We start from the raw sequence: 57463 nt of genomic DNA, 5'->3' as shown, positions 1-57463 counted from the left end.
GTTTCGGAGTCGGTCTCGCCCTCGGCGCGGTGTTCGTGCCCTGCGCCGGCCCGGTGCTCGCGGCCATCATCGTGGCCGGATCGACCGGCCGCATCGGAGCCGAGACCGTGGTGCTCACGACGGCGTTCGCTCTCGGGGTCGCGGTGCCGCTGCTGGGCTTCGCCCTCGCCGGGCGCAGCGTGATCGAGCGCATCCGGGCCTTCCGCACCCGCGAGCGCGGCCTGCGCATCGCCGCGGGAATCGCCATGCTCGCTCTCGCCGTCGGCCTGGCGTTCGACGTGCCGGCCGCGCTGCAGCGCCTGGTGCCCGACTACACCCCGGCGCTGCAGCGTCCGCTCGCCGAAGACGAGGCGGTACAGGAGGCCCTCGACCTCGGCGGCCTGGTGACCGAGGAGAACAAGGATCTCGATCAGTGCACGAACGGTGCCGAGCAGCTCGAGTCCTGCGGCACCGCCCCGGCGCTGAAGGGAATCGACTCCTGGCTGAACACACCGGGCGGCGCCCCTCTCACACTCGACGAGCTGCGCGGATCCGTGGTGCTCATCGACTTCTGGGCCTATTCCTGCATCAACTGCCAGCGGAGCATCCCGCACGTCGTCGCCTGGGATGAGACCTATCGCGAGGCCGGCCTGCAGGTGATCGGCGTGCACTCGCCGGAGTACGCCTTCGAGAAGAGCGAGGCCAATGTCGCCGCCGGCGCCGAAGGGTTCGGCATCGAGTACCCCGTCGCGCTCGACAACCGTCTGGCGACGTGGACCAACTACCGCAACCGGTACTGGCCCGCTCACTACCTCGTGGACGCCGAAGGCACCGTGCGCCACATCTCCTTCGGCGAGGGAAACTACGCCGCGACCGAGAAGATGATCCGCGAGCTCCTGGTCGACGCGGATCCGGATGTCGCGCTCCCGCCGCAGACCGAGGTCGCGGACGCCACGCCGGACGTGGGCAGCACCACACGTGAGACCTTCCTGGGATCGGCCAAGGACGTCAACTTCGCGGGCCCCGAGCCCTATCGGCGGGGCGAGGCGGATTACGGATTCCCCGCCCGGCAGGCGAAGGACACCTTCGCGCTCTCGGGTGGGTGGTCGGTGGAGACGCAGTACGCGACCCCGACGGAGCCCTCGGCTCGCGTGCGTCTGGAATACCGGGCCCGGGAGGTGCGGATGGTGCTCGCCGGCGAGGGCACGGTGACCGTGTCCGGTGACGGGGTGGAGACCCGTGAGATCACCGTCTCCGGCACGCCGCGCTCGTACGCGCTGCGCGACGGCGAGGCACGGGAGCAGGGCGCACTGGAGGTGCAGGTGTCGCCCGGCGTCGAGGTGTACTCGTTCACGTTCGGATGACCGGGAGGGGCGAGGACGGCCGGAGGGCGGTGAGTAGGGCATGCTGATGGACATGGGGATCGACGGCGTCGAGGTGAGCGAGGACGGTCCCTCGGTCGATCACGTCGCGCTCCTGCTCACGCAGATCGCGGAAGGCGACCAGGGCGCCTTCGCGCGGCTGTACGACATGCTCTCCTCCCGTGTCTTCGGACTCATCCTGCGCGTCCTCGTGGATCGGTCGCAGAGCGAGGAGGTGCTCCAGGAGGTCTTCCTGGAGATCTGGCAATCCGCCGGGCGGTTCGCTCCGAACAAGGGGCAGGGAAGATCGTGGATCCTGACCATCGCCCACCGGCGAGCCGTCGACCGGGTCAGAGCCTCCCAGGCGAGCACCGATCGCGATGCTCGGATCGGAATGCGAGATCTCGAAGTGGCGTTCGACGGCGTCGCGGAGGACATCGAGCTGCGGATGGACGCGCAGCGCGTGGTCGAAGGGCTGCGGGCGCTGCCTCATGCGCAGCGTGAGGCGATCGTGCTGGCGTACTACGGCGGTTACTCTCAGAGCGAGATCGCGGCCCTCGTCAGCACGCCGCTCGGGACCATCAAGACGAGGATGCGCGACGGCCTGTCGCGCCTGAGAGCAGAGCTGGGGGTGAGGACATGAGGGAACGGGACTTCGAAGAGCTGGCCGCGGGCCACGCGCTGAACGCGCTCAGCCCCGAAGACGAGCGCGCGTATCGCGACGCCGTCTCCGCGGACGCCACTCGCGCCGACCTCGCCGAAGCCGACACCGAGACCGCCGCCCTGCTCGCGGACGCGACCTCACCCGTGACTCCTCCGGACCGGATCCGGGCAGAGCTGCTGGCGCGTATCGCCGCCACGCCGCAGCACACCGCGTCGACCGCGGAGAGCCGCTCGCCCGAAGCCGCCGGCGAGGGCACCGCGCCCGGCGAGCCGACGCGCCGAGCATGGGGTCCGCGGGCATGGTTCGCGCTCGCGGCATCCCTTGTCCTCCTGGGCGGAGGCGGCGCGGCGGCGATCATCGCCACGCAGTCCCTCACCCGGCCGGCTGCCGTCGTGGCGCTCGACCGCATCGAGAGCGCTCCCGACGCGCGCAGTGCGGGCGCAGAGGTCGCCGGCGGCGGCGACGCCACGCTTCACTGGTCGGTCGAGCTCGGTGCCGCTGTGCTCGTCTCCCGCGACCTGCCGGAGATCGCCGAGGATCGCCAGTTCGAGCTCTGGTACGTGCGCGGCGACGAGGCGATCCCGGCCGGCGTGTTCGACGCGTCCGCCGAGACCACGACGGCGCTCCTGGAAGAGGGGATGCGCCCCGGCGACGTGATCGCGGTCACCGTCGAACCGCACGGCGGCTCCCCCGATGGCCGCCCGAGCACCGACCCCATCGTGGCGATCCCGACCGAGTGATCCGCCGCGGTTGAAAACGTCCGCACGGTCGCTACTGTGAGGCACATGGCGCTTCGCAGACTCCTCCTCACGGCCTCTTCCACGCTCGCCCTCGCGCTCCTCGTCGCGGGATGCGCCTCCGGTGTCGGCAGCGAGACGCCCGGCGCCACCTCCGCTCCCCCGGCGGGCACCGCGACGCCCGACGACGACCGCGACGATCTGGAGGCCGCCCTACTCGACGAGGGTCGTATGTTCGGCATCGTGAGCTGGGGATCCTCGACGTGCATCCCGCAGGTGACCAACGTGAGCGCAGACGGTCAGACCGTCTCGGTCACCCTCGCCGACACCCAGGCGGAGGACACCGCCTGCACCGCCGATCTCGCGCCCCGCGCGAGCATCGGCGCGCTGCCCGAAGGCGTCGACCCGACCAAGGAGATCGTGCTCCAGGTGAGCTACGGCCAGGTGAGCGAGGACATCGACCTCGACCCGCAGCCGGAGGCGACGGGAACCCCCGGCACGACCACTGATTTTGTGCCGTCCGCAGGCTGGTTCGACGATGACGGGCTTGTGCTGCTGACCTGGGGCTCGTCGACCTGCCCGCCCGTGGTCGAGTCGGTCGAGGGATCCGGCAGCGAGGGCACCGTCACGTTCGCGGAGAAGGCCACCGGGCCCTGCACCATGGACATGGCTCCGCGCGGCACGATCATCGAGTTCGGCGAGGACCGCATCGACGACGACGTGCCGTTCACGCTCACCCTCGTCGGCGGCGCGCTCGACGGCACCCTTCAGGTGCGCTGATGCTCGCGACCTCGGACGAGGTCGGTCGGCAGCGCGCGCTCGATGCCCTCGATCTGCTCGATCAGCCGCGCGACGAGCGGGTCGATCGCATCACGAAGCTGGCACAGGAGCTGTTCGACGTGCCCATGGTGAGCGTGACTCTGCTCGACCGCGATCGTCAGTGGCGCATGTCCGAGATCGGGCTCGGCGGACGCGAGGCGCCTCGCGAGGACGCGTTCTGCGATGCGACGATCCGCCAGCCGGGCACCCTGGTCGTGGAGAACGCGGAGGCCGACCCGCAATTCGCGTCGAATCCCTTCGTCGTCGGCGATCCTCACCTCCGGTTCTACGCGGGACACCCGCTGCAGGCTCCCGGCGGCGAGAAGATCGGCACGCTGTGCATCCTCGACACCAAGCCGCGGGTGCTGTCGCAGCGCCAGCGGGAGCTGCTGGAGGAGCTCGCGGCCTGGGTACAGAAGGAGATCACGCGCGAGGGCGAAGTGGCACTGGCCGCGATCGTGCAGCGGGCGCTCGCCCCTCACACGATCCCCTCGCTCCCGGGGTACACCATCGCGGCGCAGACGAAGCCGGCGGGTGAGCTCGCCGGCGACTTCTACGACCTGTTCCTGCACAACGACCGACTGCGGCTCACGCTCGCCGATGTGATGGGCAAGGGCACCGGTCCGGCGATCGTCGCGGCAGCGGCCAGAGCGGCCCTTCGCACAGCGCCGGAACGACCGCTCGCGACCGCCATCGAGCAGCTCGACCGTCTCCTCGAGTCCGACCTGCGCGATCTCGACATGTTCGTGACCGCATTCCACGCGGAACTGGACCCTGACAGCGGAGAGGTGACCTTCGTCGATGCCGGGCACAGCCTGGCGTTCGTCTTCCGCGCCGACGGCTCCTGGGAGCGGCTGCGCATGCCGGCCCTGCCGCTGGGCATGGGGTTCGGAGAGGCGCGCACCGCCGCCACCGCCCGGCTGATGCCCGGCGATTCGCTCGTCTGCTGCAGTGATGGTCTTCTCGACGTTCTGGACCCCGAGGATCCGTTCGGCGACGTGGCGACCACCCTGCGACGGCACGGTCCCGCCGACGCCGTCGGCGAGGCCATCCGACGAGCACGGTCCCACCGGGCCGAGGACGACGTGACCGTCATCGCGATCACGCGCGATTGAGCGGATCACCGCCCCGTCCCGCTTCGGCGGGGCGGGGCGGTGTCGCTCCGGGCGACATCCCGCGCGTCAGGGGCGCAGGAGGATCTTGCCCGCGCGGCCCGGCGCGAAGTTCGCCCGCGCCGCCGTCGCGATCTCCGCGAACGGATAGACGGCCTCCACGGGCAGGGTGATCGTCCCGTCGGCGAGGCGCGTCAGGAGCTCCTGCATCAGGCGCCCCCGGTCCTCCGCCGACATCGCGGCGCTCACCTTGCTGCCCCAGAACCCGCGCACCGTGGCCTGCCGGAAGATGACGTCGCCCGAGCCGATCTCCATCGTCGGCGAGGCCATCGCCCCGAAGACGACGAGAGTGCCGTTCTCGGCGAGCAGCGACATCACGTCGCCGCTGGAAGATCCGCCCACCGAATCGACGCCGACCCGGATCGGCGCGCCCCCGGTGATCTCGGTCACCTGATCCCGCCAGCCCTCAGAGTCCGTCGCGACGATGCGCCCGATGCCCTGGGCCTCGAGCTCGGCGACGCCATCGGCGCGCCGCACGAGCCCCACGACGTTGATGCCGCGACCCTCCGCGAGCTGGGCGACAAGACGCCCCACGGCGCCGTTCGCGGCGTTCTGGATCATCCAGGCGCCCTCCTCCAGCCCCAGCGAGTCGAGGAGGCTGATGGCCGAGAAGGGCATCGCGACGAGCTGCGCGGCGACCTCGTCGCTCATCGTGTCCGGGACCGGGATGAGGGATGCGGCCTTCGCGACGAACTGCTCAGCCCACACGCCGAAGGTGCCGCCCGTTGCGACGCGCTGACCGACCTCCAGGTGGTCCACCCCCTCACCGAGCGCGTTGATCACGCCGACCGCCTCCGTGCCGGCGCGAGCGGGCAGGTCGGGCTTGTAACCGTAGGTGCCGCGCACGGTCCAGAGGTCGTGATTGTGGATGGGCGAGAGGCTGAGGCGCACCCGCACCTCCCCCGGCGCGGGCTGCGGTGTGGGCATGTCCTCGACCGCGAGCACCTCCGCGGGATCGCCGAATGCGTCGTGGATGAGTGCCTTCATGTGGACCTGCCCTTCCTCTGCCAACAAACTTAGTTGTGCACAATCTAATTGCGTGCAACACTACCCGGATGTCAGGGATCGATCAGATGGTGTGCTTCTCGTTGTACTCGGCGAGCCGAGCCACGACCCGGGCCTATACGAGTCTGCTCGAACCCTGGTCGCTGAGCTACCCGCAGTACCTCGCGCTGGTCGCGCTCTGGCTCGAAGGAGAGCAGTCAGTGAACGCGATGGGCGAAGCGCTCGAGCTCGACTCGGGCACCCTCTCCCCGCTGCTGAAGCGGCTCGAGGAGAAGGGGCTCATCGAGCGCCACCGCAGCGCGCGTGATCAGCGCGTGGTCATGATCTCCCCGACCGTCCGCGCGCAGGAGCTGCGCGCGGAGCTCGCCCACATCCCCGCGGCGATCGCGCGCGGGATGGGACTGCCCGACATCGAATCCGCGCTCCGGCTCGTCGATGCCCTCCACCGACTCACCGCGGGAATGGACGACGTGCGCGACGGCGCGCAAGTATCCGCTCGACAGAAAGAAGGATCACGATGAATGTCTGGCGGCAGCTCCTCGCACCGAGGCCGAAGACGCACGTGGCCCGAACCGTCGGGCGGACCCTGCTCGGCGCGATGCTCGCGTTCGCCGGCATCGGACACCTCACCTTCGCGCGAGTCGAGTTCCGCGACCAGGTGCCGGAGCTGCTGCCGGTGGACCCCGACGTCGTGGTGGTCGGGTCGGGCGTCGCCGAGATCGCGCTGGGCGCGGCGCTGATCGCGGTTCCCCGCCGCCGGGTTCCCGTCGGTCTCGCGGTCGCGCTCTTCTTCATCGCGATCTTTCCCGGCAACATCGCGCAGTGGCTCGGCGGCAAGGACGGCTTCGGGCTCGACACCGACGCGAAGCGGTTCGTCCGTCTCTTCTTCCAGCCGCTGCTGGTGCTCCTCGCCCTGTGGTCGACGGCGGCCTGGCGCGACCGCCCGCGACTCGGTGCCCGGCGAGGAGCCTCCCGGTCCCGCCGCTGAGCCCGGCTCCGGCGCCGGCGCAGAGTCTTGCCGCGAGTACCTGCGCCCTGGTAAGCGTGAGGGGCACCTACTCCGCACGAGAGATGAGATCCACGTGGCTGCTCCGCTCGTCATCCGCAACGTCACCCTCGTCACCGGAGATCGCGAGGGCACAGTGCTGCCCGACTCGACGATCGTCACGGATGCGAGCGGACGGATCTCCGCCGTCGGCGCGGCCTCAGCGGCCGCGATCCCGGCGGGGGCGCGGATCATCGACGGAACCGGGCGCTTCGCCATGCCGGGCATGATCAACGCGCACGCGCACCTGTTCTCGGAAGGCAAGCCGCTGCCGCCGATCCTCCTCAGCGAGCGCGCCGAGAAGCTCGTGTCGATCTTCATGAAGAGCCCGGTGGGGCGCGCCTATCTGCGCAAGCGCACCAGGGACGCGGTGGTCACGCAGCTGAAGACCGGAGTGACGACGATCCGCAGCGTCGGCGACCCGGGCTACGAGGGCGTGGAGATCGCCGCGGCGATCGATCGCGGCGATCTCGTCGGACCTCGGCTGCTCGCATCCGGCCCCCTCCTGGCGGTGACCGGTGGGCACGGCGCGCCGCAGATCGCGCTGATCAGCGACAACCCCTGGGATGCCCGCCGCAACGTGCGCGAGAACATCAAGCGCGGCGTGAAGGCCATCAAGATCGCCGCGACGGGTGGCGTCACCGATGCGAAGACCATCGGTCAGGCCGGCCGCCCCGAGATGACCGAGGAGGAGATGACGGCGATCTGCGAGGAGGCCCACGGGGCCGGCATCCTCGTCGCCGCGCATGCGCAGAGCGCGGCGGGCATCGCGGCGGCGCTCCGCGCGGGGGTCGACACCATCGAGCACGGCGCGGCGATGAACGACGAGATCATCGCGCTCTTCAACGACAACCCGCGCGCTCTCCACGGTCGATCCGCGCTCATCCCCACCCTGCAGGCATGCCTTCCCTTGGTGCGTCTCGGCAACGAGGTCACCGGCATCAATGAGGTGAACAAGGCGAACGCCGTCATGGTCCTCGACGAGATGCTCGAGGGTATCCGCACCGCCATCGAGCACGACATCGCGCTCGGAATGGGCACCGACTCGGCGCTGACCTTCGTGACCCACTACAACACCTGGCGGGAACTCGACCTGCTCGTCCGCGTCGGCGGGCTCAGCCCGGCCCGCGCGCTGCACGCCGCGACCCAGTCGAACGCGCAGATTCTGGGCCTCGACACGGAGACGGGGACGATCGCGGCCGGGCTTGCCGCCGACATCGTCCTGACGGAGGCAAACCCCCTCGACGATCTCCGGACGCTGGCCGCACCGTTCGCGGTCATCGCGCGGGGCACCGTGGTCGATGATCTGAGCGTGATCCGTTTCCCCGAGATCGACGCGAAGCTCGACACCATCTGACACCCATCGGGTCGTCCACCAGCGAGGAGGCACCATGACACGGCAGAGCGACACACAGGAGAACGGATTCTGGAGCGCGCGGCTGATCCTGTCGCTGGTCCTGACCGCCGCGGCGCTGATCTTCGTCTTCTCGAACGTGCACAGCGTGCCGATCATCTTCTTCGGGATCACGCTGACGCTGCCGATGTGGATCTGGTTCGCCGTGCTGCTCGCGGTGGGCATCACGATCGGCTGGATGCGCCCAGGAAGCCGGCGTCAGCGTCCGCGCGGCCGACGGTGAAGCGCCTTCGCGCGCGGGCCGGGCTGCGCCGGCCCTCTCAGCCGATGACGGCGCCTGTGGATCCGGCTCCGCAACGAGCCGCAGGGCTTCCCGCCGTCGCCCTCTGGCTGATCGCGGTGTTCGTCGTCATCCTGGGAATGCGTGAACTGGCCTGGCTCATCGCCCCGGCATTCCTCGCTCTGGTGATGGTCATCCTCGTGCATCCCGTGTACGCGGGACTCGCACAACGCGGGGCGCCTCGCGCGCTCGCCCTGACCGCGATGATCCTCGCCGCCTTCGGCATCCTGGCGGCCCTGGTGGCGCTCGTCCTCTACGGACTCGCCCGCCTGGCGACGATCCTGCCCGCCTACGGCGCCGCGGCGCTCGCGTCCCTGACCGAGGTCACGGATGCCCTCGCGCACCTCGGCATCGGCACCCCCCAGATCCGCGAGCTGCTGGAGAGCGTGGACATCGCCGCGCTGGCGCGGTGGCTGACGGCGCAGATCCCGTCGCTCATCTCGGTGGGTACGGGCCTGATCCTGTTCTACAGCCTCCTGATCTTCATGGGCATCGAGTCGGCTCAGCTGACGCAACGTGCCGCCGCGCTCGACCGCGATCACCCGCGCCTGGCGACCTCGCTGGTCGCCTTCGCGCGGAACGTGCGCCGGTACGTCGCGGTCACGGGCGTGTTCGCGATCATCGTCGGCGCCCTCGACGCCCTCTTCCTGTGGGCGCTCGACATCCCCCACCCGCTGCTGTGGGGACTGCTCGCCACGGCCTGCAATTTCATCCCCTACGTCGGGTTCATCATCGGCCTGGTGCCCCCGGCCCTTCTCGCGCTGCTCGACCACGGCTGGCCGGGGATGCTGCTGGTGATCGCCGTGTACGTGGTGCTGAACTCGATCATCACCTCGCTGCTTCCGGCGAGGTTCGTCGGCAGCGCGGTCGGCATGTCGATGACCGTGACGATGGCCTCGGTCATCTTCTGGGCCTGGGTGCTCGGGCCGCTCGGCGCCGTGCTCGCGATCCCCTTCAGCCTGCTCGTCAAAGCCGTCTTCATCGACGGAGTCCCTTCTGCTCAGTGGCTCGCGGGCTTCGTCGACGCCGCGCCACGCCGCGCCCGTCCGGCGCGCGATCCGGAAAGAGGTGCTCCGTGAACGATGACGACCGCCAACTGCGCGCAGATCGACTCAAGGAGCGCATCTATGTGACGTTCGCCGCGCTCGCCGTCACCGTGACTCTCCTCGCGCACGGGCACGTGTCCGCTCTCGAGGCGATCATCACCCTCTCCGTCACCGTGCTCGGCACCTTGTTCGCCGTCTTCACCTCGGACGTGGTGTCGCATCTTGTTGTGCATCAGAGGCTGCTCCGACGAGACGAGCTGCGTCACGCGACGGCGACCACGTTCAGCGCCGTCGGCGCCGTTGTGCTCCCGCTGGCGTTCCTGGGTGCGGCTGCGCTCGGACTCTGGCGCACCGAGACCGCCTTGACCGCGGGGGCCGTCGCCCTCCTCGTTGCGCTGGTCGGCATCGGCTACCTCGCTGCGCGACGCGTGCCGCTGGTGTGGTGGCAGCGGCTGCTTGTGCTCGGCGCGGAGGCCGCGCTGGGCCTCATCGTCATCGTTCTTCAGCTCGCCGCGCACGGGTGAGCTCGGGACGTGGTGACATCGCCCACACCGGAGCAACAGCGAGGCGGCAGAGCCGGAGCCTCCGACCTGCCGCCTCGTCGCGTCACGCGACAGCGATCGCCTGCCTCACTTGAAGATGCGAGGGAGGAAGTCGCTCAGCCCCTGCCACCACACGTCGAAGCCGTGCGGTCCCGGGATGACCGTCTTGACGACGGGGATCCCGGCGGTGGTGAGGTTCGACTCCATGCTGTTGATGGCGTTCACCGCACCGGTGTCGACGTCGCCGGCGAACAGATCGACGAGCTCGGTCGAGGCGATCGCCGTCTGACCGGCCGGCGTCGACGGATTCACCGCCGCGCGGGCGAAGGGCGGGGAGAACATACCGAAGTAGGCGAACTCTCCGGGATGGTTCACCATCGTGTTGTGCGTGAGGTAGCCACCCCACGACAGACCCGCGAGCGCACGTTCGGCCGGCTCGTCGGAGACGTTGTACTGCCCGTCCACGAGCGGCATAACGCTGCCGGAGAGGTCGTTCCACATGTCGGACGGTGCGCCTGGATAACCGGGCATCACAACGACCATCGGCTCGAGCTCGCCGCGCTCGTAGAGGTTGTCGAGCACCTGGGCTGCGCGACCGACCTCGGTCCACGACGCGTAGTTCTGTCCGAAGCCGTGATAGAGGTACAGCACCGGATACGGCTCCGCCCGGTTCTCGTCGTAGTCGGCCGGCGTCCACACCTTCAGCTTCGAGGCCCCGAATGCGCCGGAGTAGCTGAGCGTGGCGAGGTCGCCGGTCTTCTCCGCAGGGAGGTCGGCGAGCAGCGGCGTGCGCACGCCGCCGGGGACGAACAGCTGGCTCTCGATGTTCTCCGTGTTCTTGGTGTCGGCCGGATCGTGGAAGGCGACTCCGTCGACCTCGTAGCGCCAGTAGTAGTACCCGTCGATCGGACCGATGGTGGCGCGCCAGCGGTCACCCTGCTTGGCGAGCGGGATACGGAACCACTGGCCGTTCGGGGCCCAGTTGCCCCACAGAACGACGTCCTTCGCGTTGGCCCACTGGGTGCCGGTCTCGAAGGTGACCATCCCGTTGTCATCGATGTGCGGGGTGGTGATGCTGCCGACGGACGGCGCCGTGTAGGGCTGCGTGAGCTCTCGGTGCCCCTCGCTCATCCCGCGATCCTCGACGTGGGGCTGGAAGGCGCGGCTGGCGAAGTCACGGAGGTTCTCCCGCCACGTGTCCCAGACGCCGCCCGTCTCGGGGTGAACGCCATCGAACTCGATCCGGACACCGGCCTGGGCGAGTGTCTGCATCGCCTCGTAGGTCGTGTTGTACGCCGGGTCGAGGGTGTTGCCCACGTAGAAGCGCATCAGGTCGGTCTTGGCGTTGACCTTGCGGGCCTCGGCGGCGGTCACCTCGGTGCCCGCGGGAAGCGCACCCGAGAGGGAGCCGACCGAGCCGAAGACGCCCGGCTCGTCCAGAGCGAGGGAGATCGCCTGCGCCGCGCCCTCGCCGATTCCGGCGATACCCGTCTCCTTCACCTTGCGAGAGACGTTGTAGCCCTGCTTGACGGCCGGAATGAGGTCGTCCATCAGCTCCGCGCGAGAACCGTCGCCCTCCAGATCCGCCATGACCACGACCATCGACGCAAGGTCGCCCTCGAGGGAGAGGTTGTCGAGGATCTGCGCGGCACGGCCGAGCTCCAGCCACTCGCTCACCGACTGCCCCTCGTCGCCGAGGAGGTAGAGCACCGGATGCGCCTTGGCGGTCTTGGTGGTGTAGCCCGGGGGCGTCCACACCATGGCCGGCTCGTCACCGCCGTACTCCAGCGCTGACACCGTGCCACCGCCGGTCTCCACGTCATCCATCCACTCGACCTCGGGTCCGGGCACGAAGAGCGTGTTCCAGTCGGGGTGAGAGGCGATCTGCGTGGTCGCGTCGGGGTGCCGGAAGGTCACCTTGGAGCGGTCGGCCTTGGTCGCCACGTACTCGTAGTAGTACAGGCCGGGCTCCATGGGACCGATGTTCGCGACGCAGTTGGAGCCGTTCGCGTCCAGCCCGACGGCCGCCCAGGTGCCCGACGGCCCGATGTTGCCCGCCAGCTCGGCGCCCGCACCCGTCGAGTTGCCGCAGGCGCCCGAAGGCACCGACGTCTTGGGGACGGTGAAGTAGTGGTAGATCCCGCGCTGCGACTCCCACGGATCCGAGTCCGCAGAACCCGTTGCCGCAGCGGCGGGAACCGCCACTGCAGCCAAGCCCGCGGCGCTCAGCGTGAGCGCCAGGGCGGCGCCGACGCCGCGCGTGACGCGGTGCCGGGTCGCCGATGGATAGTTCGCCATTGAACAGCCTTCCATTCGTTGCAGTGATGACGTCTTCGAACGCGACGAAGACCAGCCCGATCCGCATCGATCGGACCGCTGCCGCGTCCGCCCCGGGAGGAACCACTCCGTCCCAGCAGGAGCGAAAGCTGACCTTGCGCTTCCCAGTACACCGGTTTACTACACCGGTGTACTACCGTCAACCACGGTGGCGCGCGACACCTGGCAGGCCCTGATCAGCGGGTGGTGGACTGTCGCTGGATCAGTTCGAAGTCGATGACGACCTGACGGGGAGCGCGCTGCTCCTCGCGCGCGATGCCATCCACGTTGGCGCCGATGCGCTCCTCCAGCGCCGCGACGGCGTGACGGGCGATCAGACGGGTGCCGGGGTCGATGGTGCTCAGTGTGGGGCGGGAGTACCCGGACTCCTCGATGTTGTCGAACCCGATGACGAGCACGTCCTCCGGGACCCGGAGCCCTCGATCCTGCAGCACCGACATCGCCCCCAGCGCCAACGTGTCGGTGAAGGCGACCACGGCATCCAGACGCACCCCGCGGTCGAGTATCTGCGCCATCGTGGCGGCCCCGGTGGCGTGGAAGTAGTCGGGCACCCCGATGACCGAGCGAGGGTCGACCTCGAGACCCCGCGCCGCCAGAGCCTGACGGAGTCCTTCGAAGCGGAGAGTGCCGCTGCTCGATGATGCGTCGTCCTTCAGACCCAACGGCACCACCGTCTTCGCGCCCGCATCCAGCACGTGATCCGTGGCGGCCCGCGCGCCGGCGACGTTGCTCATCGTCACATGATCCGCTCCGACGTCGAACACTCGCTCGCCCAGCACAACGAGCGGGAAGTTCACATCGAACAGACCGACGTCGTCCTGTCCCAGAGCCAACGGCGAGAAGATGACACCGTCAAACCGGGACCGGTAGCTGCCGTCGAGCACGCGCAGTTCGCGCTCCCGCTCGTTGTTCGTCTGCTCGATGAAGACCGTCAGGCCTCGCGCCGAGGCCTCCTGCATCACGGCGTCCGCCAGTTCCGCGAAGTACACGCTGCGCAGAGCCGGCACGACAAGGGCGATAGCCCCGGTCCTCCCCCGCCCGAGGTTCCGCGCCGAGACGTTGACGTGATAGTCCAGCGCGCGGATCGCGTCTTCGACACGCTCCTTGGTCTCCGGGCGCAGATACCGGTAGCCGTTGAGCACGTTCGAGACCGTCTTGATCGACACGCCAGCAAGCTGAGCGACATCGCGGATCGTCGCCGACCCACTCACCTTGCGCGCCACAGTCGATCCCTTCGCTCGTCGGCCGTTCTCCCCACGCTACCGACTCCTCGCGCAGTGACGGAGCAGCACCCCAACGCGCCGGCATGTTATCAACGTGGTTGATATTCCTGGGACATGATGCCAAGGTCGGATCGGCCGGTCACGGATGGCCGGGTCCCACAACAACGTCGTTGACACAGGGAGAGACAATGCCGACTACGCATCGGATCAGGAACGCCGCGATCGCCTCTGCGGTCGCCACCGGGCTCGCCTTCTCGGCGTCGCCCGCCGTGGCAGCCGAGGGCGAGCGGGTGCTCGAAGGTGCACTCACAGACAGCACGCCGTATCGCTTCGTCATCCCGGACGACTGGAACGGCACCGTGTTCGTCGACATGGACTTCGCGGCCGGGCCGATCGGCGACGCCGAACAGGCGCTCATCGACCGGGGCGCCGCGTATGGCGGCACCACCCGGAACGTCACGGGATGGAACATCGGCGGGGCGATCGCGAACCAGCTCGAGGCCCTCGACGTGTTCACTGCCGAGATGGGCGAGCCCGAGCAGGCGATCACGATGGGCAGCTCGATGGGTGGCTTCGTCGCCGCGGCGACGGGTGAACTGCACCCCGATCGCATCGACGGGGTGCTCGCCGCATGCGGTGGTCTCTCCGGCACCGTCTCGCAGTGGAATCAGAAGCTCGACACGGTGTTCGTACTGTCCGAGCTGCTGGATCCGGAGGGCTCGCTGCCCGTTGTGGACATCCCCGCGGACGTTTCCGGGGCGCAGCAGGCGTGGATCGGTCACCTCACCGCCGCGCAGGCCACCCCCGAAGGACGGGCGCGCATCGCTCTCGCCGCCGCGATCGGCCAGCTGCCCGCGTGGTCGCAGACGATCGCCGATCCCTCCCCGCGGGACGCCGACACGTATGAGCAGGCCTGGTTCGGCGCCCTCGCCGGCGATCCGCTCCCCTACATCGGGCAGGCAATGAGCAGCCGACGCACCAGCACGCTGCTGTTCGGCGGTCTCCCCTCGTGGAACACCGGGATCGACTACGCCGAGCAGCTGCGCAAGGCCTCCCCCGAGGCGCGCCGCGTCGTCGCCGACCTGTATGAGCGCGCCGGGCTCAGCCTCGAGGCCGACCTGGCGACGGTCAACGCCGCGGAGCGCTACCAGGCCGATCCCGACGCCGTCGAGCGCTTCGCGGCGACATACGAGTTCACGGGCGAGATCTCGGTGCCGACGCTCACGCTCAACAACGTCGGCGACCAGATCTCGACGGTCGCCCAGCAGAGCGCGTACGAGCAGCGCGTGAAGAAGGCGGGCAATGCCTCGCTGCTGCGCCAGACCTACGTCGCCTCCGCCGGACATTGCAACTTCACGGCCGCGGAGACCGTCGCCGCCGCCGAGCTCCTTCTCGAGCGCCTCGACACGGGCCACTGGGGCGGAGGCACGTCGGCTCATCAGCTGAACCGGGCTGCGGCCGCGCTCGACCTCGGCGAGGCGCGCTTCATCCGCTTCACCCCCGACCGCTTCAACCGGGGCTGAGGCGACCATGGGTCACCGAACGGCCACGACCAGCACCACGCGCCGGCTTCTCGCGATCACTGCCGTCGCATGCACGGCAGCCGCCACGGCGATCACCGCCGGACCCGCCTCGGCATCGACCGAAGCGCCCGTCGAGATCCCCGCCGCGGCCCCACCGGCGGCATTCCTCGACGAGCCGGCGCTGCCTGGTGCCGACGGCTGGACGTTCTCCGAGGCGTTCTCCCGCACATCCGGCACAGCCCGATACGACGACGGCGCGCTGCTGTGGACCGACTGGCTCTTCGACGACACGGGCGACGGGTCGCTCACCTACGCCGACGAGGCGGCCCATGCGAACGGCTCGGATGTGTTCCGCGCCGGCGTGGGAGCGAAGGGCCGGTCGTCCTCCTGGCGCGTGGACTTCACCACGCTCGCCGACGCCGATCTTCCGATCGCGGTGTGGGCGCTCGACACCGATGCCGATCCGGAGACGGGCACGTCGAGGTGGCCGGGCGACGCCGGTGTGACCTCGCCCGGCTCCGAGGCCTTCCTGATCGTGTCGTCCCGAGGCGTACGGCTGGAGACGGCCGCGGGCCAGCAGCGTGATCTCACGAGACTCGGGGCCACTCTGACCGTCGACGAGGAGGCGAAGTCCTTCGTCGCCGAGATCCCGCGATCGCTCCTTCGCATCAACGGCGTCTGGAACGTTCGCCTGGCCACCGGAGTCGCGGACGAGAGCGGCTTCGGATTCGCCGCCGCACCGCAGCGATCCGACATGCGTGTGTACAACGCGGCTTTCCGCACAGACATGCAGGAGGGCGAGCGGCTTCCGGGAACCGCCATGGCGACGAGCTGGAACAACGGCGCTCAGAGCCGGGCGCTCGCAGACGGCGACCTGACGCCCTTCGCGCTCCCGCTCGACTGGCGCCGCATCGCCCGGGGCGAGGTCGAGGACGAGCCGCTCAGAACGGGGTTCTCTACGAGATGGTTTGTGTCATCGGTGGATCTGGGGCCGGGGGTTCATCCCGAGGTCCGGCAGCCGCTCGGCCAGCCTCCCACGGCGGATCCGCGCGTATACGGGCGGGTGCAGCCCTACCTCGTCTATGTTCCGTCGACCTACGATCCGTCGCATCCCGCTCCCGTGTCGATCCTGCTTCATGGGGGCGGCGGCAACCATAACGGCTTCCGTGGCGCGCAGGAGGACGAGCTGTTCGGACCGGTGTGCGAGGACCGCGGCTCGGTCTGCGTCTCACCGCTCGGGCGAGGCGATGGCACGTGGTACATCAACGAAGCCGAACTCGATGTCTGGGAGGTGTGGAACCGCGCGGCACAGACCTACGCGCTCGACGGGACGCAAACCGTCGTCGCGGGCCACTCGATGGGCGGCGTCGGAGCGACGCGATTCGCCACCAACTACCCGGCGGCGTTCGCCGGTGTGGGGATCGTCTCCGGGGCGGGCTACCGGACAGCCGGCGGTGCGCGGGACGACGCCCAGGATCCGCTCCGGGTCGAGAACCTCGCCAACATGGCGGTGTACATGGATGCGGGCACCGAGGACATCGCGGAGGGAAACACGCGGTCCTGGGGCGCGGCATTCGAGGCGGCGGCGGTGCCCCACCGCGTGCATTACTACGAGGGCGCGACGCACGGCCACTTCCAGTGGCTGGGATGGCGCGAGTTCGCCGAGCACATCGACGGCGCAGAGATCGAGCGCACCCCGTCGCGCATCGCATACCGGTGGGATCCGGCCGAGCAGCGCGATTCTCTCGGACTGACGATGGACAACGCCTACTGGGTGAGCGAACTCACGCCGCGTGACGCGGACGACCGGTGGAGCCGGATCGAGGCGCGTTCCGGCGCACTGGACACCGTGCTCGACGAGCCGGTCGTCACCTCGGAGACCCGGACGTACGGCGACTACGAGACCGAGGTGCGTCAGCTCGTCCGGCAGCCGGTCGGCACGAGGGAGCCGGCCCAGGAGCTCGATCTCGCGCTCGTCAACGTCGGCACCGCCACCGTGGACCTCGACGAGGCCGGGCTCACGGGCGCGGTCACCGTGCGCGTCACGACCGATGGCGAGTCCGAACTCCGTCTCCGCCGGGGCGACACGGAGCGGATCGAACGCGTGGAAGCGGGCGCGCACGTCCTGACCGTGCAGCTCCCGTGAGCTGATGCCGGCGTTCCCGGGTGCGGTGGGTCAGCTCACCGCACCCGGAACGTCGAGGCCGGCACGAACGGCATCGCGGAAGGCCCTGTCACTGATCCCGACACGTGGCGCGCAGCCACGCATCCGCTTCCTCGGGCGCGCTCGTGTACGGAGCGACGATGTCCGGGATCAGCGCTTCGTCGTACAACCGCCCCGTCCGATCGAGGTACCACCCGGTGGTCACGATGAGGAGCGATCCATCCGGGAGCGTGAGTGTCTCGTTCGACGTCGTGAAGCCACCTGTCGGCTTTCCTACGCGAGTGGTGTCCGCCTGTCCCTGGAACGCTGTCGCGACGAACTCACCTGCGCTCAGCGTGCTGGAGCTGGTGAGGACGGCAACCGGACCATCGACCGTGAACCCGGCCTCGATCGTCTCGTACAGCGGATTGTCGACAGCTCCATCATCACTGCGCAACCACGTCTCCGCACCGGCCTTGGTCCTGATCCCCACGATGTCCCCATCGTCGAGAAGGGGCCCCACCGCGGCGAGCATCGCATAGGCGTTGCCCCCTCTGTTGGCGCGCAGATCCAGGATCCATCCACAGGAGGTGTTCGGAACCGCCGCTCGGATGCTTTCGATCGTCGGCTCGGCATATTCCTCGATGGACGCTTGCTCCGTCCCCAGGAATGCGGGAAGAGCGATCGTCGTCACGCCTTGACTGGACGTGACCGTGGGCTTCGCGAAACGTGCGCCCGGCGCGTACTGGGCGCGGCTGGTGTCAGCGATGGGAGCCGGCACGAACGACGAATGCTCTCCCCCGGCCCCGGACGCAAGCTGTGACATCAGCCCGTATAGCTCTTCATAAGACTCCGCGGCCTCAAACCGGTCGAGGGCCGCAGCGCGCTGAGACTCCCACTGGGGCCCCTGCGCGTGTATGCCCTTGTCCAGTTCGGCAATGGCGAGAGCGCCGTACTCCATACGGCGAACGCGGTGCGGAACACCCGGACATCGCGGCCAGGCTCGCCGCCGCGATAACGGCGGCCAAAGCTCGCAGCCTCACGATCCGTCCCACTCCCCAATCCTGCCCCAGCCGCCGATGTCGGCCGCCAGCGATAGCATCGCGAAGATGAGCATCACGTTCGATCCCGAAGCAGACGCGGCCTACATCGTGATCGGCACCGGCCCTGGCAAGGGCGAGGCCGTGCGCCAGGTCTCGGGCATTGCGACGCCGACCGGCGGGGAGATCATCCTCGACGTGGATGCGGAAGGCCGGCTGCTGGGCATTGAGGTGCTCGGTGCGACGGCCGCGTTTCGACCCGAGGTGCTCGAGGGCGCTCCGTTGCCGGGCGTCTGAGTGCCTCGAACCCCACGCATGAGGGTTGGCTAGAGCGGAGGCCCTTCGCAACGCAAAGGCAGAAGGCCCGGATCCTTGATTTCTCACGGATCCGGGCCTTCTTCTTGTTGCGGGGACAGGATTTGAACCTGCGACCTCTGGGTTATGAGCCCAGCGAGCTACCGAGCTGCTCCACCCCGCGGCACAAGAGAAAACATTACCCGACGGATCCGGTCCTGGCCAATCGAGGCCCGTTTCGGCGATTCCCGGGCGTGTCACCTCCCGTTCACCTGATCCCCCGCACATGCCAAAGGCCCGGTCCGAGTGGATCGGACCGGGCCTTCGGCGTTCACCGCGTCAGCGGATCACTCGGTGAGCTCGAGCAGTCGCTCGACCGCCGCTGTGAGATCCTTATCGGCCTGGGCGTAGGCGACCTGGTCGTCGGCCGCCAGGGCCGCGGCCTTCGCCTCCAGGGCGTCCTGCACGGCCGCCTTGGCCGACGCGATGTCATCGCTCTCGGCGGGCGGTGTCACGGTGCCCTCGTCCGGGTCAGCCGGCTGCTCGGGATCCGTGGGCTCCTCCGGATCCGTCGGCGTGACATCCTCGTCTCCCGTGGGAGCGCCGGAGTCGCCGCCGAACAGGGTGTCGAGGGCGTCGGCGAGCGTGTCCTCGAAGGCGAGCTGGTCGCCGAAGGCCACAAGCACCTTGCGCAGCAGCGGGTACTGAGTGCCTCCGGTCGACTTCACGAACACCGGCTGCACATACAGGAGGCCACCGCCGACGGGCAGCGTCAGCAGGTTGCCGAGCAGCACGTCCGAGTTGCCACCCTTGAGCAGGGTCATCTGCGAGGCGATCTCGGCATCCGAGTCGAACGCGTTCTGCACCTGACCGGGGCCGGGCACGGTCGTGTCCGCCGAGATCTCGAGCATCCGCAGCTTGCCATAGTCGGCCCGCTTCTTGCCCTCCTCGTTGCCCGCGTCGGAGTCGACCGAGAGGTAGCCCGTGAGGACGTCGCGCTTTCCACCCTCCGGGATGAACGTCGTGAACATCGAGAAGGTGGGATCCTCCTGGCCCGGCATACGCATCGACAGGTAGTACGGCGGCTGCAGCACGGCGTCGTCGGACGGGTCGTTCGGCGTGGTCCAGGCGTTGTCGCGCTGGTAGAACTGGCCCGCGGTGTCGACGTGGTACACGCCGAGCATGGCGCGCTGCACCTTGAACAGATCGGTCGGGTAGCGCACGTGGCTCATCAGCTCGCCCGACATCTTGCTGATCGGCTCGACCGTCGACGGGTAGACCTTCTGCCAGGTCTCCAGCACCGGATCCTCTTCATCCCACGCGTACAGCGTGACCTTGCCGTCGTACGCGTCGACGGTGGCCTTGACCGAGTTGCGGATGTAGTTGATGTTGTCGATGCGCAGGCTCGGCAGGTTCGTGGTGGCGTCGCTGATCGCCTCCGACAGGCTCACGCCCGACGAGTACGGGTAGCTGGAGCTGGTCGTGTAGGCGTCGACGATCCACACGATGCGTCCGTTCACGACGCTCGGGTACGGGTCGCTGTCGATCGTCAGGTACGGCGCGACCTTCTGAACGCGCGTCTTCGGGTCGCGGTCGTAGAGGATCTGCGACTCCTCGTTCACGTTGTCGGAGAAGAGGATCTGCTCCGACTGGAACTTCATCGCGTAGAGCAGCTTGTTGAAGAACGAGCCGATGTTCGGACCGCCGTCGCCCTCGAACGTGGTGCGGGTCTCGCCGCTGCCGTCGGTGCCGCGCGGGTAGTCGAGCTCGACCGGATCGGTGCCCTCCGGGCCGCCGACGATCGAGTACGGCGGCGACTTCTCGCCGAAGTACACCCGCGGTTCGTACTCGAGCGCGGACAGGAAGCCCGACGACGGGATCGAGCCCTCGATGAACACCGGCTCACCCTCGGCGGTGCGCTCGTTGCCCTTGGCGGCGACGAGGCCGTAGCCGTGCGTGTAGACCATCGTGGTGTTCTGCCAGGTCTGCGCGTCCTCGTCGAGCTCGTTCAGATCGAGCTCGCGGATCGCCGTGACGGTGTCCTGGGTCTGACCGTCGATCTCATAGCGGTCGACATCGAGCCGGTCGCCGAAGCTGTAGTACGGACGGTACTGCTGCAGCTGCTGGACGGTCGGGCTGATGATGGCGGGGTCCATCAGGCGCAGCGAGGCGGTGGTGTCGGCGTCGCTGCGCAGCTGGCCGGCCTCCGCCTCCGTCTCGGCGCTGAAGTCGGTCTTCTCGATGCCGTCGAGGCCATAGGCGGCGCGGGTGCCGTCGACGTTGCGCTGGAAGTACTCCATCTCGACCGTGCGCTCGTTGGGGCGCACCTGGAAGTTCTGGATGGCCCAGGGGTACCCGACGCCCACCACGAGCCACGTCACCATCAGCAGCGCCGTCGCGATCAGCGGGTAGCGCCAGCGGCCGATGAACGCCGTGATGAAGAAGAGCACGGCCACCAGAACCGCCACCACGGCGAGGATCGTCTGACCGGGGATCACCGCGTTGACCTCGGTGAAGGCCGGTCCGGTGATGCGCTCGCCCTCGGAGACGAGGGTGTCGAAGCGGTCGAGCCAGAGGCTGCCGGCCTGGATCAGCAGGTACACGCCGGCCAGGACCGCGAGCTGGATGCGCGCGGGCTTTGAGATGCGCAGCTCGCCGCCGCCGATCCGGACGGATCCGTACAGGTAGGTGACGAGAGCCGTCATCAGCAGCGAGATGAGCACAACGGCCGAGGCGAAGCCCGCGAGCGCCTGGTAGAACGGCATCGCGAACATGTAGAAGCCGACGTCGAGACCGAACTCGGGGTCGACCTCGCCGGCCGCGCCGCCGTTGAGCCAGAGCGCGGTGGTCTCCCACTGGGCGGACGCGGCGAAACCGGCGAAGAAGCCGAAGAACACCGGGATGCCCCACATCGCCAGGCGGCGAAGCGGCTCGACGACCTCCTGGTAGCGGTCGAGCTGGGAGCTCAGACGCGCGTACACGGGGCGCAGGCGGTAGGCGAGGAAGATGGCCAGCCAGACGGGCGCCGCCATGCCGACGAAGCCGATCAGGAACATCACGCTGCGGGCGAGCCACTGCGTCGTCAGGACGTTCTCGAAGCCGAGCTGGTTGAACCAGAGGAATTCGGCGTACAGGTTCGAGAACGCGAAGAAGGCGATGACGAGCGCCGCGATCACGGCGAGCGAGATCGTGACGATGCGTCGGAACGGGGACGGCGCGGCGGCCCTGGGCGCGGAGGTCGAGGTCACCCTTGTGAGCCTACCCAGTGAGGCCTATGCCTCAGCCGCGAGACCTGCCTTGTTCGCGGCGGGCGTCACTCCGCCGGATCCGGATCCGGTGCTCAGGACGAGGCACAGGTCGGCAGGTCCGCCGTGTCTCCACTGGTGATCGCTTCGAGGGCCGCCAGCGCGTCATCCAGCGTCTCGACCGCGAACACGTGCAGACCCGAGGGCTCGTGCCCGGCTACCTCATTGCAGTTGGAGGCCGGAGCGAGGAACCACTCGGCGCCGGCGTCGCGCGCCCCGTAGAGCTTCTGACGGATGCCGCCGATCGGTCCGACGGTGCCGTCCGCGGTGATCGTGCCGGTTCCCGCGACGTTCTCGCCGCCGTTGAGAGCTCCCGGGGTGAGCACGTCGATGATCCCGAGTGCGAACATCATGCCCGCGCTGGGGCCGCCGACGTTGTCGAGCTGGATGGTCACATCGAAGGGGAAGTCGAACGTGGTGGTCAACGTGATGCCGATGAGCCAGGCGGTCTCACCGTCGGCCTGCGCCTCGACGGGCGTGACCTCGACGGTCTGCTTCGTGCCGTCGCGCTCGAGGTCGATCGACACCGGTGCGCCGTCACCCTGCTGGATGATCTCTCTCAGCTGAGACGCATCATCGATCCCCTCGCCGTCGGCGGAGAGGATCCGGTCGCCCTCCTCGATGATCCCGGCGGCCGGCGCGTCGTCGCTCGCGACGCCTGCGACGACCACCTGCGCCCCGACGTCGTGCCCCAGCTCGGTCAGCGCCGCAGCGGTCGCCTCGGACTGCGAATCGACCATCAGCGTGGAGTTCTGCTCCTCGCGCTGCTCGGTGGTCTGCCCCTGAGGGAACACCACGTCGATCGGCACCACGGCGCGCGACGGGTCGAGCCATGCGGCGGCGATCTCGAACCAGGACGGCGTCCGCTCGCGGTTTCCGACAATCTGCACGGTGGTGAGATCCAGGGTTCCGTCGGTGTCGTCGAACGTCTCGGCGCCCTTGATCGCGATGAGCGGCAGCTCCTCGCCGTCGGCGTTCTCGGCCGTGCCGATGGTGTCGTAGACGGGTCCGGGGCGCTGGATGACGTACGCCGTGGGAAGGAACGTCAGTGCGACGAGCACCAGAAGCGCCGCGACGATCGACCACATGCCGATGAGCAGCCGGCGCTCCTCGGGGCGCGACCGGCGTCGACGCGCCGAAGCGCTCGGCGCGTCCTGGAACAGCGTCACGTGATCTCCCTCTGGACCGGGCGGACTCGTCGTTCGCGGGCGGCGTAAGACCGCTCGAGGTGCGGCCGGGACGGGCCGAGACGGGTGAGACTAGCGTAGATCCCAACCGTGTGACCGGCTGAAAGGCGGCTGACGTGGCAGATGACGATCGCTCCCCCGAGGACGAGTTCCAGGAGCTGATGCGCCAGCTCTTCGGCGCCACGGGAAGCCAGTTCGACCCCGCGCAGTTCGCGCGGATGGATCCGGAGCAGCTCGCCCGGCTCACCGGGGTTCCGATGGATCCGGCGACCCTGTCGCAGGTGATGCAGAACCTCCAGAGCGCTTTCCGGAACGCCCCGGCGAACGGCATCGACTGGGATGTCACGCGGCGCCAGGCGCTGCACATCGCGAACCAGGACGGGCTCAGCGTGACGGCCGGTCAGCGTGCCGACCTCGATCAGGCGTTCCACCTGGCCGACCTCTGGCTGTCGGAGGCCACCGCGATCGCCGACCTCGCAGAGGCTCCCCGCGCGATCACCCGCGGCGAGTGGGTGGAGAAGACGCTGCCGGTCTGGCAGGAGCTCGCGGAGCCCGTCGCCACCAGCGTGGCCGACGCGCTCACGTCCGCCCTCAGCCAGCAGGTGCCGGAGGAGATGCAGGGCCTCGTCGCGAACGCCGGGCAGATGATGCGAGGCCTGGGCGGCTCGCTCTTCGCCACCCAGCTCGGCCAGGTCGTGGGCCGGCTGGCGCTCGAGGTGGTCTCCGGCGGCGACGTGGGCATCCCGCTCCTGCCCGCAGGCGAGGCCGCGATCCTTCCGCAGAACTTCGCCGACCTCGGCCGCGGGCTGGAGATCCCCGACGACCAGCTGGCGCTCTACGTCGCCGCGCGCGAGCTGGCGCACGCCCGCCTGTTCCGTCACGCGAAGTGGCTGCGACTGCACGTGCTCTCGCAGGTGACCGAGTATGCCCGCGGTGTGCACATCGACACCGAGCGTCTCGAGGAGATGGCGTCGCGGGTCGATCCGTCCGACCTCGACGAACTGCGCCAGGCGCTCGAGTCGGGCGCGCTGCTTCCGCAGCAGACCGAGGCGCAGGAGCTCGCCCTCGCCCGTCTCGAGAACATGCTCGCTCTCATCGAGGGCTGGGTCGACGTGGTCACATCGGACGCGACCGCGCGCATCCCCCAGCTCGACCGCATCGCGGAGGCGATCCGCCGCCGACGCGCGGTGGGCGGCCCGGCCGAGGACGCGCTCAGCGCGCTCGTCGGCCTGAAGCTGCGCCCGCGCCGTCTGCGCGAGGCCGCGGCGATGTGGCGTGCGTTGACGGATGCGGTCGGCGTCGAGGCGCGCGACGCCCTGTGGGACTCCCCCGACTTCGTGCCCGAGGCCGAGGACATCGACGATCCCTCGCGCCTGATCGCGCGGCTCGAAGCCACCGCCCGCGGCGAGGCGCCGCAGCGCGACGAGATGGACGATGCGCTCGAGCGTCTGCTCGCCGAGGGGCTGAACGACGAGGGGCTGAACGACGACCCGGACGCCCAGGGCGAAGCGCCGGAGGACGACGGCCCCGAGGGTCCGAAGCCCGTCTGAGGCTCGTCCACAGGGCCGGAGCACGGGGCCGCGCGCGCCGGTCCTGTGGAGAGCCTGCCGCGGCCGCCACGGATCTCGCACGATGGGTTCCATGGCCCGTCTCCGTCTCGACCCCGCACATCCGCCGCTGTGGCGCGATGACCGCACGCTGCAGTTCGGCGCGCACGCCGTCGCGACCCTGCACGATCCCCCGCTGTGGCAGCAGCGTGCGCTGTCGGCGCTCGCCGGTGGCATCGACGCCGACGCTCTGCGCCGTATGGTGACGGCGCTCCGGGTGGAACCCGCCGACTACGACGCCTTCATCGGGCGCCTCGCACCCGCCTTCGCGTCAGAGGCTCCCACCTGGACCGTTCAGCTGCGCGCGGCCGACGGCGTGGACGCGGCAACGTGCGCCGACCTCTCCGAGGCACTCGGGGCGCTCGGGGTGAGCGCGCGGTCGCCCGCGCCCGACGAACCCTGGCGAGGTGACGCAGTCATCCTCATCGCCCACCACCACGTGCCGCCGCATCTGCCCGCACGGGCGATGTCCGACGACCTGCCGCACGTCCCGGTGGTGTTCGATACCGCGTCCGTGACCGTCGGGCCACTGGTCGAGCCGGGGAGCACCGCGTGTCTTTCCTGCCTCGCGCAGCGCGAGCGCGACCGAGATGACGCGTGGCCGGTGATCGCTGCGCAACTGGTCTCCCGGACTCCGGCCCCCGTGCCGCGGGTGCGCGCCATGGAGGCCGGCACGCTCGTGGCACGGCTGCTGCAGCAGCGGCTCGCCGGGCGGGATCCTCGCGCAACCCGCCCCGCACGCGGCGTCAGCGCGACGCTGTCGGTGCGTTCCGCAGCGGACGCCCGCCGCTCGTGGCGCTCGCACCGTCCGCACGCCGATTGCCTGTGCGGGGCGGCGGCGGCGCCGACTCGAGATGCGGGCCGATCTCCGCGAGGAACCGCGACGGCTCTCGCTCCCCCCGTACCGCTGCCGACTGTCGCGCCCACGAGATCGCCAGCGTTCGCGCGGCGCGCGTGACGCCGACGTAGGCGAGGCGGCGCTCCTCGTCGATGCCCTCATCGGTCTGCGCATACGAGATCGGCAGCAGACCCTCCGAGAAGCCGAGCAGGTGCACGTGAGGCCACTCGAGGCCCTTCGCCGCGTGCAGCGTCGAGAGCGTCACCGTGCGCATGGCCAGCTCGTGCTGATCCTTCGCGCGAGCCATGAGGTCATCCGCGAACGAGCGCAGCGTCGCTCCCGCGGGTGCCTCCTGGGCAAGACGCAGGATCGAGGCGCGAGCCTCCCAGGCGTCGCGCAGCGCCCCGCCTGCCGCGGGTGGCTCGTCATGGTGGCCGATGCCGCGAAGGGCGGTGCGCACGTCCTCGACGAAGTCGTCGCCCTTGGGCGCGACCGCCGCCGCGCGGATCGCGAGCACCGCCTGGCGCACCTCGGGCATGTCGAAGAAGCGCGCGCCACCCAACACGGTCGTGGGGATCCCCCGTTCGGCGAGAGCCTGCTGGATCTGGGCCGACTGCGCGTGCGATCGGTAGAGCACGGCGATCTCGTCGGGGCGTGCGCCGGCCTCCAGCTGGGCCGCGATCGCGGCGGCTGCCCCGGCCGCCTCCGAGGCCTCGTCGGCATACGCCGTGACGATCGGCGTCCGCGCGTGCTCAGATGCGGGCCGAACGGCCTGGAGGGTGAGCGCGCCCGGACGTCCGCGCATCAGCGCGTTCGCGACCTCCAGGACGGAGGCCTCGGAGCGGTAGTTCCGCTCGAGGCGCACCACGGTGGCATCCGGATACTTCGTGCCGAACTCCAGCAGGTACCGCGAGTCCGCTCCCGTGAACGAGTAGATCGTCTGACTCGCGTCACCCACCACGCACAGGTCGCGGCGGTCTCCGAGCCACAGTTCGAGCAGCCGGTTCTGCAGCGGCGAGACGTCCTGGAACTCGTCGACCGTGAAGTGGCGATACTGCTCGCGCACGGCGACGGCGACGCGGGGCTCGGCCTCGAGCATGCCCGCGCAGGCGAGCAGGACGTCCTCGAAGTCGAGCTGGCGGCGCTCGTCCTTGAGCTTCTCGTAGTGCGTCATCAGGTCGACGAGCTTGTCGGTGCGCAGCGCGCCGACCGAGCGACCGAGCGCTCCGTACTTCTCGATGCTGCGCATCGTGACCTTGCGCCATTCGATCTGCGAGGCGACGTCGCGCAGGGTCGCGCGGTCGGCGCGCAGCTTCAGCCCATCCGCGGCATGGGCGAGGAGCTTCACCTTGTTGTCGACGATGCGCGGCGCTTCATCGCCCGCCACCTGAGGCCAGAAGTAGTTCAGCTGCGCCAGCGCCGCCGCGTGGAAGGTCTTGGCCGAGACGCCCTCGACGCCCAGCTCGCGCAGTCGGCCACGCAGTTCGCCTGCCGCCTTCGCGGTGAAGGTGACGGCGAGCACCCGCTGCGGCGAATAGGCGCCGGTGTCCACCCCGTGGGCGATGCGGTGCGTGATGACGCGGGTCTTTCCGGCACCCGCGCCGGCGAGCACAACGACCGGGCCGCGCAGGCGCGAAGCAGCCTCGCGCTGGTGCTCGTCGAGCCCGTCGAGCGCGCTCACTCGTCGTGCCATTCCCGGATCAGCCGGTACGCGATGCTCGCGCGCCCGGGCAGCCCGAACTCGCCGCGGCCCGCCAGTGCCTCCGCGATCTCGTCGCGGGTGAACCACTTGAGCGAGATGATCTCGGTGCCGTCGGGACGAGCCTCGTCCGGATCGACCGCCGTCGCCTCGAAGCCCAGCATGAGCGAGTGCGGGAACGGCCACGGCTGGGAGCGCACGTAGCGCACGTCCGTGACACGCACCCCCGCCTCCTCGAAGAGCTCCCGATGGATCGCCGTCTCGAGCGACTCCCCCGCTTCCACGAACCCCGCGAAGCACGAATGCATGCGGCCGCGCCAGTTCACGTTCGCACCGAGAAGGATGCGCTCGCGCGCCGGATCCGTGATCGCCACGATGACGGCGGGGTCGTTGCGGGGAAAGTGCTCGCGACCGCAGTCCTCGCACCGGCGCGACCAGCCGGCCTGACGCAGCACGGCGCGTCCTCCGCACAGCGGGCAGTGGCCGAAGTCGGTGAGCCAGCGGCCCAGGCTGATCGCGACCATCAGGGTGTCGGCCGCATGCTCATCGAGCGCCGCCCCGATCTCCCGTGGGCCCGCCCAGCCGTGCGCATCCAGCGGTGCCGGAGTGGCCGGGTCGAACGCGGCCACCACCACGGCGGCACCATCGGCCGCTCGACCGAGAAAGCCCCATTCGGCGCCGGCGGGGACGTCGGCCGGTGCGAACGACTGCAAGCGGGGCTCGTCGCCCGCCGCGTGCGCGGCGAGGGCGCCGTGCACCACCATCACGCGCGTGCCGGGGTCGGAGAGCACGGCATCGAGCAGCCCCGGCTCGTCGCGCTCGGCGGCCGAGCGGTCGACCGCCGCCGGAGCCACCGCATCGGGGCGGGCTGCCGGCAGGGCGGCATCGGAACGGCCGGCCTCGTCTCGTTCGACTCGCTCAGTGCGGCGCATCGTGGCTCCTCGCGTGGCTCTCTGCGAGGCGCGGCATGGGCTCTCGCGGGCGTGGCGCGGGCGCTTCGCCCGGCCCTGCGACCTACCCTGGGGGGCATGGCACGCTCTCCTCTCACTCTAGCCGCGGCCGTCTCGGCGGCCGTCCCGGACGTCGAGGTGACAGGAGCACGCCCGCTCAGCGCAGGCGGCGGCGGACGTTTCGACGCCGCCGTGGCGACACTGCGCGATGGACGCGAGCTGGTGGTCCGCGTGGCCGGTGAGGAGAGCGTCGATCAGGAGATCGCGGCAGAGGTCATCGCCCTGCGTGCGCTGACTCCGGGTGTGCGAGCCATGCTGCCCTTCGCCGCGCCCGAGTACGTCGGAGCGACGGCCCTCCCCCGGGGACGCGCCGTGGTGACGACCTTCGTCTCCGGATACCTGATCGATGCCGAGCAGCTTCCGCCGGGCGAGGGCGCCGCCACCTCGGTAGGGCGCGCGCTCGCGGCTCTCCACGCACTACCGCCGTCTGTGGTGCGCTCCGCGGGGCTGCGGGAGCGCACCGCCGAGCAGACCCGTGCCGATGTACGGCGCGTCGTCGAGGCCGCCTCGCACAGCGGACGCCTGCCTGTGCGGCTGACGGTGCGCTGGCGGGAGGCTCTCGAGGACGACCGCCTCTGGGCCTTCGAGCCGTCGGTATGCCTCGGCGGCACGCAGGCTGCGTCGTTCCTGTACGTCGACGGACAGCGTGGGGCGCCCGAGGTCTCCGGAGTGCTCGACTGGCACGGGCTGTCGATCGACGACCCCGCGGTCGACCTGCGCTGGGTCGCGTCGGCGCCGGATGCGGCGAAGGACATCTTCCGCGCGTACGGCGACGCCGCCCATCGCGCGCCGGACGCCGCCGTACGCGTGCGCGCTCGTCTGCACGCCGAGCTCGAGTTCGCGCGCTGGCTGGTCCACGGCCTCGAGACGCACAACGCGGCGGTCGTCGATGACGCGTCCGGACTGCTGGAGTCGCTTGCGGAGGGCGTGCGAGACGACGATCTGCTCGGCGACCTCGATGACGGCCGCACCGATATCGACGAGGCGATGACGGCTCTGGCCGGAGTGCCGCAGGCCCCCGCGCAGTCGGTCGACACGTCGATGCACACGGATGCGTTCGACGCCGACGATCTGTCGCTCGCTCCGGATGCCTCGTGGAGCGCTGAGAAGCGGGCTCGTGCGGCCGCCGCCGCAGAGGAGACCCAGCCTCTCGACCCGTCGGAGTTCGTGGGACTCGCCTCCCCGGGCGGCAAGGGCGGCGCACCGGATCACACCGCCACCGACGCGATTCCCGTGATCGCGGCCGGCGAAACGGATGACGAGAAGACTCAGGCCGACGAAGCGGCGCGCGCCGCGTTCCAGCGCTGGACCAGCTCCTCTTCGGAGTAGATCCGGTCGTCCCGGATGACCAGGTCATCCGCCACGTAGTACAGCGCCACATCGATGTCCTCGACGGGCACACCGTGCCGACGGTGGTACGCGATCCGGTAGAGCGCGAGCTGCAGCAGCCGCTGCTCTCTCTCAGCCGCGGTGCGCGGAGCCTTGCCCGTCTTCCAGTCGACGATCTCGATCCGACCGTCTCGCTCGTACACGGCGTCGAGCTTGCAGATGACGATGTGCGCGGGAGCACCGTCGGCTGCGGGCATCGTGAAGTCGATCTCGGTCTCGACCTCGATCGGCTGGAGCGTCGCCCATTCGCTGCGCAGGAAGATCTCGCGCAGCCCCTCCAGGGTCGCCTCGTCTTCGGCTGAGACCTCGGTCTCCGGAGCGAGATCGGCCTCACCCCACAGCTCCTCGTCGCTTTCCCAGAGCGCGTCATCCGTCGAGCTCCCGGGACCGGAGATCCCTGATCGCTGCTCAACCCACTGGTGGAAGAGCGTGCCGATGCGGGTCTGCGTGTACGGGCGCTCGGGCAGCGGACGGTCGATCTGGGAGACGGTGCCGGCGAAGTCGGCGACGTAGTCCTTGAACCGCGATGCAGGGATGCGCGTGGGCGCCGCGAGCGCCTGCCCGCGTCCGCGCTCCTCGCGCTCGGCGAGAAGGCGCGCCGCCTGCAGGGTCGGCGCGGCAGGCGGCGTGCGCGACACCAGGGCGGCTGCGTCGGCCACGCGGCCGCGGCGATGCCCGAGGGGGTCGAGCGGCCATTCGCGCGTGAGTGCCGTTCCCTCGTAGGGGTTCACGTCCTTGTCGACTTCCCCGATCTCGTCGAGGCCGAGCTCGGCGATCGCGTCGAGAAGATACGGGCTCGGCTTTCGCGGCGACTTCTGGCCCGCCCAGTGCGCGCCGGTCAGCAGAAGGTCGGAGCGCGCCCGGGTGATGGCGACGTAGGCGAGTCGTCGCTCCTCCTCCTGCTGGTAGTCGCGGTAGGCGTCTTTGAAACGGACGAGCGCGCCGCCATCCGGGTATGCCTTCGTCTTCCCTGCCGCGAGGGAATCGAGAGCCGCCTTGTGCTGCTTGGCGGGATCCGGTCCGGCATCGGCCATCGCCCCTGCCGGATCCCACACGAACCGCGGGAGCGCTGACGCGTCGCCACGCAGGGAGAAGGGCGCGACGCCGAAGCCGAACCAGCCCGACGTGTCGCTCACGCGGCTGGGCAGCTCGTCGTCGACCAGGCGCACGACGGCGACTGCGTCCCATTCGAGGCCCTTCGACCCGTGGATCGTCAGAAGCTGCACGACCCCCGGCTCAGGCGGCTCGGTGCGGGGCATCAGCTCGTCGGTCGACTCCGCTTTGTCGAGCCAGGCCAGCAGGCTGCCGATCGTTCCGCGCTCGTCGGCCGAGAGGAACCCCCTCACCTCGTCGACGAACGCGCGCAGCTGCGTCGAGGCGACCCGGGCGGGACCCCGTGTCTCGTTGGCGGCGAGCTCGATGTCGAGGCGCAGCTCCAGCTCGATCAGGCGGATGAGCTCGGGGATCGGCTGCGCGACCGCGCGGCGCAGGCGTTCGAGCAGTTCGCCGGCCCGGCGCAGGCGATGGCGTCCCTCCGGGCTGATGCCTGCGAGAAGACGGTAGTCATCGCGCGTTGTGCGGATGAAGTCGACCGCGTCGACGATCGACACCGCCTCGTCCACCCCGGCCGAACTGCGCAGTCGCGCCTTGAGCTCGTCCGCGAGCGGCGTCAGACCGCCGTCGCGGCGGGCGAGCTCGGTCGCCAGGTCGTAGAGCGCCGCCATGTCGGCCACGCCCACGCCGAAGCGGGGCCCCACGAGCAGACGGATGAGCGCCGACCCGGCCGTCGGATCGTGCAGCACGCGCAGCATCGACACCACATCGGTGACCTCAGGGGTGGACAGCAAGCCGCCCAGACCCAGGATGCGATGCGGGATGCCGCGCGCTCCGAGTGCCGTCGCGAAGGTCTGCATGTGCTTCTTCGAACGAAAGAGGATCGCGCCGGTGTGCGGCCGGCTGCCCTGATGCGCGGAGCGCACGGTCTCGAACCACTCCGCCACCGATGCGGCCTCGTCATCGACCGTCAGCTCGAAGCGCGACGACACCCTCCCCTCGTCGGCCCCCGGACGCGGTTCGAGCTCGGGCACCCGGAACGATCCGCGCCCTTGGAGGGGCCGCAGCACCCGGTTGGCGGTCGCGAGGATGCGAGCGTCGTTGCGCCAGCTCGTCATGAGGCTGAAGTGTGATGCGGGGGTCTCTCGTGCGAACGCGCGGTCGAACGCGTAGAGGTTGTCGGCGCTGGCACCGCGCCAGCCGTAGATCGACTGATGGGGGTCGCCGACGGCCATCGCCGCGCTGTCGCCGAACAGCTCGGCGAGGAACTGCGTCTGAATGACCGACGTGTCCTGATACTCGTCGAGCAGGACGACCCGGTACTGCTCGCGGAGGTCGGCCCGCACCTGCGGCGCGTGCTCCACGATGTCGAACGCCCCGTTCACCTGGTCGGCGAAGTCGAGCACGCCGCGGCGCTGCTTCTCGGCGATGTACTCACGCACGAGCTGCACGAGGATCGGCATGGCGAGAAGGTTGGCCGCGGCCTTGTCCACGGCCTCCTTCTCGCGGTAGGGCGCGAACTGCGCCGCCTGCTCGACGGCCACGCGCTCGAGCTCGGTGAGGTCGATGCGATGGTCCAGCACCTCCGCGGCGAGGCTCTGCACTGCGTCGACGACACCGTTCAGGGCGCGCTCGACCTCTTCCAGCCCGGGAATCTGCGCTCGCAGGACGACATGCCGCGCGATCAGCCACGACGCCGACTGGCTGAGCATCGCGGCATCGGGGTCGCGCCCGATACGCGCGGCGTGCTCGCGCACGATCGCATCGGCGAAGGCGTTGTAGGTGGCGACGCGGGGCCGGATCATCAGGTCGTCCACGGTGCGAGGCGATGCGGGATCCCATCCCGTCGCGCGCGCGGCCGCAAGCGCGTCGAGCACCTCGCGGCGCACGGTCTCGCGCTGGGCGGGCGTCGCCGCCGCATCGATCCGCGCCAGCGCCCCCTCGGCCACCAGGGCATGAAGGTGCGGCAGCAGGCCTCGGCGGCCGTACTCGTCGATGAGGGCGAGGCGCGCGCCGATCCGCTCGGCGAGCTCGCCCGCGGCCTTGCGGGTGAAGGTGAGGCCCAGGATCTCGTCGCGCCGCACGTGCTCGTTCGCGACGAGCCAGACCACCCGTCCCGCCATGGTCTCGGTCTTCCCGCTGCCCGCTCCGGCGACGACCAGCGCCGGGCTCGGCGGTGCCTCGATCACCCGCTGCTGCTCCGGAGTGGGGGTCGGCAGACCGAGCGCTGCCGCGATATCGGTGGCGCTGATCCCGTGTCCTCCCGGCCAGGCGGGCGCGGTGGAGATGTCGTCGATCTGAAGTGTCATCGCTGCCTACGCGCTCACGGACGGAATGGTGTGGATGCGGCACGGCTTGACGAACATGCCCTCGGTGCAGTGGGCGTCGACCTGCGCCGTGAAGCTCGAGGCGGACATGCCGCGCGCCGCCTCCGCGACACGCCGCAGGAACTCGGCGCGGGGCTCCTCTGCGAGCCGGTGCTGATGTGCGACGCGGTAGTCGCTCTTTGCGAGGGTCTGCGACACGATCACCAGGCGGGCGCCGGCCAGAGCGCTCGAGGCGGCGCCGTCGACGAGCCCCTCCTGCACGGCGATCTGATAGGCCGCGAGCTGCCCGTGCGCGAGAACGTCGTTGTCGCCGGGCTTCTCGTAGCGGCCGCTCTTGAGATCGACCACCACAACGTGCTCATCCGCTGGGGCCGCGGGAGCCATCGCGCTCCAACCGCGTGAGCGCGCCAGCGCATGCTCGCCCCCGCCCGGCGGGTAGGTCTCGACGCGGTCGATCACGCCGCTCACGATCGCGCGTCGCGGACCGTCGATCTCCTCGCCCACGTATACCCGCGGCGGCGCGTCATGCTCGGCAGCGGTCTCGACGGCGAACCGGAACGACGCTTCCGACACGACGTGCGCTCCCCCATCTCGGCGCACCTCGCGCAGGTAGGAATGCAGGCGGTCGACGTACGTCTCGGCGCGCTTGCGCTCCTTCACGGCGATCCACGGGGTCTCGAAGTCGAGCTCGGACCAGCGCTCCTCGACCACCGATCGCAGCCCGTCGAGATCGCCGTCGGGGTAGCGCTCGAGCGCCGCATGGAGGATGGTGCCGATCCCCGCGCTCGGCGCCGTGACCGTGTCGCCACCGAGGCTGTCGATGACCCAGCCGAGGCCGCACTCCTCGAACGCCTCCATGCGAGACGGCGACACCCGCGCCGGCCCCGCGTCGAGATCGCGAAGCGGAGCATCCGTCGACGGTTCCCGCACGCCGTACCAGTCTTCCGGGGCCGCGCCGGCCACATCAGCCTGGGCCAGCATCGCGAGCTGCCCCGCCGCCTCCGCACGCTCATGCGTGTCATCGGATGAGGTGAGCACGCGCCGGTGTCGCGCCACGAGGCCGCGCAGCGTCAGCGGATGCTCCGTGCGCTGATCGTCGTCGCGGCGAGGTGGCGGCAGGAAGGAGAACAGCGCGCTCGGCCCGGTCGCGTCATCGTCGACCGCGGTGACGAGCAGTCGCGTGCGGGCGCGGGACACGGCGCGCACGAACAGCCGCAGCTCGTCGTGCATCGCCGCGCGACGCCGGTCGAGCACGCCCTGCGGCTCGGGCTCGCCGCGCCGCTCGCGGCGAGCCGCGACGACGTCGGCGAGGCGCCACGACTCGAGCAGCCCGCCGCGCAGGCGCACATTCGGCCAGACGCCCTCCTGCACGCCGGCGATGACGACCGCGTCGAACTCGACGCCCAGCGCGTTGGCGGGCGTCATCAGCGTCACCGCGCCGTCGCGATCCGGCGCGGACAGGGTGTCCTCGGGAACATCGCTGTCGAGGATCTCGCGGATGAACGGGTGGGGCCCCTCCTCCGGGCTGCGCTCCACCGATCGCTTCGCCGCCGCGAACAGCGCGACCAGCCCGTCGAGCGCGCGCGCGACCTCGGCGGCCACGGGGCCGTCGCCCTGCGCCTGCTGATGCCATGCGCGCTCGAGCCGCTGCCCGTCGCTCGCCTTGGCGCGATCCCACACGAGCCAGAGCAGCTCGTGGATGGTCGCGCCGCGGGCACCCTCCTCATGCAGAAGCCGCAGGGTCTCGGCGAGGCGCTTGGCGGTGCGCGACTCGGGGGTGTCGAGCAGGTCGAACGACGCCGGCTGTCCGAGGGCCTCGTGCAGCAGTTCGCGCGCGGGGCGGTTTCCTCCTTCTGCCAGCTCGGCGTGGCGAAGGTGCGCGCGCAGGCGGCGGAGCCCCACGCCGTCGAGCCCGCCGAAGGGCGATCGCAGCGCCTCGAGCAGGCTCTCGGCATCACGATCGGCGTGGTCCGCGAGGCCTAGGCGCACGATCTCGACGATGTCGTGCACGGCCGGCTCGCTGCCGAGCGGCCGCTGCACGCCCGCGGCCCGAGTGGGCACCTCGCGCGCCGCGAGCTCGGCCTCCAGCGTCGTCAGCTGCCGGGTGTCGTGCGCGATGACGGCGATCCGCGACCACGGCACTCCGCCCAGCAGGTGCCAGTCGCGCAGGGTCCAGGCGATGCGGTCGATCTCCTCGTAGGGTGACGCCGCGAGCAGCGTCTCGATCGTGCCGTCTTCCTCGAGCTCCTCCCCGGGAGAACGGCGATGCGCGACCACGCCGGCCGCTCCGATCGACTGCGTCACCGTGCGCACCAGTCGGGTGAGCCGTGCCGTCGAGCGATGCTCCCCGTCGAGCACGTGCGACGTCCCCAGCGCCCGTGAGAGCTGAGCGAACAGCTCGGGGGTGACGCCGCGGAAGGCACCCGATCCGATATCCGGATCGCCGAACGCGAGCACGGCGACATCCCGCGCCCGCAGGGCCTCCACGACGGCGATGCCGCCGCGCGTGAGCTCCTGCGCGTCGTCGATCAGCACCACTCTCAGGCGCTCGAGGCCCGCGATCGCCGCACCGGCCCGCAACGCGGCCGCCGCCTCCGCGTACAGCTCCGCGACCTCACGATGCGGCGAGCGCATGCCGTCGAGCACGTTGCGGTAGTCGCGCATGAAGCGCGAGACAGAGGTCCAGGCCGGCACGTCGAGCGCGGCGAGCTCTGCGGGTCCCACCCCCAGTTCGGCGAGCTCGGCGAGGAAGGCGCGCAGCTCGGAGCGGAAGCCCTTCGACGCTCTCACGGGTGCACCCAGGTGCTCGGGCCACAGGCGCAGGCCGTCGGCCTCGTCCTGCTCGTCTCCCGCGAGGATGTCTGCCACGATGCGATCCTGATCGGCGCCCGTCAGCAGCTTCGGCGCCTCGTCGCCCCGGCGCACCGCATCGGCGCGCACCACCTGGAACGCGAACGACCCCACCGAGCGCGCGAGCGGCCCGGGGGTGGCCACCTGCACGCGGAGGCCCAGCTCGTCGCGCAGGCGCGTGGCCGACACGCGAGTCGGCGTCAGCACGACGAGCTCGTCGGCCGCCACTCCGTCGGCGAGCAGCCGCGCGACGCGTTCGACGAGCACGGCCGTCTTGCCCGTGCCGGGCGCACCCACCACGACCCCGGACGCGTCGGCAGGAAGCGACAGCACCCGGGCCTGTGCGCGGTCCCAGCCTCGCTCACGGGGGTCGGAGATCATGCTTCCACGCTAGGCGGCGCCTCGGACATTTCGGCCCGACACCGCGTGTGCCCCCGCCACAGGACCCTCGCGTTCGCTGTCGGCGTTCATCCGCCTGCCGTGTCGTCGCCCTGCCATAGAGTTGTGCCACGGCCGCCCGCGCACCTGCACGAGGGGCTTCCCGCACGACGAAAGGCAGTCACCCGTGGACATCCGCATCGGCATCATCAACACCGGCCGCGAGCTCAGCTTCGAGTCGTCGGAGAGCGCCGAGAGCATCAAGGCCACGGTGGCCGAGGCGATCTCGGCCGGCACGCCGCTCAGCCTCACCGACGTCAAGGGCAACTCCTACATCGTCCCGACCGCGAACCTCGCGTTCGTCGAGGTCGGCAGCGAGGAGACCCGCCGCGTCGGCTTCGTCGCCTGACATGTACATCCTGCTGGCGCTGATCGCCGCGATCTCGATCGGCATCGGCATCCACTACCTGGTGCCGCGGCGTGCGACGCGCGGTGTCGTGCTCGCCCCCGCCATCTCGGGTGCCGCCGCGGCGGTGGTCTACGCGATCTGCACGTGGTCGGGTCTCGGCGAGGCCAGCCCCTGGACGTGGCTGTCGACGATCGTCGTCTCGGCGCTGCTCTCGTGGGCCGGCACCGAAGCGATCAGCCGTCACCGCGCGCATCACGACGCCGCCGAGGCGAAGGCCGCCGGCATCGCCTGAGCGCAGCACCGCGAAGCCCCCGTCCTCGACGGGGGCTTCGTCGTGCCCGGCGCCGCCTGACGCCCCTCAGCGCGGCGCGCCCACGGACCCTCGGCTCAGGAGGACAGCCCGAGCGCATCCATCCGTCGCGCGTGCGCGGCCATCAGCGCCGTGAAGACGGGCTCGACCTTCTTCTCGTCGTCGACGCCGAGGCGCTGCGGGCGCAGGGCCGCGCGCGCGACGAGCAGCGTGTCGCCGACGAGGCGGCGGGCCCACATCGACAGCAGCGAGCGCATCTCGTCGTCGGCCTCGATCGTCGCGCGGATGAGGTCGACGATCAGCTCGCGATCGCTGTCCACGTTCAGGATGCGCGCCACCTTGCGACCGGTGTCGCCGTACTCGGCGGCGAGCGTGCGGTAGAAGTCGTCGAGCATGCCGGCGGTGATGTGCACCGACAGCATCGTCTCCCGCGGCCGCGCGCCGATGGTCGCCCATCGGAACTCGTCGAGCTGCGCCTGGAAGGGCCGCATGATCTCGGACGGCACCTCGCCCCGCTCGCGGATCACATCCACGATGGCGCGGTGCTTCACGAGCGCCGCGCCCGCCGCGAGCGACAGCGCCTCCTTCTCGTCGAGATCGGGGGTGGCGCGGATCAGACGCGAGAGCGTCTCGAAGTAGCCGAGCTGCAGGTAGGCGGCCTGACCGAGGAAGGTCGTGGCGTCGGGCGCGAGCTCCTCGAAGGCGACGCGCGTCGCGTCTCCCAGATCGCCTCGCGACCGCAGGCGCAGGATCCGGGCGGGCGGGCGACGGCGCCAGAACTTCCAGTTGACCACGGCTTCAGCCTAGAGCGTGAGCGCGCCGATCCCGGGGAGACGACAGGTCGCTCGGGTAGGCTGAGCGGGTCCCCGGCGACGGATCGGGGCCTTCGCGCCTGGAGCAGACAAGGGCGTGGATCCATCTCCTCAGGCGGCGACGGCCGCCGGACAGGCAACTTCACAATCGTGACCGCATTCTCCGACCTCGGCGTCGATCAGGACATCATCGAGGCACTCGCCTCCAAGGGCATCGAGTCCGCGTTCCCCATCCAGGAGCAGACGATCCCCCTCGCCCTCCCCGGCCAGGACGTCATCGGACAGGCCAAGACCGGCACCGGCAAGACCTTCGGCTTCGGCATCCCCGTGGTCCAGCGCCTCGGCCTCACCCCGGAGCCGGGCGTCAAGGCCCTCATCGTGGTTCCCACCCGCGAGCTCGCCGTTCAGGTCTATGAGGACCTGCAGCTGCTCACGTCGAACCGCTCCACCACGGTCGTCGCCATCTACGGCGGCAAGGCGTACGAGGGCCAGATCGAGGCGCTCAAGGCGGGTGCGCAGATCGTCGTGGGCACCCCCGGTCGCCTCATCGACCTCTCGAACCAGCGTCTGCTCGACCTGTCGCACGCCACCGAGGTCGTCCTCGACGAGGCCGACAAGATGCTCGACCTCGGCTTCCTCGCCGACATCGAGAAGATCTTCCAGAAGGTCTCGCAGACCCGCCACACGCAGCTGTTCTCGGCGACGATGCCCGGCCCGATCGTCGCGCTCGCGCGTCGCTTCATGACCAACCCCATCCACATCCGCGCCACGGATCCGGATGAGGGCCTCACGCAGGCCAACATCAAGCACGTGATCTACCGCGCGCACTCGCTCGACAAGGACGAGGTCGTCGCGCGCATCCTGCAGGCCGAGGGCCGCGGGAAGACCGTCATCTTCACGCGCACGAAGCGCGCGGCACAGCGCCTGGTCGACGAGCTCGGCGACCGCGGATTCAACGTCGGCGGTGTGCACGGCGACATGGGCCAGGAGCAGCGCGAGCGCTCCATGGCCGCGTTCAAGGCGGGCAAGGTCGACGTCCTCGTGGCCACGGATGTCGCGGCGCGCGGCATCGACGTCGACGACGTCACGCACGTGATCAACCACACCATCCCGGACGACGACAAGACCTACCTGCACCGCGCGGGTCGCACCGGTCGCGCCGGTCGCACGGGCATCGCGGTCACCTTCGTGGACTGGGAGGACCTGCACAAGTGGGCCCTCATCAACCGCGCACTCGATTTCGGTCAGCCCGAGCCGACCGAGACCTACTCGTCGAGCCCGCACCTCTACAGCGACCTGAACATCCCGGCCGGCACGAAGGGCCGTCTCACCACCGCGCCCAAGGCCGACCGCCCGCCGCGCGGTGACCGACCGGCCCGTGGTGAGCGCCGCTCGGACGGCCCCGTGCGCAACGATCGCCGCGCCGGCGAGGGCTCGGGCGAGCCGCGCCAGCGCACGCGCCACCGCCGCGGCGAAGGCGACGTGGTCGCCGCCGAGCACGGCGCTCCCGCCGAGGCGCCGGAAGGCCAGGGCACGCACGACGGTCAGGGCGCCGAGCACCACGACGGCAAGCCGGCTCCCGCGCGCCGTCGCCGCCGCCATCGCCGTCCGGCGGGTGGCGCCCCGACCGGCGCCTGAGACCAGAAGACGAGACCCCCGCTTCGGCGGGGGTCTCGTCGTATGCGTGTGATCAGGCGGGATACACGGGATCGATTCCGCTCGCCTGTTCGATGAGGCGCGCGACCATCTCGTCGCTCGTTGTGTTCTCCCCCGGCAGATTCGGCTTGCCCCGGCCGTGATAGTCGCTCGACCCGGTGACGATGAGATCGCGCTCGGCAACCAGTCGACGCAGAAGCCGCTTGCCGCTCTCGGTGTTCTCACGGTGGTCGATCTCGAAGCCCGCAAGGCCGGCGTCGACGAGGTCCTGCAACATCGGCAGCGGCAGGATCCCGCGCCCCGAGGCGGGGTGCGCCATCACGACGACGCCTCCCGCGGAGGTGACGAGCTCGACCACCCGGAACGGATCGGGCGCGTAGTGCGGCTCGTAGTAGCCCTCGCGGGGGTGGAGCAGTCCGTCGAAGGCCGCGCTGCGATCGGTGGCGAGGCCCCGCGCGACGAGCGCGTCGGCGATGTGCGGCCGGCCCACCGTGGCGTCCCCGGTGGTCTGGGCGACCACGTCGTCCCAGGTCAGGTCGTAGTCGCGCGCGATGTTGTTGACGATCCGCTCAGCCCGTCCGATGCGATCGTCGCGGATCCGATCGGTCTCCGCTCGGAGCGCCGGATCGTCCGGGTCGAACAGATAGGACAGCATGTGCACGCTGCGCCACTCGTACTGGGACGAGAACTCCATGCCGGGCAGCAGCGTCATGCCCAGCGAGGTCGCGGCCTGCGCGGCCTCGGCCCATCCCGCCGTCGTGTCGTGGTCGGTCAAGGCGACCGTGCGGAGTCCGTGGCGGTGCGCCGCCGCCATCACCTCGGCGGGCGGCTCCGTGCCGTCGGAGCAGACCGAGTGCAGGTGCAGGTCGCTCGGTCCGCTGAACCTGATGTCTGCCTCACCCACCCGCCGATCGTATCGCCCGCGCCGCGGGGCGGCGTGCCGCGACAGGGGCGAGGATCAGCGCCTGACCAGGCGACTCATGGCGGAATGAGGCGCGATGTGCGCCGGTTTCCCAGGGGGCCGTTTTAGGGTCGAAGACGTGCTGCGACTGCTCGGGATCCTCGTGACGGTGGTCTTCGCCATCGCCACCGCGATCGTCAGCTGGCCCCAGTTCTTCCGACTCGAGCAGACGATGCCGATCGCACAGATCGTGTCGATGCGGGGTGTGCTGGTGGTCGCGTTCGCCGCCCTCACGCTGCTGTTCCTTCTGTTCGCTCTGTCGCGCCCGATGCGCGCGTTCGCCATGTCGATGGCGCTCGTGGCCGGCGTCGGCGCGATCGCCGGAGGCCTGACGCTGGCAATGCGCGGCTACGGCGAGGCCCTGCCGCCCGAGACGGAGTCGAGCGTGCGGGTGATGACCTGGAACACGGCCGGCGACGCGACCGGCGCGAACCAGATCGCGCAGTCGGCGGTCGCGATGAACGCCGACATCGTCGCGCTCCCCGAGACCGCACAGAGCGTCGGCGAGGATGTCGCGATCGAGATGCGCGAACTCGGCCGCCCGATGTGGGTGCACCACGTGCAGTACAACAAGGAGATCGAGCGCGGCCCGCAATCGTGGGTCACGACCATCCTGATCTCCCCCGAGCTCGGGGATTACGCCGTGATCGACTCGTCGGATGACGGCTCGAGCAACACCGGCATGCTGCCGAGCGCGGTCGTGATGCCGGTGGACGGCACCGGGCCCACGGTCGTCGCGGTGCACGCGGTGGCTCCGCGCCCGGCCTACATGGACCACTGGCAGTCCGACCTGCGCTGGATCGCCGATCAGTGTCCGAAGGACCTGAATGTGATCATCGCGGGAGACTTCAACGCCACCCTCGACCACATGGCCCCGCTGGCGGCAGGATCCGGCGATCTCGGCTACTGCCACGACGCGGCATCCGGCACCGGCAACGGCGCGGTGGGCACGTGGCCGACCGATGTGCCCACGCTGCTGTCGGCCCCCATCGACCACGTGATGCACTCCGACCACTGGAAGGCGACCGGATCCGTCGTCCTCGACACGCTCGACGGATCAGGCAGCGACCACCGCCCGCTCATCGTGCAGCTGGAGCCCGCCGGCTAGACCTGGTCGGCGCGACGCGCCTGCGCGCGGCGCGCGATGAGGATCACCAGTCGCCACACGGAGAAGAACACGGCCAGCGTGATCGTCGCGACGATGACGAACGGGAGTGCCGTGCCCTGCCCCGACACGGCGCGCAGGATCATGCCGAGCGCGACCGTGACGATCCAGACGATGCCGCCGGCGGCGAAGGTCTCCGGGCGCAGGCGACGAGTGGCCAGCACGATGGCGGTAGCGACCGCCAGTGCGAGGGCGAACGGCCACACCGTCATGAGGTAGCCGGCGAACGTCGCCTCCTCCTGGTGGGACGCGCGTCCCACCGCGCAGAAGACCAGCACGGCGACGAGGTCGTGGCCGAACGCGAGGGCAGGGTGCAGGCGACGCGGGGCGGTGCTCATCGCTCCAGGCTATGCGGGAACCGCCGAGCGGGATGTCGACGGCCGGTGTGACAATGGATGCATGAGCGAGCAAGCCACAAGCGAGCAGACCACGGCCTCGACCGAGCAGGCCCCGCAGAGCATCGTGAACCGTCGCCAGCCCTACCCCGAGGGCTTCCTCGCGACGATCTCGCAGGGCTGGGCCGAGAGACCGGAGCAGCTGCCGCCGCTCCGCGAGCAGGCTCCGTTCGCCGCCGCGCGCCGCGCCGCCGTCTCCGCCGCCTTCCCGGGCAAGCGCCTGGTCATCCCCGCGGGCCCGCTCAAGCAGCGCAGCAACGACACCGACTACCCGTTCCGCGTGCACTCGGCGTTCGCCCACCTCACCGGCTGGGCCACCGAGTCCGAGCCCGACTCGGTGCTCGTCTTCGAACCCCGCGGCGACGCCCACGACGTCACGCTCCATTTCCGCGAGCGCGCCGACCGCACAACGAGCGAGTTCTATTCGGACGCCACGGTCGGCGAGTTCTGGATCGGTCCCCGCCCCGCGCTCCCCGGCGTCGCGGGCGAGCTCGGCATCGCCACCGCGCACATCGACTCCTTCGTGTCGACCGACGATGATCTGGTCGTCGACGAGGACGACGAGCTCACGCGCTTCGTCTCGGAGCTGCGCCTCACCAAGGACGAGTACGAGGTCGCCCAGATGCGACTCGCGGTGAAGGTGACGTCCGACGGCTTCGACGACATCATCCGCGAGCTGCCGCGCATCATCGAGCACCCGCGCGGCGAGCGCCTCGTCGAGGGCGTCTTCCACCAGCGCGCCCGCAGCGACGGCAACTGGGAGGGCTACGACACGATCGCGGCCTCGGGACCGCACGCCTGCTTCCTGCACTGGACCCGGAACGACGGCGCGGTGCTTCCCGGCGACCTCATCCTGATCGACGCGGGCGCAGAGGTCGACAGCCTCTACACCGCCGACATCACGCGCACGCTCCCCGTGAGCGGCACCTTCACGCCGATCCAGCGCCGCATCTACGAGACGGTGCGCGAGGCCGCCGACGCCGCCTTCGCCGTCGCGAAGCCCGGGGTGCGGTTCCGCGCCGTGCACGAGGCCGCGATGGAGGTCATCGCGCGACGCACCGCCGAGTGGGGCCTGCTGCCGGTCACGGCGCAGGAGGCGCTCGACGCCGACCGGGGCGGCCAGCACCGCCGCTACATGGTGCACGGCACCAGTCACCACCTCGGCCTCGACGTGCACGACTGCGCTCAGGCCCGCCGCGAGATGTACTACGACGGCACCCTCGAGCCCGGCATGGTCTTCACCATCGAGCCGGGGCTGTACTTCCAGATCGACGACGTCACCGTCCCCGAGGAGTACCGCGGGATCGGCGTGCGCATCGAGGACGACATCCTCATGACCGAAGAGGGCCCCGTGAACCTGTCGGCCGACATCCCGCGCACGGCCGACGAGGTCGAGGCGTGGATGGCCCGCCTGCGCGGCTGACCGCGAGCGACCGTCAGATCACGAACGCCGAGACGATCGGTGCCAGCTCGGCGCCGATCATCTCGGCGTCTCGCCTGCGCCCCTTCACCGCGAACGAGTGATCGCCGCCCTCGATCCAGGTGATGCGGGCATCCTGGCACGTCGCGACGGCGGCCTCGAACTGGTCCAGCGGCTGGATGAACGGATCCCTCGTGCCCTCCACGAACAGCTGCGGCTGCGTGATCCGAGGCAGGTGCTCGGCCCGGGGCTTCTCCGGTCTGCCCGGAGCGTGCAGGGGATATCCGAGATAGACCAGACCCTCGACCGGGAAGTCGCCTTCGGCCGCGGCCATCGACGCCATCCGGCCCCCGTACGACCGACCCACGGCCCAGACCGGCAGCCCGAGGTCGGCGGCGTGCGCGACAGCCGTGCGCCACGCGGCGATGGCATCGGCCGGGCGACCGGGCATGCGCCGTCCCTGGTCGATGTAGGGGAAGTTGAAGCGGATCACGCTGAGCCCGTCGGCCGCGAGGGCCGATGCGAGGCCCCCGTAGAACGGGTGCGACATGCCGGCGCCCGCCCCGTGCGCCAGCACAACGACCGCGCGCGGGTCGTCGGCGGGATCGGTCGCGGTCGTCAGGTCGAGGCTCACGCCCGGTCGGCGTCGGGGTCGGTCGGTGCAGCCGCTCCCGGAGCGGCCGTCGGTGCGGCAGGCGTCTCGGGCACGGGCGGCGTGACCGGCGGCGTCGCCGTCGGGGCCGCCGGATCGATGCGCACTCCGAAGCGGGGCGGCTCCTGCGATGCGGGAGCGACGGGCTCGGCGGGTGCCGGCGTGGCAGGGCGGACTCCGGTTGCACCGCCGAGCACCTGGCGGGCCTTCGGGTAGCTGGGCGGGAGCACCGTCACGTCGTAGTGGTCGGCGGAGACCTGCGTGACACTCGCGAAGTCGCGACGACGACGCACCATCGCGTACGTCGCGATGCGCAGGAGCATTCCGAGGGCGACCGCGATGAGCAGATAACCCGCGAGCGAGCCGAACGAGGCTCCGGGGGTCCAGATCGCGATCAGGGCGACGAAGAGCAGACCGAGGAGGGCGCCGTTGAGCGCTCCCGACCACGCGGCCTGGGCGTAGCCGAGACGGCCGGTGACCTTCTCGACGGTGCGCAGGGCGCTGCCGACGATCGCGATGTGCGCGGCCGGGACCTCGCCCGCGATGAGCGCCGACACCGCCTTCTGTGCGCTCTCGTAGTCCTTGAAGCTCGCGACCGTCTCGCCCGTCTCGAACGGCTTGCTCATCCCGCTCATCATGCTCATGCGCGCCATTCTCCCACGCGCCCTGCCGGCCGGGCAGATGCCCCGCCTGCCGCCCGGGATCGGCGGATCCGCGGACTACGCTGGAAGCATGAGCACGCAGAGGGTATTCGCGGCGCGCCTGGCCGGGTGCGCTGTCTTCGACCCCGCGGGCGACCGGCTCGGCAAGGTCCGAGATGTCGTCGTCGTGTATCGAAGTAGCGCTGCTCCCCGCGTCATCGGCCTGGTCTGCGAGATCCCGGGCCGGCGGCAGGTGTTCGTGTCGATCGGACGCGTCACCTCCATCTCGTCCGGCCAGGTGATCACCACCGGCCTCATCAATGTGCGCCGCTTCCAGCCGCGCGCCGACGAGGTGCGTGTGCTGGCCGAGGTCGTGGGCCGCCGTGTGCACTTCGTGGACGGATCCGGATCCGCGGTGATCGAGGATGTCGCGATCGAGCCGAACCGCGTCGGCGAGTGGGCGATCAGCCAGCTGTTCCTGCGCAAGCCGAAGACGAGCGCCTCGCCCTTCAGCAAGGGCCCCACGGCGTTCGCGACCTGGGCCGAGGTGCGCGAGCAGCACACCCCCGGCGAGGCCCAGTCCGCCGAGGCTCTCGCCGCGAGCTACGCAGAGCTGCGCCCTGCCGACCTCGCGAACACCCTGCTCGATCTCCCCGAGGAGCGCATGATCGAGGTCGCGGAGGAGCTCTCCGACGAGCGACTCGCCGATGCCCTCGAGGAGATGCCCGAGGAGGAGCAGGTGCATATCCTCGAGCGCCTGGGCGACGAGCGCGCGGCCGACGTGCTCGATGCCATGGAGCCCGACGACGCCGCCGACCTTCTGGCCGAGCTCGAGCCCGAGCGCTCCGAGGAGCTGCTCCAGCTCATGGAGCCCGAGGAGGCCGAGGACGTCCGCATGCTGCTGCGCTACGGCGCCGACACTGCCGGCGGCCTCATGACCTCGGAGCCGATCATCATGTCCGCGGACGCGACCATCGCCGAAGCGCTCGCGACGATCCGCCGCCATGAGCTGCACCCGGCCCTCGCCGCGAGCGTGTTCGTGACGCTGCCGCCTTACGAGACGCCCACGGGCCGCTTCCTCGGTGCGGTGCACTTCCAGCGCATGCTGCGCTATCCCCCGCACGAGCGCATCGGCGCGATCCTCGACGACACCCTCGAACCGCTGCTCGTCACCGCGAGCGCGGCAGAGGTCGCGCGGCGTCTGGCGAGCTACGACCTCGTCTCGGTGCCGGTCGTGGATCAGGCGCGTCGCCTCGTGGGCGCGATCAGCGTCGACGACATGCTCGACTACCTGCTGCCCGACGACTGGCGCTCTCAGGACGCGGATGAGCCGCTGCCTGCCGCCCCGACGACGGCGCCCATCCCGATCGTGAGGCGCGGATGATGGCGCCGCGCGACATGTCGCGCCCCGATGCCGTGCGCGGACGCACGCCTCTGCTCGCACCGGCCACCGGCGCCGGCGCCAAGGGCAACGACCGGTTCGGCCGCGCCACCGAGTGGGTCGCCCGCGCGATGGGAACTCCGACGTTCCTCATCGCGCTGTCGCTGTTCGTCATCGTGTGGATGGTCTGGAACTCCGTCACCCCCGAGGGCTGGCGCTTCGACTCGGCCGACCTCGGCTTCACCGCCCTCACGCTGGCGCTCTCGCTGCAGGCCTCGTATGCCGCGCCGCTCATCCTGCTCGCTCAGAACCGCCAGGACGACCGCGACCGCGTGCAGATCGAGCAGGACCGCCAGCGGGCGGAGCGCAATCTCGCGGACACCGAGTATCTCGCGCGCGAGATCGTGGCTCTGCGCCTGGCCCTGGCCGAGGTGCAGGAGCGCACGGTGACGCGCGACGTGCTGCGCGACGAGCTCAAGGCCCTGCTGGCGGCCCTCGACGAACGCGACGCCGAGCGTGCGGACGATCAGGAAGACGATCTCAGCAGGCCGAAGGAATCATGAGCGACACTCCCCTCGCGGACCGCGTCCGCGACGCGGTCGGCCGCGTCTCCGATCCGGAGCTGCGCCGCCCTCTCTCCGAGCTCGACATGGTGCGCGGCGTCACGGCGGAGGGATCCGACGTGAACGTCGAGATCGCGCTGACGATCGTCGGATGTCCTGCGGCGGCCCGCATCGAGGCCGACGTGCGCGCGGCCGCCGAATCGGTGCCCGGGGTCGGCGCCGTCTCCATCGATGTGGGGGTGATGACCCCCGCGGAGCGCCAGGCCCTCACCGCGAGGCTGCGTCCGGTTCGCGGCATGCCGTTCGGCCCCGACTCGCTCACTCGCGTGATCGCCGTCACCAGCGGCAAGGGCGGGGTGGGCAAGTCGACGGTGACGGCGAACCTCGCCGTGGCACTCGCCCAGCGCGGCCTCGCCGTGGGCCTGCTCGACGCAGACGTCCACGGTTTCTCGATTCCGCCGCTCCTGGGGCTCGCCAAGGACGGCGTCGTCGTTCAGCCCACACGCGTGGATCAGCTGATGCTGCCCCCGGTCGGACACGGGGTGAAGGCGATCTCCATCGGCATGTTCCTTCAGGGCGCCGACAGCGCCGGCAACCCCGCAACGGGCGCCGTCGCATGGCGGGGACCGATGCTGCACCGCACGGTGCAGCAGTTCCTCACCGACGTGTACTTCGGTGACCTCGATGTGCTCCTGCTCGACATGCCGCCGGGTACCGGCGATGTCGCGATCTCGGTCGGCCAGCTGCTTCCGCACGCCGACGTGCTCGTCGTCACAACGCCCCAGGCCGCGGCCTCGGATGTCGCGGTGCGCAGCGGTCTGGTCGCACGTCAGACGGGGCAGCGTGTCATCGGCGTGGTCGAGAACATGGCCCCGATGACTCTCCCCGACGGATCCGTCATGGACCTGTTCGGCTCCGGCGGGGGCGCCTCGGTGGCGGCGGCTCTCTCCGTGGACGACGCGGAGGTGCCGGTGCTGGCGTCCATTCCGCTCAGCCCGGCGCTGCGCGCCTCGAGCGATGCCGGCGATCCGGTCGTGCTGTCGCACCCGGACGATGCCGCGTCCCAGGAGATCGCACGGCTCGCCGAGCGCATCGCCGCTCAGCCGCGCCGCCTCGCGGGGCGCAAGCTCCCCATCGCGCCGGCGCGCTGAGACGTCAGGTCGCCTCGAGGTCGAAGGGCGGCGGATCGGCGACGGTGAAGTGCTCGCGCACGAGCGGGCCGTTCGGTCGCGGCGGCTGGATGATGCGCTCCGCGACCGGAGCAGGCGCCGGCGCCTCATCGTCGAGCAGTGCCTCGCGGATGATGCGACGCGGGTCGTACTGGCGCGGATCGAGCTTGCGCCAATCGACATCGTCGAACTCGGGACCCATCTCCTCGCGCACGCGGGTCTGGGCACCCTGCGCGAACTCGCGTGCGCGCTTGACCATCCGCCCCAGCGCCTCGGCGTACTGCGGCAGCTTCTCAGGGCCGATGAGCAGGCCGGCGATGACGAGGATCAGCACGATCTTGTCGAAGCTGATCCCGAGGTTCATGGCCACAAGACTACCCGCCGCGCCTGCCGGGACCGTCAGCCTGGCGAGCCTAGGCTGGAGCGAGAGCAGGAGGTTTCACACATGAGCGAGCATGACGCGATCGCCCGATTCACGCGGGAGACGGTGGTCGAGCCCGAGCACATCGCCCGAGCCCGACAGCACGCCCTCGAGCTGGGGGCCGCGCCCGTCAGCGCCGGCGTCGGCGCGCAGTGCGCGGTGGTCGCGGCGGCGACCGACGCCCGCTCGATCATCGAGATCGGAACCGGCGCGGGCGTCTCGGGGCTCTGGCTGCTCCACGGCGCCCCGAAGGCCGTGCTCACGACGATCGACCACGAGCCCGAGCACCTCGCCGCGGCGCGACAGTCCTTCGCACAGGCACGCGTGCCGGCGACGCGCACGCGCTTCATCACCGGCCGCGCGGCCGACGTCCTTCCGCGCATGAACGAAGCGTCCTACGACATCGTGCTCGTGGATGCCGACCCCGAGAACGTGCTCGACTATGTCGAGCACGGCCTGCGGCTTGTGCGTGCTGGCGGCACGGTGCTCGTCCCCCGCGTGCTCAACGGCCGCGTCGCCGATCCCGTCGCCCGCGACGCCGTCACCTCGGCTTACCGCACGCTGCTGCAGGAGACCCAGAACTCGCCCGCCGTGATCGCAGCCATCTCTCCGATCGGCGAGGGCCTGCTGCAGCTGACCACCGTCGCGCGCTGATCCCCGCAGACGCGGAAGAGGCCGGATCCCTGCGGATCCGGCCTCTTCTGCGTCTATCCGGAGATACGGATGCGGCTCAGGCGCCGACGACCTGGGCGAGGACGCCGTGAAGCTCCTTCGCTTCCTCGTCGTTCACGGAGACGACCAGACGGCCGCCGCCCTCGAGCGGCACGCGCACGATGATCAGGCGCCCCTCCTTCACGGCCTCCATCGGTCCGTCACCGGTTCTGGGCTTCATGGCTGCCATGTTCGGCTTCCTTTCGTCGTGGTCTCCCGACGCAAGTTTACCGGTCACGGCGCAAATGGCTCACTCCGGGTGCGCCGAATGACGTGATATGCCAGGAGATCACGGAATCTGCCAGAACGTATTCCCGTGTCCGTACATGGCGGCGATCCACACCCACTGCCCCAGCACGCACAGGAGCAGGGCGACGATGCGCCCCCAGCGCGATCGCGGCGCGGCGCCCCACAGCGGCGAGAGCGGCACGAGCAGGCGGAAGGTGCTCGACTGCGGGAAGAAGACGGCCAGGAGATACACCACGTAGCTGATCGACCACAGCTGCACTTCCGGACCGAGGGCCCGCACGCGCCGCGCGAGCAGACCCCAGGCCGCAAGACCCACGATGAGCGCCAGACCGACGTACCCGGTCCATGCCGGCAGGCCCCACAGCGAGAACCAGAGCGGGGCGGCGCCCAGCCATCCTTCAAAGGGGACGAAGCCCTCCGTGCCCGGGAGCCACCCGCGACGCCACGCGAGCTCCGTCTGGAGGTAGGCATCCGGCACGCCGGTGACGATGCCGGCGATGATCTGCCAGGAGAACCCGACCGCAACGGCCAGCGCGCCGAGGGCGAGGATGTGCACGATCTCCGACGAGGACAGCACATCCGACCGCCGTCGGAACCACCGCACCAGGCCGTAGAGTCCGAGCATCAGGGCGAAAGCCAGGATCCCGGGGCGCGTGTATCCCATCAGCGGCACCAGCGCGTACAGCCACCACCAGCGCCGCGCGGCCAGCGCCCACAGCGCGAGCATCAGGAACGCGAGGAAGAGGGCCTCCGCGTAGCCGACCTGGAACAGAGCGGCCAGCGGTGCGGAAGCGAACAGCGCGACGGACCACATCGCCGCGTCGTCGTCGAGACGCCGACGCAGCAGCCCATGCAGGCCGAGACATGCGACGAACCCTGCGACGAGCGAGACCACCAGCGCCCCCGTACCCCACACGCCGAGCCCGACGGCGTTGGACAGGTGCGCGTAGACGGGCATAAACGCCCACGCGTTCTCCGCCACAGTGCCGGCGTCGTCGCGCGGCAGCGCGGAGGGATAGCCGAAGACGGCGACGGTCCAGTACCACTGCGCGTCCCATCCGAGCACGAAGTCGCCGAGCGAGGGATTCGGCCCGAAGCGCGAGGTGGACGGCGCCGCGGCCGCGACCTGGAGCATCAGCGCCGTCGTCACCAGGCGCGACATCACGTAGATCACCGCGATGCGCGCGACGGCGGGCCACCCGCGCCACACGGCGCGGAACCGGGAGAGCGTCGTCAGGCCGACGTCATGAGCCACGCCCGGAGCCCCCGCTCGACCTCCTCGATCTGCGACACGAGCACGCGCTCCTCGTCGTGGTGCGCGAGCAGGGCATCGCCGGGGCCGTAGTTGACCGCGGGCACCCCGAGCTTCGAGAACCGGGCGACGTCGGTCCAGCCGTACTTCGGCTTCGGGGTGCCGCCCACGGCACGCACGAAGTCCTGCGCGAGCGGGGCGTCGAGTCCCGGACGCGCGCCGCCCGAGAGATCCGTGATCTCGACGTCGAAACCCTGCAGCACACTGCGCACGTGAGCGACGGCCTCCTCCTCGGAGCGACTCGGGGCGAAACGGAAGTTCACCTCGACCTCGCACAGGTCGGGGATGACGTTGCCCGCGACGCCTCCGGTGACGCGCACGGCGTTGAGGCCCTCGCGGTAGTCGAGGCCGTCGACGGAGATCGTGCGGGGGCGGTACTCGGCCAGGCGAGCGAGAATCGGGGCGGCGGCATGGATGGCGTTCTCCCCGATCCACGAGCGAGCGCTGTGGGCCCGCACCCCCTTCGTGCGGACGATGGCGCGCAGCGTCCCGTTGCAGCCGCCTTCGACGATGCCTGCGGTGGGCTCGCCGAGGATCGCGAAGTCGCCCTCGAACAGGTCGGGGCGGTTCGCCGCGAGGCGGGTGAGACCACTCAGCTCGGCGGCGACCTCCTCGTGGTCGTACCAGAGCCAGGTGATGTCGACCGCGGGTTCGACGAGTTCGGCCGCGAGTTTGAGCTGCACCGCCACGCCCGCCTTCATGTCGACGGTTCCCCGGCCCCAGATGTAGGACTGCCCGTCGATCTCGATGTCGCGGGTGGGGACGTTCGCGTTGATCGGCACCGTGTCGATGTGTCCGGCGATCACCACGCGCTGCGCGCGCCCGAGGTGGGTGCGGGCGACGATCGTGTCGCCATCCCGGTGCACCTCGAGGTGCGGGAGCGCTCCGATCGCCTGCTCGACCAGGTCCGCCAGAGCGGTCTCCTGATCCGACTCGCTGGGGACGTCGCAGATCGCGCGCGTGATGTCCGGCGAAGACGCCGTCAGGTCCAGAGGCATAGCCCCCAGCCTAAGACGGGAGGGGCGTGCGCGATCCCACTCGGTAGGCTGGATCCATGACGGATGAGCGTTGGATTGCCGGTGTCGGACTTGCGACGATCGCGGCGGACGGAACCGTGCTGGACACCTGGTTCCCCGCCCCGCGCACCGGGCGGTCCGAGAATCTCGCGGACGAGGTCGAGAGCCTCGACCGCTTCGCCGCCCCCGACGATCGCCGCAATGTGTCGATCGAGGTCATCACGCTCGAGATCGACCTCGATGTCGCGCCCGCGTCGACCTCCGATGTCTATCTGCGTCTGCACGCGCTGTCGCACCGCCTCGTGAAGCCGAACGAGCTCAACCTGGACGGCGTCTTCGCCCACCTGCCGAACGTCGCGTGGACGAATGCCGGCCCCATGCACCCCGCCGATGCGATCCGTCTGCGTCCCTTCCTGCAGCGGGACGGCATCCAGATCGTCTCGCTCGACAAGTTCCCGCGCCTCACCGACTACGTCGCGCCCGAAGGCGTGCGCATCGCCGATGCCTCTCGCGTGCGCCTGGGTGCGTACCTCTCCCCCGGCACGACCGTGATGCACGAGGGGTTCGTCAACTTCAACGCCGGAACGCTCGGCAGCTCGATGATCGAGGGCCGCGTCTCGCAGGGTGTGGTCATCGGCGACGGCTCGGACATCGGCGGCGGCGCATCGATCATGGGCACGCTGTCCGGCGGCGGCAAGCACCGTGTCTCGTTCGGTGCTCGCTCGCTGCTCGGCGCGAACGCGGGTGTGGGCATCTCGATCGGCGACGACTGCGTCGTCGAGGCGGGCCTTTATCTCACGGCCGGCACCAAGGTGATCCTCGTAGACGAGGAGCCGGGCGAGGACGGATCGCCGCGCATCGCCAAGGGTGCCCAGCTGTCCGGTTCGAGCGGCCTGCTGTACCTGCGGAATTCGCTCACCGGCGCCATCGAGGCGCGTCGGCGCAAGGGCGTCGGCGTCACGCTGAACGCCGCGCTTCACGCATAGGCCCGCACACGACGAAGAAGGCCGCGACCCCTCGGGGGTCGCGGCCTTCTTCGTGCGGAGCCGTGCGCGCCGGTTCAGACGCCCGGGTAGGGGCGCTCGGGCGAGCCGGTGAACAGCTGCTGCGGGCGGCCGATCTTCGTCTTGGGGTCGAGCTGCAGCTCGCGCCAGTGGGCGAGCCATCCGGGAAGACGACCCATCGCGAACAGCACCGTGAACATGCGCGTGGGGAAGCCCATCGCCTTGTAGATGACGCCGGTGTAGAAATCGACGTTCGGGTAGAGGCGACGCTCCTTGAAGTAGTCGTCCTCGAGCGCGATCGCCTCGAGCTCCTTGGCGAGGTCGAGCAGCGGGTCGTGCACACCGAGCTGCTCGAGCACCTCGTCAGCCGACTGCTTGACGAGCTTCGCGCGCGGGTCGTAGTTCTTGTAGACGCGGTGCCCGAAGCCCATGAGCTTCACGCCGTCTTCCTTGTTCTTGACCTTCTCGACGAAGCGCTTCACGCCCTGGCCCGACTCCTGGATCTGGGCGAGCATCGTGAGCACGGCCTCGTTGGCGCCGCCGTGCAGCGGGCCCGACAGCGCGTGGATTCCCGCGGAGACCGACGCGAACTGGTCGGCGCCGGTCGAGCCGACAAGGCGCACGGTCGACGTCGACGCGTTCTGCTCGTGGTCCTCGTGCAGGATGAGCAGGCGCTCCAGCGCACGAGACATCACGGGGTTGACCTCGTATTCCTCGCTGCGCACGCCGAAGTTCAGCTTGAGGAAGTTGTCGACGAAGCTGAGCGAGTTGTCCGGGTACAGGAACGACTGGCCGATGCTCTTCTTGTGCGCGTAGGCCGCGATGACCGGCAGCTTCGCGAGCAGGCGGATCATGTTGAGCTCGACGTGCTCAGGGTTGGCCGGGTCGGACTGGTTCTCGTAGTAGGTCGACAGCGCCGAGACGCCGGATGAGAGCACCGCCATCGGGTGAGCGGTGTGCGGGAGGGCCGTGAAGAAGCGATCCTTCAGGTCCTCGTGCAGCAGCGTGTGGTGACGGATCTTGTCGTCGAACTCCGCCAGCTGATCCGCGGTCGGCAGCTCGCCGTAGATGAGCAGCCAGGCGACCTCGAGGTAGCTCGAGTGCGTGGCGAGGTGCTCGATCGGATACCCGCGGTAGCGCAGGATGCCCTGGTCACCATCGATGTACGTGATGTCCGAGCGCGTGGCCGCGGTGTTCACGAAGCCGTAGTCGAGGGCGGTGAAGCCCGTCTGTCGCGTCAGCGTCGACACGTCGATGCTCGGCAGGCCGCTCGTGGCCGGCAGTACAGGGAACTCGGCGGTCTTGTCGCCGATCGTGAGAGTGGCCTTCTCGGGCAGGTTTCCCGCGTCGCTCACGGCGCCTCCTTGCGATGTCTGTTGCGATTTCTCGTCGCATTCAGGGGGAGTCGATGGCGCACCGGTATGCCGTGCCCACCTCGTACAGCCTACTTGTCCCGCAGGTCACCTGTGACAAGCGACCAACTCGGGGGCGATCCGTTGACGGATCGTCCAGTCCGACCCGGAATCAGGACGGATCCGGATCAGACCGACGCGCGCAGCCGCGCGGCGGCCGCCGCGACGCGCTCGTCGCTCGCAGTGAGCGAGAGACGCACGTGCTGCGGGAAGAAGTCGCCATAGAAGACGCCGGGCCCCGCGAGGATGCCCAGCCCGGCCAGGCGCTCCATCGTCTGCCACGCGTCGCGCCCCTCGGTGATCCAGAGGTACAGACCCGCTTCGCTGCGGTCGACCGTGAAGCCGGCTGCCTCGACCGCGGGCTTCAGGATGTCGCGCCGCGCGCGGTAGAGCTGCTTCTGGTGCTGCACGTGCGCGTCGTCGCCGAGGGCCACCGCCATCGCGTGCTGCACGGGCGCGGGCGGCATCAGCCCCAGGTGCTTGCGCGCCGTGGTCAGCTCGCCGACGATCTTCGCGCAGCCGGCCAGGAACGCGGCGCGGTAGCCGGCGAGGTTGGACTGCTTGCTGAGCGAGTAGACCGCCAGCACGTTCGCCCGGCTGTCGCCGATCACGCGCGGGTCGAGGATGCTCGGCACGGGCTCGACGTCCCACGGAGCGTCCCAGCCGAGTTCCGCATAGCACTCGTCACCGGCGATCACGGCGCCTAGCTCGCGCGCGCGTTCGACCGCAGCGCGCAGTTCGTCGACGGTCCAGACGCGGCCGTCGGGGTTGCCGGGCGAGTTCACCCAGATGAGCTTTGTGCCCTCCGGCCATTCGGCGGGGTCGTCGGATGCGAACGCGGTCGCGCCCGCCACGACGGCGCCGACCGCGTAGGTCGGGTACGCGGCACGCGGGTGCACAACGATGTCGCCCTCGCCCAGCCCGAGAAGCGTCGGCAGCAGCGCCACCAGCTCCTTGGAGCCGATCGTCGGCAGCACGTTGCGGGGCTCCAGGCCCGGAACTCCGCGGCGGCGATCGAACCACGCGCCGATCGCCTCCCGCAGCTGCGGTGTGCCGATGGTGGCCGGGTAGGCGTGGGCATCGGTGGCCTCCGCCAGCGCACGGCGCACGACCTCGGGCGTCGGATCGACGGGAGAGCCGATCGAGAGATCGACGAGACCGTCGGCGTGAGCCCGCGCGCGTTCGGCGAAAGGTGCGACGGCGTCCCAGGGATAGTCGGCGAGGTCGCGGACGCTCACCGGATCAGTGGCCCTCGCCCTGAGGGGGCAGGGCGGCGATGATCGGGTGGTCCTTGGGGATCACGCCGGTCTTGGCGGCGCCACCCGGGGAGCCGATCTCGTCGAAGAACTCGACGTTGGCCTTGTAATAGTCCTGCCACTCGTCGGGCAGGTCGTCCTCGTAGTAGATGGCCTCGACGGGGCACACCGGCTCGCACGCACCGCAGTCGACGCACTCGTCCGGGTGGATGTAGAGGCTGCGCTCACCCTCGTAGATGCAGTCCACGGGGCACTCGTCGATGCACGCGCGATCCTTGACGTCCACACACGGCAGGGCGATCACATAAGTCACGTGTCGAGTCTACGCGCCTCGGAGCCGTCGTCCGCCGTCGTGGCGGCCGTCGGCGGCCGCAGGCGCGAGAGGTCGGGCCAGGCTCCGACCAGGAGCACGACACCCGTCACCGCGTACGTCCAGATCAGGCCCCAGGGCACGGCTCCCTCCGCTGCCTGCGGCACCACGACCGATCCGCCCGGCCCCTTGCCCGAGAAGATCAGCACCGCCGCGAGCATGCCCAGGCCCGCCGCCCACGTCGGCAGACGTCCGGCAATCAGCAGCCGCAGACCGAGGAGGAGCGCGGCGCATCCGACCAGCGACAGGATGAGGCCCACCGGCAGCACACCCCACAGGAAGGAGTGGGCGACCGTGCCGGCGACTCCGAAGATCGCTCCCGTCACGAGCGCGAGGAGGAGGATCAGGATGCGCGACGGCCAGCTCATGGATCCAGGCTACGTGGCCCAGCCGAGCAGTCGCAGGAGCGCCGCGACGACGGCCGCCGCGACCACCACGACCAGGAAGGACTGCCGCAGCCACAGCAGCACGGCCGCCACGAGCACCGCGGGAAGCCGCGCGTCGACCACCAGCGCCTGACCGGATCCGAGAGCCTGCACCGCCACCAGCGAGGCGAGCAGCGCGACCGTCAGCAGGTCGGTGATGCGCGCCGGGCGCGGGCGCTCGACCCATTCCGACGGCACGAGGTACCCGGCGAGCTTCAGCACGAGCACGATGCACCCCGCGAGCAGGATCGCTCCCCACAGCGTCATCGGAGCTCCTCCCCTGCCGCCCCCGGCGAGGAGGTCGCCGGTTCGGACCGGCCGAGCCAGTTGAACCAGCCCACGAGCACGGCGACCACGGCCGCGATCATCACCGGCAGCCCGGGCATCAGCAGCGGAGTGAGGGCGGCGGCCACCACGGCCGCCGCCGCGCCCACCGCGATCGCCTGGCGCGACTTCAGCCGCGGCCACAGCAGCGCGAGGAAGGCGGCTGCCGCGGCGGCGTCGAGGCCGTACGCCCGCACATCACCGAGCACGTCGCCGAGGATGCCCCCGAAGACCGTCGCGATGTTCCATCCCACGAAGATCGCCAGACCCGTCGCCCAGAAGCCGATGCGCCGCGCCCGTGTCTCGGTGTGCGCCAGCGCGACCGCGGTCGACTCGTCGATCGTGAACTGCGCCGCCGCGATCCGGTGCCACCACGACAGGCCGACCACCGGGTTCATGCGCACCGAGTAGGCCGCATTGCGCACGCCGAGCAGGGCGGCGGAGGCGATGGCAGAGGGAGCAGCGGCGAGACCGCCCGAGGCGATGACGCCGATGAACGCGAACTGCGACCCTCCGCTGAACATCAGCAGGCTCATCACGCTCGTCTGCCAGAGGTCGAGCCCGGCGAGCACCGACAGCGCTCCGAACGAGATGCCGTACGCGCTCGTCGGGATCGCTACGGCGAAGGACTGCTTCCAGGCGCTGCGGTCCGCCTCTGCGAGGGGCGGGCGGGAGGAGGTCACCGGTCGAGATTACCGGCGCGCGAGCGGCCGGGGCGCGTCGCGGCGGCCGATCATCGTTCGAATCGCGCCACGTCGGATCCGCCGGCGGCGGTGACGATCCGCGCGCGCATCTCCTCATCCACGTCGTCGAGCCGCGACACCGGACGCCAGAACGCCTCGCTGTTCTCGCCGTCGGCCGGGCGCGGCTCTCCCGAGACGTACCGGCAGCGGAAGACCAGGTCGAGGTACTGCGCCTGGTCGCCGTTGGCGTACGTCGTCGGACGCAGCGCGTGCACCCACACGAGCGCCGCGGCGACCGCGACGACGTCCGCCTCCTCGAGCACCTCGCGCTCGGCGGCGATGGCGGGCTCCTCGCCCGGGTCGATGATGCCCGTCACGGGCGTCAGGCGGCCGTTGTCGGCTCGGCGCACGAGCAGCGTCTCGGGGCCGTCGACGCCGTCGCGCAGCACAACCGCCGTCACCCCGCTCAGCCAGAGCGG

The 57463-nt window shown here is 70.3% G+C and carries 52 protein-coding genes and 1 tRNA gene (1 of these 53 cut by a window edge); 26 read left to right on the top strand and 27 right to left on the bottom strand.

From position 1 onward, the window contains the following. The 5 genes in view from J5V96_RS12625 to J5V96_RS12605 are tightly spaced (at most 45 nt apart) and all read left to right on the top strand, a layout consistent with a single transcriptional unit that may run on beyond the window. Window positions 1-1343, top strand: the 3' portion of a protein-coding gene (locus tag J5V96_RS12625) for a cytochrome c biogenesis protein DipZ (RefSeq protein WP_208504285.1). Its footprint begins 379 nt before the window's first position; 1343 of the gene's 1722 nt are visible here — the last part of the coding sequence; the start codon falls outside the window, past its left edge; it ends in the stop codon at window positions 1341-1343. 40 nt (window positions 1344-1383) lie between these two features. Then, on the top strand, window positions 1384-1983 hold the full coding sequence (gene sigK / locus J5V96_RS12620) for an ECF RNA polymerase sigma factor SigK (protein ID WP_208500038.1): 600 nt from the start codon (window positions 1384-1386) through the stop codon (window positions 1981-1983). After that, window positions 1980-2744: an anti-sigma factor gene (locus tag J5V96_RS12615; protein ID WP_208500037.1), complete on the top strand. Its 765-nt coding sequence runs from the start codon at window positions 1980-1982 to the stop codon at window positions 2742-2744. The genes sigK and J5V96_RS12615 overlap by 4 nt, the downstream gene beginning before the upstream one ends. Window positions 2745-2789: 45 nt before the next feature. Beyond that, window positions 2790-3521, top strand: a complete 732-nt coding sequence (locus J5V96_RS12610; RefSeq protein WP_208500036.1) for a hypothetical protein — start codon at window positions 2790-2792, stop codon at window positions 3519-3521. Further along, window positions 3521-4675 (top strand): PP2C family protein-serine/threonine phosphatase, encoded by a 1155-nt coding sequence (locus J5V96_RS12605; RefSeq protein WP_208500035.1) that lies wholly within the window; start codon window positions 3521-3523, stop codon window positions 4673-4675. Before J5V96_RS12610 ends, J5V96_RS12605 begins: the two co-directional genes overlap by 1 nt. A gap of 66 nt (window positions 4676-4741) precedes the next feature. Here the strand turns inward: J5V96_RS12605 and J5V96_RS12600 are convergent, their stop codons facing one another. After that, window positions 4742-5719, bottom strand: coding sequence for a zinc-binding dehydrogenase (locus J5V96_RS12600; protein ID WP_208500034.1), 978 nt, complete (start codon window positions 5717-5719; stop codon window positions 4742-4744). 68 nt (window positions 5720-5787) lie between these two features. Here J5V96_RS12600 and J5V96_RS12595 point away from each other — a divergent pair, with 68 nt between their 5' ends. The 6 genes from J5V96_RS12595 (at window position 5788) to J5V96_RS12570 (ending at window position 10046) form a co-directional block, all read left to right on the top strand. Then, on the top strand, window positions 5788-6258 hold the full coding sequence (locus tag J5V96_RS12595; protein ID WP_236014363.1) for a MarR family winged helix-turn-helix transcriptional regulator: 471 nt from the start codon (window positions 5788-5790) through the stop codon (window positions 6256-6258). Next, the gene (locus tag J5V96_RS12590) at window positions 6255-6725 is read left to right on the top strand and encodes a DoxX family protein (protein WP_208500033.1); all 471 of its coding nucleotides are present in this window, start codon (window positions 6255-6257) and stop codon (window positions 6723-6725) included. The genes J5V96_RS12595 and J5V96_RS12590 overlap by 4 nt, the downstream gene beginning before the upstream one ends. A 94-nt stretch (window positions 6726-6819) precedes the next feature. Further along, on the top strand, window positions 6820-8139 hold the full coding sequence (locus J5V96_RS12585) for a metal-dependent hydrolase family protein (protein ID WP_208500032.1): 1320 nt from the start codon (window positions 6820-6822) through the stop codon (window positions 8137-8139). Between the two features lie 34 nt (window positions 8140-8173). Next, complete coding sequence (locus J5V96_RS12580) at window positions 8174-8419, top strand: LapA family protein (protein WP_208500031.1); 246 nt, start codon at window positions 8174-8176, stop codon at window positions 8417-8419. A 44-nt stretch (window positions 8420-8463) separates the two neighbouring features. Beyond that, window positions 8464-9555, top strand: coding sequence for an AI-2E family transporter (locus J5V96_RS12575; RefSeq protein WP_208500030.1), 1092 nt, complete (start codon window positions 8464-8466; stop codon window positions 9553-9555). Further along, entirely contained in the window at window positions 9552-10046 is a 495-nt protein-coding gene (locus J5V96_RS12570; protein WP_208500029.1) for a hypothetical protein, read from the top strand. Before J5V96_RS12575 ends, J5V96_RS12570 begins: the two co-directional genes overlap by 4 nt. Window positions 10047-10151: 105 nt before the next feature. On the opposite strand, the gene J5V96_RS12565 is transcribed toward J5V96_RS12570, so the two are convergent. Next, complete coding sequence (locus J5V96_RS12565; RefSeq protein WP_208500028.1) at window positions 10152-12362, bottom strand: alpha/beta hydrolase-fold protein; 2211 nt, start codon at window positions 12360-12362, stop codon at window positions 10152-10154. Between the two features lie 215 nt (window positions 12363-12577). Continuing rightward, window positions 12578-13612 carry a LacI family DNA-binding transcriptional regulator gene (locus tag J5V96_RS12560; RefSeq protein WP_307793512.1) on the bottom strand — a complete coding sequence of 345 codons (1035 nt, stop codon included), beginning with the start codon at window positions 13610-13612 and terminating at the stop codon, window positions 12578-12580. A gap of 200 nt (window positions 13613-13812) precedes the next feature. Between J5V96_RS12560 and J5V96_RS12555 the strand changes: the two genes are divergently transcribed. Next, window positions 13813-15147, top strand: coding sequence for an alpha/beta fold hydrolase (locus J5V96_RS12555; protein WP_208500026.1), 1335 nt, complete (start codon window positions 13813-13815; stop codon window positions 15145-15147). A 7-nt stretch (window positions 15148-15154) separates the two neighbouring features. Further along, window positions 15155-17293: an alpha/beta hydrolase-fold protein gene (locus J5V96_RS12550; protein WP_208500025.1), complete on the top strand. Its 2139-nt coding sequence runs from the start codon at window positions 15155-15157 to the stop codon at window positions 17291-17293. 88 nt (window positions 17294-17381) lie between these two features. On the opposite strand, the gene J5V96_RS12545 is transcribed toward J5V96_RS12550, so the two are convergent. Continuing rightward, window positions 17382-18251, bottom strand: a complete 870-nt coding sequence (locus tag J5V96_RS12545; RefSeq protein WP_208500024.1) for a S41 family peptidase — start codon at window positions 18249-18251, stop codon at window positions 17382-17384. Between the two features lie 148 nt (window positions 18252-18399). Between J5V96_RS12545 and J5V96_RS12540 the strand changes: the two genes are divergently transcribed. Next, window positions 18400-18627 carry a DUF2283 domain-containing protein gene (locus J5V96_RS12540; protein WP_208500023.1) on the top strand — a complete coding sequence of 76 codons (228 nt, stop codon included), beginning with the start codon at window positions 18400-18402 and terminating at the stop codon, window positions 18625-18627. 107 nt (window positions 18628-18734) lie between these two features. Here J5V96_RS12540 and J5V96_RS12535 read toward each other — a convergent pair. From J5V96_RS12535 to J5V96_RS12525, 3 genes are all read right to left on the bottom strand, one after another. Next, window positions 18735-18808, bottom strand: a tRNA-Met gene (locus tag J5V96_RS12535). 163 nt (window positions 18809-18971) lie between these two features. Next, window positions 18972-21872, bottom strand: a complete 2901-nt coding sequence (locus J5V96_RS12530) for a UPF0182 family membrane protein (protein ID WP_208500022.1) — start codon at window positions 21870-21872, stop codon at window positions 18972-18974. Between the two features lie 92 nt (window positions 21873-21964). After that, window positions 21965-23098: a YlbL family protein gene (locus J5V96_RS12525; RefSeq protein WP_307793284.1), complete on the bottom strand. Its 1134-nt coding sequence runs from the start codon at window positions 23096-23098 to the stop codon at window positions 21965-21967. Between the two features lie 134 nt (window positions 23099-23232). Between J5V96_RS12525 and J5V96_RS12520 the strand changes: the two genes are divergently transcribed. Beyond that, window positions 23233-24666, top strand: a complete 1434-nt coding sequence (locus J5V96_RS12520) for a zinc-dependent metalloprotease (RefSeq protein ID WP_208500021.1) — start codon at window positions 23233-23235, stop codon at window positions 24664-24666. Between the two features lie 803 nt (window positions 24667-25469). Here the strand turns inward: J5V96_RS12520 and J5V96_RS12515 are convergent. Together J5V96_RS12515 and nudC are read right to left on the bottom strand one after the other, a co-directional pair. After that, window positions 25470-27254 (bottom strand): ATP-dependent helicase, encoded by a 1785-nt coding sequence (locus J5V96_RS12515; RefSeq protein WP_208500020.1) that lies wholly within the window; start codon window positions 27252-27254, stop codon window positions 25470-25472. Next, a complete protein-coding gene (nudC, locus tag J5V96_RS12510) occupies window positions 27239-28192 on the bottom strand; it encodes an NAD(+) diphosphatase (RefSeq protein ID WP_208500019.1) in 954 nt (317 codons plus the stop codon). The genes J5V96_RS12515 and nudC overlap by 16 nt, the downstream gene beginning before the upstream one ends. Window positions 28193-28288: 96 nt before the next feature. On the opposite strand from nudC, the gene J5V96_RS12505 reads away from it, so the two are divergent. Beyond that, window positions 28289-29599: a phosphotransferase gene (locus tag J5V96_RS12505; protein ID WP_208500018.1), complete on the top strand. Its 1311-nt coding sequence runs from the start codon at window positions 28289-28291 to the stop codon at window positions 29597-29599. Here the strand turns inward: J5V96_RS12505 and J5V96_RS12500 are convergent. Both J5V96_RS12500 and J5V96_RS12495 read right to left on the bottom strand, forming a co-directional pair. Next, window positions 29539-33021 carry an ATP-dependent helicase gene (locus tag J5V96_RS12500; RefSeq protein ID WP_208500017.1) on the bottom strand — a complete coding sequence of 1161 codons (3483 nt, stop codon included), beginning with the start codon at window positions 33019-33021 and terminating at the stop codon, window positions 29539-29541. The genes J5V96_RS12505 and J5V96_RS12500 overlap by 61 nt on opposite strands. 6 nt (window positions 33022-33027) lie before the next feature. After that, window positions 33028-36270: an ATP-dependent DNA helicase gene (locus tag J5V96_RS12495; protein WP_208500016.1), complete on the bottom strand. Its 3243-nt coding sequence runs from the start codon at window positions 36268-36270 to the stop codon at window positions 33028-33030. Window positions 36271-36454: 184 nt separating this feature from the next. On the opposite strand from J5V96_RS12495, the gene J5V96_RS12490 reads away from it, so the two are divergent. Together J5V96_RS12490 and J5V96_RS12485 are read left to right on the top strand one after the other, a co-directional pair. Then, on the top strand, window positions 36455-36676 hold the full coding sequence (locus tag J5V96_RS12490; RefSeq protein ID WP_208500015.1) for a DUF3107 domain-containing protein: 222 nt from the start codon (window positions 36455-36457) through the stop codon (window positions 36674-36676). Between the two features lies 1 nt (window position 36677). Then, the gene (locus tag J5V96_RS12485; protein WP_208500014.1) at window positions 36678-36968 is read left to right on the top strand and encodes a hypothetical protein; all 291 of its coding nucleotides are present in this window, start codon (window positions 36678-36680) and stop codon (window positions 36966-36968) included. Between the two features lie 95 nt (window positions 36969-37063). On the opposite strand, the gene J5V96_RS12480 is transcribed toward J5V96_RS12485, so the two are convergent. Beyond that, window positions 37064-37780: a ferritin-like fold-containing protein gene (locus J5V96_RS12480; protein WP_208500013.1), complete on the bottom strand. Its 717-nt coding sequence runs from the start codon at window positions 37778-37780 to the stop codon at window positions 37064-37066. Window positions 37781-37948: 168 nt separating this feature from the next. On the opposite strand from J5V96_RS12480, the gene J5V96_RS12475 reads away from it, so the two are divergent. Continuing rightward, window positions 37949-39436, top strand: a complete 1488-nt coding sequence (locus J5V96_RS12475; RefSeq protein WP_208500012.1) for a DEAD/DEAH box helicase — start codon at window positions 37949-37951, stop codon at window positions 39434-39436. 52 nt (window positions 39437-39488) lie between these two features. Here the strand turns inward: J5V96_RS12475 and J5V96_RS12470 are convergent, their stop codons facing one another. Beyond that, window positions 39489-40358, bottom strand: coding sequence for a PHP domain-containing protein (locus J5V96_RS12470; RefSeq protein ID WP_208500011.1), 870 nt, complete (start codon window positions 40356-40358; stop codon window positions 39489-39491). A 136-nt stretch (window positions 40359-40494) separates the two neighbouring features. Here J5V96_RS12470 and J5V96_RS12465 point away from each other — a divergent pair, with 136 nt between their 5' ends. Continuing rightward, window positions 40495-41523 carry an endonuclease/exonuclease/phosphatase family protein gene (locus tag J5V96_RS12465; RefSeq protein ID WP_208500010.1) on the top strand — a complete coding sequence of 343 codons (1029 nt, stop codon included), beginning with the start codon at window positions 40495-40497 and terminating at the stop codon, window positions 41521-41523. Here the strand turns inward: J5V96_RS12465 and J5V96_RS12460 are convergent. Continuing rightward, a complete protein-coding gene (locus J5V96_RS12460) occupies window positions 41520-41918 on the bottom strand; it encodes a DUF3054 domain-containing protein (RefSeq protein ID WP_208500009.1) in 399 nt (132 codons plus the stop codon). The two genes, J5V96_RS12465 and J5V96_RS12460, sit on opposite strands and share 4 nt — an antisense overlap. 61 nt (window positions 41919-41979) lie before the next feature. Between J5V96_RS12460 and J5V96_RS12455 the strand changes: the two genes are divergently transcribed. Next, the gene (locus tag J5V96_RS12455; RefSeq protein WP_208500008.1) at window positions 41980-43398 is read left to right on the top strand and encodes an aminopeptidase P family protein; all 1419 of its coding nucleotides are present in this window, start codon (window positions 41980-41982) and stop codon (window positions 43396-43398) included. Window positions 43399-43411: 13 nt separating this feature from the next. Here the strand turns inward: J5V96_RS12455 and J5V96_RS12450 are convergent, their stop codons facing one another. Beyond that, complete coding sequence (locus tag J5V96_RS12450) at window positions 43412-44029, bottom strand: alpha/beta hydrolase family protein (RefSeq protein WP_307793272.1); 618 nt, start codon at window positions 44027-44029, stop codon at window positions 43412-43414. Then, window positions 44026-44691, bottom strand: a complete 666-nt coding sequence (locus J5V96_RS12445; RefSeq protein WP_208500007.1) for a YflT domain-containing protein — start codon at window positions 44689-44691, stop codon at window positions 44026-44028. The genes J5V96_RS12450 and J5V96_RS12445 overlap by 4 nt, the downstream gene beginning before the upstream one ends. An 88-nt stretch (window positions 44692-44779) precedes the next feature. Between J5V96_RS12445 and J5V96_RS12440 the strand changes: the two genes are divergently transcribed. The 3 genes from J5V96_RS12440 to J5V96_RS12430 are packed head-to-tail and all read left to right on the top strand — an operon-like array spanning window position 44780 to window position 47783. Further along, the gene (locus J5V96_RS12440) at window positions 44780-46072 is read left to right on the top strand and encodes a magnesium transporter MgtE N-terminal domain-containing protein (protein WP_208500006.1); all 1293 of its coding nucleotides are present in this window, start codon (window positions 44780-44782) and stop codon (window positions 46070-46072) included. Beyond that, entirely contained in the window at window positions 46072-46632 is a 561-nt protein-coding gene (locus J5V96_RS12435) for a DUF1003 domain-containing protein (protein WP_236014362.1), read from the top strand. The genes J5V96_RS12440 and J5V96_RS12435 overlap by 1 nt, the downstream gene beginning before the upstream one ends. Continuing rightward, entirely contained in the window at window positions 46629-47783 is a 1155-nt protein-coding gene (locus J5V96_RS12430) for an Mrp/NBP35 family ATP-binding protein (RefSeq protein WP_208500005.1), read from the top strand. Before J5V96_RS12435 ends, J5V96_RS12430 begins: the two co-directional genes overlap by 4 nt. 4 nt (window positions 47784-47787) lie before the next feature. Here J5V96_RS12430 and J5V96_RS12425 read toward each other — a convergent pair whose 3' ends face one another. Beyond that, window positions 47788-48165, bottom strand: a complete 378-nt coding sequence (locus J5V96_RS12425) for a twin-arginine translocase TatA/TatE family subunit (RefSeq protein WP_208500004.1) — start codon at window positions 48163-48165, stop codon at window positions 47788-47790. Window positions 48166-48246: 81 nt separating this feature from the next. On the opposite strand from J5V96_RS12425, the gene J5V96_RS12420 reads away from it, so the two are divergent. After that, window positions 48247-48876: an O-methyltransferase gene (locus J5V96_RS12420; protein WP_208500003.1), complete on the top strand. Its 630-nt coding sequence runs from the start codon at window positions 48247-48249 to the stop codon at window positions 48874-48876. 76 nt (window positions 48877-48952) lie between these two features. On the opposite strand, the gene J5V96_RS12415 is transcribed toward J5V96_RS12420, so the two are convergent. From J5V96_RS12415 to dapE, 3 genes are all read right to left on the bottom strand, one after another. Next, window positions 48953-49123 carry a DUF3117 domain-containing protein gene (locus J5V96_RS12415; protein WP_208500002.1) on the bottom strand — a complete coding sequence of 57 codons (171 nt, stop codon included), beginning with the start codon at window positions 49121-49123 and terminating at the stop codon, window positions 48953-48955. 99 nt (window positions 49124-49222) lie between these two features. Next, window positions 49223-50437 carry a hypothetical protein gene (locus J5V96_RS12410; protein ID WP_307793265.1) on the bottom strand — a complete coding sequence of 405 codons (1215 nt, stop codon included), beginning with the start codon at window positions 50435-50437 and terminating at the stop codon, window positions 49223-49225. Beyond that, entirely contained in the window at window positions 50416-51492 is a 1077-nt protein-coding gene (gene dapE / locus J5V96_RS12405) for a succinyl-diaminopimelate desuccinylase (protein ID WP_208500001.1), read from the bottom strand. Before dapE ends, J5V96_RS12410 begins: the two co-directional genes overlap by 22 nt. A 56-nt stretch (window positions 51493-51548) precedes the next feature. Between dapE and dapD the strand changes: the two genes are divergently transcribed. Continuing rightward, window positions 51549-52496: a 2,3,4,5-tetrahydropyridine-2,6-dicarboxylate N-succinyltransferase gene (gene dapD, locus J5V96_RS12400; RefSeq protein ID WP_208500000.1), complete on the top strand. Its 948-nt coding sequence runs from the start codon at window positions 51549-51551 to the stop codon at window positions 52494-52496. A 74-nt stretch (window positions 52497-52570) separates the two neighbouring features. Here the strand turns inward: dapD and J5V96_RS12395 are convergent, their stop codons facing one another. The 7 genes from J5V96_RS12395 to J5V96_RS12365 form a co-directional block, all read right to left on the bottom strand. Further along, complete coding sequence (locus J5V96_RS12395; RefSeq protein ID WP_208499999.1) at window positions 52571-53869, bottom strand: citrate synthase; 1299 nt, start codon at window positions 53867-53869, stop codon at window positions 52571-52573. Window positions 53870-54054: 185 nt separating this feature from the next. Next, window positions 54055-55164: a succinyldiaminopimelate transaminase gene (gene dapC, locus J5V96_RS12390; RefSeq protein WP_208499998.1), complete on the bottom strand. Its 1110-nt coding sequence runs from the start codon at window positions 55162-55164 to the stop codon at window positions 54055-54057. Window positions 55165-55168: 4 nt separating this feature from the next. Then, entirely contained in the window at window positions 55169-55495 is a 327-nt protein-coding gene (gene fdxA, locus J5V96_RS12385) for a ferredoxin (protein WP_208499997.1), read from the bottom strand. Then, the gene (locus tag J5V96_RS12380; RefSeq protein WP_208499996.1) at window positions 55492-55920 is read right to left on the bottom strand and encodes a histidinol dehydrogenase; all 429 of its coding nucleotides are present in this window, start codon (window positions 55918-55920) and stop codon (window positions 55492-55494) included. Before J5V96_RS12380 ends, fdxA begins: the two co-directional genes overlap by 4 nt. Window positions 55921-55929: 9 nt before the next feature. Further along, window positions 55930-56244 (bottom strand): AzlD domain-containing protein, encoded by a 315-nt coding sequence (locus tag J5V96_RS12375; protein ID WP_208499995.1) that lies wholly within the window; start codon window positions 56242-56244, stop codon window positions 55930-55932. Beyond that, complete coding sequence (locus J5V96_RS12370; protein WP_208499994.1) at window positions 56241-56984, bottom strand: AzlC family ABC transporter permease; 744 nt, start codon at window positions 56982-56984, stop codon at window positions 56241-56243. Before J5V96_RS12370 ends, J5V96_RS12375 begins: the two co-directional genes overlap by 4 nt. Window positions 56985-57034: 50 nt before the next feature. Further along, the coding region (locus J5V96_RS12365) for an NUDIX domain-containing protein (RefSeq protein WP_208504284.1) at window positions 57035-57463 on the bottom strand (429 nt) is incomplete at its 5' end.

It is taken from the genome of Microbacterium stercoris (genome assembly GCF_017592545.1).
Lineage (GTDB): Bacteria > Actinomycetota > Actinomycetes > Actinomycetales > Microbacteriaceae > Microbacterium > Microbacterium stercoris.
Note: the sequence above shows the minus strand (reverse complement) of the source record. Positions and strands in the feature narration are given on the sequence as shown.

Coding starts and splice junctions, on each gene's coding strand:
- sigK (WP_208500038.1), top strand. CDS start 1,384: ATGCTGATGGACATGGGGATCGACGGCGTCGAGGTGAGCGAGGACGGT.
- J5V96_RS12615 (WP_208500037.1), top strand. CDS start 1,980: ATGAGGGAACGGGACTTCGAAGAGCTGGCCGCGGGCCACGCGCTGAAC.
- J5V96_RS12610 (WP_208500036.1), top strand. CDS start 2,790: ATGGCGCTTCGCAGACTCCTCCTCACGGCCTCTTCCACGCTCGCCCTC.
- J5V96_RS12605 (WP_208500035.1), top strand. CDS start 3,521: ATGCTCGCGACCTCGGACGAGGTCGGTCGGCAGCGCGCGCTCGATGCC.
- J5V96_RS12600 (WP_208500034.1), bottom strand. CDS start 5,719: ATGAAGGCACTCATCCACGACGCATTCGGCGATCCCGCGGAGGTGCTC.
- J5V96_RS12595 (WP_236014363.1), top strand. CDS start 5,788: ATGTCAGGGATCGATCAGATGGTGTGCTTCTCGTTGTACTCGGCGAGC.
- J5V96_RS12590 (WP_208500033.1), top strand. CDS start 6,255: ATGAATGTCTGGCGGCAGCTCCTCGCACCGAGGCCGAAGACGCACGTG.
- J5V96_RS12580 (WP_208500031.1), top strand. CDS start 8,174: ATGACACGGCAGAGCGACACACAGGAGAACGGATTCTGGAGCGCGCGG.
- J5V96_RS12575 (WP_208500030.1), top strand. CDS start 8,464: ATGACGGCGCCTGTGGATCCGGCTCCGCAACGAGCCGCAGGGCTTCCC.
- J5V96_RS12565 (WP_208500028.1), bottom strand. CDS start 12,362: ATGGCGAACTATCCATCGGCGACCCGGCACCGCGTCACGCGCGGCGTC.
- J5V96_RS12555 (WP_208500026.1), top strand. CDS start 13,813: ATGCCGACTACGCATCGGATCAGGAACGCCGCGATCGCCTCTGCGGTC.
- J5V96_RS12550 (WP_208500025.1), top strand. CDS start 15,155: ATGGGTCACCGAACGGCCACGACCAGCACCACGCGCCGGCTTCTCGCG.
- J5V96_RS12545 (WP_208500024.1), bottom strand. CDS start 18,251: ATGGAGTACGGCGCTCTCGCCATTGCCGAACTGGACAAGGGCATACAC.
- J5V96_RS12540 (WP_208500023.1), top strand. CDS start 18,400: ATGAGCATCACGTTCGATCCCGAAGCAGACGCGGCCTACATCGTGATC.
- J5V96_RS12515 (WP_208500020.1), bottom strand. CDS start 27,254: ATGGCACGACGAGTGAGCGCGCTCGACGGGCTCGACGAGCACCAGCGC.
- nudC (WP_208500019.1), bottom strand. CDS start 28,192: ATGCGCCGCACTGAGCGAGTCGAACGAGACGAGGCCGGCCGTTCCGAT.
- J5V96_RS12505 (WP_208500018.1), top strand. CDS start 28,289: ATGGCACGCTCTCCTCTCACTCTAGCCGCGGCCGTCTCGGCGGCCGTC.
- J5V96_RS12500 (WP_208500017.1), bottom strand. CDS start 33,021: ATGACACTTCAGATCGACGACATCTCCACCGCGCCCGCCTGGCCGGGA.
- J5V96_RS12495 (WP_208500016.1), bottom strand. CDS start 36,270: ATGATCTCCGACCCCCGTGAGCGAGGCTGGGACCGCGCACAGGCCCGG.
- J5V96_RS12485 (WP_208500014.1), top strand. CDS start 36,678: ATGTACATCCTGCTGGCGCTGATCGCCGCGATCTCGATCGGCATCGGC.
- J5V96_RS12460 (WP_208500009.1), bottom strand. CDS start 41,918: ATGAGCACCGCCCCGCGTCGCCTGCACCCTGCCCTCGCGTTCGGCCAC.
- J5V96_RS12455 (WP_208500008.1), top strand. CDS start 41,980: ATGAGCGAGCAAGCCACAAGCGAGCAGACCACGGCCTCGACCGAGCAG.
- J5V96_RS12445 (WP_208500007.1), bottom strand. CDS start 44,691: ATGAGCATGATGAGCGGGATGAGCAAGCCGTTCGAGACGGGCGAGACG.
- J5V96_RS12440 (WP_208500006.1), top strand. CDS start 44,780: ATGAGCACGCAGAGGGTATTCGCGGCGCGCCTGGCCGGGTGCGCTGTC.
- J5V96_RS12435 (WP_236014362.1), top strand. CDS start 46,072: ATGGCGCCGCGCGACATGTCGCGCCCCGATGCCGTGCGCGGACGCACG.
- J5V96_RS12430 (WP_208500005.1), top strand. CDS start 46,629: ATGAGCGACACTCCCCTCGCGGACCGCGTCCGCGACGCGGTCGGCCGC.
- J5V96_RS12425 (WP_208500004.1), bottom strand. CDS start 48,165: ATGAACCTCGGGATCAGCTTCGACAAGATCGTGCTGATCCTCGTCATC.
- J5V96_RS12420 (WP_208500003.1), top strand. CDS start 48,247: ATGAGCGAGCATGACGCGATCGCCCGATTCACGCGGGAGACGGTGGTC.
- J5V96_RS12415 (WP_208500002.1), bottom strand. CDS start 49,123: ATGGCAGCCATGAAGCCCAGAACCGGTGACGGACCGATGGAGGCCGTG.
- dapE (WP_208500001.1), bottom strand. CDS start 51,492: ATGCCTCTGGACCTGACGGCGTCTTCGCCGGACATCACGCGCGCGATC.
- dapD (WP_208500000.1), top strand. CDS start 51,549: ATGACGGATGAGCGTTGGATTGCCGGTGTCGGACTTGCGACGATCGCG.
- J5V96_RS12380 (WP_208499996.1), bottom strand. CDS start 55,920: ATGAGCTGGCCGTCGCGCATCCTGATCCTCCTCCTCGCGCTCGTGACG.
- J5V96_RS12375 (WP_208499995.1), bottom strand. CDS start 56,244: ATGACGCTGTGGGGAGCGATCCTGCTCGCGGGGTGCATCGTGCTCGTG.